56 protein-coding genes (1 of these 56 only partly in view) are annotated in these 56,755 nt (G+C 66.2%); 41 read left to right on the forward strand and 15 right to left on the reverse strand.

Going from position 1 to position 56,755, the window contains the following annotated elements:
* Positions 1-45 precede the first annotated feature (45 nt).
* The 6 genes from SH584_RS09860 to SH584_RS09885 all read left to right on the forward strand — a co-directional run bounded on the left by SH584_RS09860 (position 46) and on the right by SH584_RS09885 (position 7,414).
* A complete protein-coding gene (locus SH584_RS09860) occupies positions 46-1,590 on the forward strand; it encodes a Do family serine endopeptidase (RefSeq protein WP_324806740.1) in 1,545 nt (514 codons plus the stop codon).
* A 66-nt stretch (positions 1,591-1,656) separates the two neighbouring features.
* Positions 1,657-3,297 carry a helicase HerA-like domain-containing protein gene (locus tag SH584_RS09865; protein ID WP_324806743.1) on the forward strand — a complete coding sequence of 547 codons (1,641 nt, stop codon included), beginning with the start codon at positions 1,657-1,659 and terminating at the stop codon, positions 3,295-3,297.
* Positions 3,287-3,685 (forward strand): nuclear transport factor 2 family protein, encoded by a 399-nt coding sequence (locus SH584_RS09870; RefSeq protein WP_322841320.1) that lies wholly within the window; start codon positions 3,287-3,289, stop codon positions 3,683-3,685. The genes SH584_RS09865 and SH584_RS09870 overlap by 11 nt, the downstream gene beginning before the upstream one ends.
* 85 nt (positions 3,686-3,770) lie before the next feature.
* Positions 3,771-4,088, forward strand: a complete 318-nt coding sequence (locus tag SH584_RS09875; RefSeq protein ID WP_324806746.1) for a hypothetical protein — start codon at positions 3,771-3,773, stop codon at positions 4,086-4,088.
* A gap of 49 nt (positions 4,089-4,137) precedes the next feature.
* Positions 4,138-5,328: a M20 metallopeptidase family protein gene (locus SH584_RS09880; RefSeq protein ID WP_324806748.1), complete on the forward strand. Its 1,191-nt coding sequence runs from the start codon at positions 4,138-4,140 to the stop codon at positions 5,326-5,328.
* Between the two features lie 61 nt (positions 5,329-5,389).
* Positions 5,390-7,414 (forward strand): OPT family oligopeptide transporter, encoded by a 2,025-nt coding sequence (locus SH584_RS09885; protein ID WP_324806750.1) that lies wholly within the window; start codon positions 5,390-5,392, stop codon positions 7,412-7,414.
* Here SH584_RS09885 and queF read toward each other — a convergent pair.
* Positions 7,411-7,857: a preQ(1) synthase gene (gene queF, locus SH584_RS09890; protein ID WP_324806752.1), complete on the reverse strand. Its 447-nt coding sequence runs from the start codon at positions 7,855-7,857 to the stop codon at positions 7,411-7,413. The two genes, SH584_RS09885 and queF, sit on opposite strands and share 4 nt — an antisense overlap.
* Before the next feature lie 68 nt (positions 7,858-7,925).
* On the opposite strand from queF, the gene sseA reads away from it, so the two are divergent.
* A complete protein-coding gene (gene sseA, locus SH584_RS09895; protein ID WP_324806754.1) occupies positions 7,926-8,759 on the forward strand; it encodes a 3-mercaptopyruvate sulfurtransferase in 834 nt (277 codons plus the stop codon).
* Here sseA and SH584_RS09900 read toward each other — a convergent pair.
* Genes SH584_RS09900 through SH584_RS09925 form a run of 6 tightly spaced genes read right to left on the reverse strand, consistent with a single transcriptional unit; the run spans position 8,756 to position 14,463 of the window.
* A complete protein-coding gene (locus SH584_RS09900) occupies positions 8,756-9,115 on the reverse strand; it encodes a hypothetical protein (protein ID WP_324806756.1) in 360 nt (119 codons plus the stop codon). The genes sseA and SH584_RS09900 overlap by 4 nt on opposite strands.
* 38 nt (positions 9,116-9,153) lie before the next feature.
* Positions 9,154-9,705 carry a winged helix-turn-helix domain-containing protein gene (locus SH584_RS09905; protein WP_322841313.1) on the reverse strand — a complete coding sequence of 184 codons (552 nt, stop codon included), beginning with the start codon at positions 9,703-9,705 and terminating at the stop codon, positions 9,154-9,156.
* Positions 9,706-9,728: 23 nt separating this feature from the next.
* Positions 9,729-10,136, reverse strand: coding sequence for a DUF3035 domain-containing protein (locus tag SH584_RS09910; protein WP_322841312.1), 408 nt, complete (start codon positions 10,134-10,136; stop codon positions 9,729-9,731).
* The gene (gene lspA, locus SH584_RS09915; RefSeq protein ID WP_324806759.1) at positions 10,129-10,644 is read right to left on the reverse strand and encodes a signal peptidase II; all 516 of its coding nucleotides are present in this window, start codon (positions 10,642-10,644) and stop codon (positions 10,129-10,131) included. The genes SH584_RS09910 and lspA overlap by 8 nt, the downstream gene beginning before the upstream one ends.
* Positions 10,637-13,510: an isoleucine--tRNA ligase gene (ileS, locus tag SH584_RS09920; protein ID WP_324806761.1), complete on the reverse strand. Its 2,874-nt coding sequence runs from the start codon at positions 13,508-13,510 to the stop codon at positions 10,637-10,639. Before ileS ends, lspA begins: the two co-directional genes overlap by 8 nt.
* Before the next feature lie 11 nt (positions 13,511-13,521).
* Positions 13,522-14,463, reverse strand: a complete 942-nt coding sequence (locus SH584_RS09925) for a bifunctional riboflavin kinase/FAD synthetase (protein ID WP_324806763.1) — start codon at positions 14,461-14,463, stop codon at positions 13,522-13,524.
* 200 nt (positions 14,464-14,663) lie between these two features.
* Between SH584_RS09925 and rpsM the strand changes: the two genes are divergently transcribed.
* From rpsM to SH584_RS09940, 3 genes are all read left to right on the forward strand, one after another.
* Entirely contained in the window at positions 14,664-15,032 is a 369-nt protein-coding gene (rpsM, locus tag SH584_RS09930) for a 30S ribosomal protein S13 (RefSeq protein ID WP_322841308.1), read from the forward strand.
* Positions 15,033-15,097: 65 nt separating this feature from the next.
* Positions 15,098-15,487, forward strand: a complete 390-nt coding sequence (gene rpsK, locus SH584_RS09935; RefSeq protein WP_322841307.1) for a 30S ribosomal protein S11 — start codon at positions 15,098-15,100, stop codon at positions 15,485-15,487.
* A gap of 100 nt (positions 15,488-15,587) precedes the next feature.
* Complete coding sequence (locus SH584_RS09940; protein WP_322841306.1) at positions 15,588-16,667, forward strand: DNA-directed RNA polymerase subunit alpha; 1,080 nt, start codon at positions 15,588-15,590, stop codon at positions 16,665-16,667.
* 122 nt (positions 16,668-16,789) lie between these two features.
* Here SH584_RS09940 and SH584_RS09945 read toward each other — a convergent pair whose 3' ends face one another.
* Together SH584_RS09945 and SH584_RS09950 are read right to left on the reverse strand one after the other, a co-directional pair.
* Positions 16,790-17,107, reverse strand: coding sequence for a helix-turn-helix transcriptional regulator (locus SH584_RS09945; RefSeq protein ID WP_324806767.1), 318 nt, complete (start codon positions 17,105-17,107; stop codon positions 16,790-16,792).
* Positions 17,108-17,151: 44 nt separating this feature from the next.
* Positions 17,152-18,960, reverse strand: a complete 1,809-nt coding sequence (locus tag SH584_RS09950) for an acyltransferase family protein (RefSeq protein ID WP_324806769.1) — start codon at positions 18,958-18,960, stop codon at positions 17,152-17,154.
* Between the two features lie 225 nt (positions 18,961-19,185).
* Between SH584_RS09950 and SH584_RS09955 the strand changes: the two genes are divergently transcribed.
* The 9 genes from SH584_RS09955 to SH584_RS09995 all read left to right on the forward strand — a co-directional run bounded on the left by SH584_RS09955 (position 19,186) and on the right by SH584_RS09995 (position 28,668).
* Positions 19,186-19,929, forward strand: a complete 744-nt coding sequence (locus SH584_RS09955) for a hypothetical protein (RefSeq protein ID WP_324806771.1) — start codon at positions 19,186-19,188, stop codon at positions 19,927-19,929.
* A gap of 125 nt (positions 19,930-20,054) precedes the next feature.
* Positions 20,055-20,471 carry a 50S ribosomal protein L17 gene (gene rplQ / locus SH584_RS09960; RefSeq protein WP_322841302.1) on the forward strand — a complete coding sequence of 139 codons (417 nt, stop codon included), beginning with the start codon at positions 20,055-20,057 and terminating at the stop codon, positions 20,469-20,471.
* A 225-nt stretch (positions 20,472-20,696) separates the two neighbouring features.
* Complete coding sequence (locus SH584_RS09965; RefSeq protein ID WP_324806772.1) at positions 20,697-21,275, forward strand: hypothetical protein; 579 nt, start codon at positions 20,697-20,699, stop codon at positions 21,273-21,275.
* A 134-nt stretch (positions 21,276-21,409) separates the two neighbouring features.
* Positions 21,410-23,587, forward strand: coding sequence for a prolyl oligopeptidase family serine peptidase (locus tag SH584_RS09970; protein WP_324806773.1), 2,178 nt, complete (start codon positions 21,410-21,412; stop codon positions 23,585-23,587).
* A gap of 162 nt (positions 23,588-23,749) precedes the next feature.
* Positions 23,750-24,292 carry a hypothetical protein gene (locus tag SH584_RS09975; RefSeq protein ID WP_324806774.1) on the forward strand — a complete coding sequence of 181 codons (543 nt, stop codon included), beginning with the start codon at positions 23,750-23,752 and terminating at the stop codon, positions 24,290-24,292.
* Positions 24,293-24,377: 85 nt separating this feature from the next.
* Entirely contained in the window at positions 24,378-25,937 is a 1,560-nt protein-coding gene (gene guaA, locus SH584_RS09980) for a glutamine-hydrolyzing GMP synthase (RefSeq protein WP_324806776.1), read from the forward strand.
* Between the two features lie 112 nt (positions 25,938-26,049).
* Complete coding sequence (locus SH584_RS09985) at positions 26,050-27,792, forward strand: DUF1963 domain-containing protein (RefSeq protein ID WP_324806778.1); 1,743 nt, start codon at positions 26,050-26,052, stop codon at positions 27,790-27,792.
* 18 nt (positions 27,793-27,810) lie between these two features.
* The gene (locus tag SH584_RS09990; protein ID WP_322841296.1) at positions 27,811-28,158 is read left to right on the forward strand and encodes an ArsC family reductase; all 348 of its coding nucleotides are present in this window, start codon (positions 27,811-27,813) and stop codon (positions 28,156-28,158) included.
* Positions 28,159-28,218: 60 nt separating this feature from the next.
* The gene (locus SH584_RS09995) at positions 28,219-28,668 is read left to right on the forward strand and encodes a hypothetical protein (RefSeq protein ID WP_324806780.1); all 450 of its coding nucleotides are present in this window, start codon (positions 28,219-28,221) and stop codon (positions 28,666-28,668) included.
* A gap of 53 nt (positions 28,669-28,721) precedes the next feature.
* Here the strand turns inward: SH584_RS09995 and SH584_RS10000 are convergent, their stop codons facing one another.
* A complete protein-coding gene (locus SH584_RS10000) occupies positions 28,722-29,078 on the reverse strand; it encodes a hypothetical protein (protein ID WP_324806782.1) in 357 nt (118 codons plus the stop codon).
* Between the two features lie 156 nt (positions 29,079-29,234).
* Here SH584_RS10000 and panB point away from each other — a divergent pair, with 156 nt between their 5' ends.
* The 5 genes from panB (at position 29,235) to SH584_RS10025 (ending at position 34,266) form a co-directional block, all read left to right on the forward strand.
* Positions 29,235-30,116, forward strand: coding sequence for a 3-methyl-2-oxobutanoate hydroxymethyltransferase (panB, locus tag SH584_RS10005; RefSeq protein WP_324806784.1), 882 nt, complete (start codon positions 29,235-29,237; stop codon positions 30,114-30,116).
* Between the two features lie 122 nt (positions 30,117-30,238).
* Positions 30,239-30,952, forward strand: coding sequence for a tetratricopeptide repeat protein (locus tag SH584_RS10010; RefSeq protein ID WP_324806785.1), 714 nt, complete (start codon positions 30,239-30,241; stop codon positions 30,950-30,952).
* Between the two features lie 14 nt (positions 30,953-30,966).
* The gene (locus SH584_RS10015; RefSeq protein WP_322841291.1) at positions 30,967-32,295 is read left to right on the forward strand and encodes an outer membrane protein assembly factor BamB family protein; all 1,329 of its coding nucleotides are present in this window, start codon (positions 30,967-30,969) and stop codon (positions 32,293-32,295) included.
* 86 nt (positions 32,296-32,381) lie between these two features.
* Complete coding sequence (gene der, locus SH584_RS10020; RefSeq protein ID WP_324806786.1) at positions 32,382-33,749, forward strand: ribosome biogenesis GTPase Der; 1,368 nt, start codon at positions 32,382-32,384, stop codon at positions 33,747-33,749.
* Positions 33,750-33,828: 79 nt separating this feature from the next.
* On the forward strand, positions 33,829-34,266 hold the full coding sequence (locus SH584_RS10025; RefSeq protein WP_324806788.1) for an Hpt domain-containing protein: 438 nt from the start codon (positions 33,829-33,831) through the stop codon (positions 34,264-34,266).
* Here SH584_RS10025 and SH584_RS10030 read toward each other — a convergent pair.
* The 3 genes from SH584_RS10030 to SH584_RS10040 form a co-directional block, all read right to left on the reverse strand.
* Entirely contained in the window at positions 34,263-35,471 is a 1,209-nt protein-coding gene (locus tag SH584_RS10030; protein ID WP_324806790.1) for a DUF418 domain-containing protein, read from the reverse strand. The two genes, SH584_RS10025 and SH584_RS10030, sit on opposite strands and share 4 nt — an antisense overlap.
* A 44-nt stretch (positions 35,472-35,515) precedes the next feature.
* A complete protein-coding gene (gene bfr, locus SH584_RS10035) occupies positions 35,516-35,995 on the reverse strand; it encodes a bacterioferritin (protein ID WP_322841287.1) in 480 nt (159 codons plus the stop codon).
* Between the two features lie 119 nt (positions 35,996-36,114).
* Positions 36,115-36,309 (reverse strand): (2Fe-2S)-binding protein, encoded by a 195-nt coding sequence (locus SH584_RS10040; RefSeq protein WP_324806793.1) that lies wholly within the window; start codon positions 36,307-36,309, stop codon positions 36,115-36,117.
* Positions 36,310-36,411: 102 nt separating this feature from the next.
* On the opposite strand from SH584_RS10040, the gene SH584_RS10045 reads away from it, so the two are divergent.
* A complete protein-coding gene (locus SH584_RS10045; protein ID WP_324806795.1) occupies positions 36,412-37,185 on the forward strand; it encodes an alpha/beta fold hydrolase in 774 nt (257 codons plus the stop codon).
* Here SH584_RS10045 and purL read toward each other — a convergent pair.
* Both purL and SH584_RS10055 read right to left on the reverse strand, forming a co-directional pair.
* Entirely contained in the window at positions 37,182-39,395 is a 2,214-nt protein-coding gene (gene purL / locus SH584_RS10050) for a phosphoribosylformylglycinamidine synthase subunit PurL (RefSeq protein WP_324806797.1), read from the reverse strand. The genes SH584_RS10045 and purL overlap by 4 nt on opposite strands.
* Positions 39,396-39,481: 86 nt before the next feature.
* Positions 39,482-39,859, reverse strand: a complete 378-nt coding sequence (locus SH584_RS10055; protein WP_322841283.1) for a hypothetical protein — start codon at positions 39,857-39,859, stop codon at positions 39,482-39,484.
* An 82-nt stretch (positions 39,860-39,941) separates the two neighbouring features.
* On the opposite strand from SH584_RS10055, the gene SH584_RS10060 reads away from it, so the two are divergent.
* From SH584_RS10060 to SH584_RS10135, 16 genes are all read left to right on the forward strand, one after another.
* On the forward strand, positions 39,942-40,199 hold the full coding sequence (locus SH584_RS10060; protein ID WP_322841282.1) for a hypothetical protein: 258 nt from the start codon (positions 39,942-39,944) through the stop codon (positions 40,197-40,199).
* Positions 40,196-40,939: a Gldg family protein gene (locus tag SH584_RS10065; protein WP_324806799.1), complete on the forward strand. Its 744-nt coding sequence runs from the start codon at positions 40,196-40,198 to the stop codon at positions 40,937-40,939. The genes SH584_RS10060 and SH584_RS10065 overlap by 4 nt, the downstream gene beginning before the upstream one ends.
* Positions 40,940-41,284: 345 nt before the next feature.
* Positions 41,285-41,710 (forward strand): division/cell wall cluster transcriptional repressor MraZ, encoded by a 426-nt coding sequence (locus SH584_RS10070; RefSeq protein WP_324806800.1) that lies wholly within the window; start codon positions 41,285-41,287, stop codon positions 41,708-41,710.
* Complete coding sequence (gene rsmH, locus SH584_RS10075) at positions 41,707-42,675, forward strand: 16S rRNA (cytosine(1402)-N(4))-methyltransferase RsmH (protein ID WP_324806802.1); 969 nt, start codon at positions 41,707-41,709, stop codon at positions 42,673-42,675. The genes SH584_RS10070 and rsmH overlap by 4 nt, the downstream gene beginning before the upstream one ends.
* Positions 42,672-43,409, forward strand: coding sequence for a hypothetical protein (locus SH584_RS10080; RefSeq protein ID WP_324806804.1), 738 nt, complete (start codon positions 42,672-42,674; stop codon positions 43,407-43,409). Before rsmH ends, SH584_RS10080 begins: the two co-directional genes overlap by 4 nt.
* A complete protein-coding gene (locus SH584_RS10085) occupies positions 43,409-45,109 on the forward strand; it encodes a peptidoglycan D,D-transpeptidase FtsI family protein (RefSeq protein WP_324806807.1) in 1,701 nt (566 codons plus the stop codon). Before SH584_RS10080 ends, SH584_RS10085 begins: the two co-directional genes overlap by 1 nt.
* Before the next feature lie 4 nt (positions 45,110-45,113).
* Positions 45,114-46,529 (forward strand): UDP-N-acetylmuramoyl-L-alanyl-D-glutamate--2,6-diaminopimelate ligase, encoded by a 1,416-nt coding sequence (locus SH584_RS10090; RefSeq protein ID WP_324806809.1) that lies wholly within the window; start codon positions 45,114-45,116, stop codon positions 46,527-46,529.
* Positions 46,526-47,917 carry a UDP-N-acetylmuramoyl-tripeptide--D-alanyl-D-alanine ligase gene (locus SH584_RS10095; RefSeq protein WP_324806811.1) on the forward strand — a complete coding sequence of 464 codons (1,392 nt, stop codon included), beginning with the start codon at positions 46,526-46,528 and terminating at the stop codon, positions 47,915-47,917. The genes SH584_RS10090 and SH584_RS10095 overlap by 4 nt, the downstream gene beginning before the upstream one ends.
* Complete coding sequence (gene mraY, locus SH584_RS10100) at positions 47,905-48,975, forward strand: phospho-N-acetylmuramoyl-pentapeptide-transferase (protein WP_322841274.1); 1,071 nt, start codon at positions 47,905-47,907, stop codon at positions 48,973-48,975. Before SH584_RS10095 ends, mraY begins: the two co-directional genes overlap by 13 nt.
* A complete protein-coding gene (gene murD / locus SH584_RS10105; protein WP_324806814.1) occupies positions 48,972-50,282 on the forward strand; it encodes a UDP-N-acetylmuramoyl-L-alanine--D-glutamate ligase in 1,311 nt (436 codons plus the stop codon). The genes mraY and murD overlap by 4 nt, the downstream gene beginning before the upstream one ends.
* Complete coding sequence (locus SH584_RS10110) at positions 50,279-51,505, forward strand: FtsW/RodA/SpoVE family cell cycle protein (protein ID WP_322841272.1); 1,227 nt, start codon at positions 50,279-50,281, stop codon at positions 51,503-51,505. The genes murD and SH584_RS10110 overlap by 4 nt, the downstream gene beginning before the upstream one ends.
* The gene (gene murG / locus SH584_RS10115) at positions 51,502-52,662 is read left to right on the forward strand and encodes an undecaprenyldiphospho-muramoylpentapeptide beta-N-acetylglucosaminyltransferase (protein ID WP_324806816.1); all 1,161 of its coding nucleotides are present in this window, start codon (positions 51,502-51,504) and stop codon (positions 52,660-52,662) included. The genes SH584_RS10110 and murG overlap by 4 nt, the downstream gene beginning before the upstream one ends.
* Positions 52,659-54,071 carry a UDP-N-acetylmuramate--L-alanine ligase gene (gene murC / locus SH584_RS10120; protein WP_324806818.1) on the forward strand — a complete coding sequence of 471 codons (1,413 nt, stop codon included), beginning with the start codon at positions 52,659-52,661 and terminating at the stop codon, positions 54,069-54,071. The genes murG and murC overlap by 4 nt, the downstream gene beginning before the upstream one ends.
* Complete coding sequence (murB, locus tag SH584_RS10125; protein ID WP_324806819.1) at positions 54,068-54,967, forward strand: UDP-N-acetylmuramate dehydrogenase; 900 nt, start codon at positions 54,068-54,070, stop codon at positions 54,965-54,967. Before murC ends, murB begins: the two co-directional genes overlap by 4 nt.
* Positions 54,968-55,005: 38 nt before the next feature.
* Positions 55,006-55,905 carry a D-alanine--D-alanine ligase gene (locus tag SH584_RS10130; protein WP_416385178.1) on the forward strand — a complete coding sequence of 300 codons (900 nt, stop codon included), beginning with the start codon at positions 55,006-55,008 and terminating at the stop codon, positions 55,903-55,905.
* Positions 55,902-56,755: the 5' portion of a cell division protein FtsQ/DivIB gene (locus SH584_RS10135; protein ID WP_324806823.1), read on the forward strand. The gene runs 16 nt beyond the window's last position; only the first 854 of its 870 coding nucleotides appear in the window; the start codon lies at positions 55,902-55,904; its stop codon lies off the right edge, out of view. Before SH584_RS10130 ends, SH584_RS10135 begins: the two co-directional genes overlap by 4 nt.

Below are 56,755 nucleotides of genomic sequence, written 5' to 3' on the forward strand. Positions count from 1 at the left end.
CAAGTGAGGTAATTGTTAATGACGCCGACAAAGGAGTTTCGACCAGTGCGCTATGCCTATGGGGTCGCGATGGCCCTGCTTCTGGGGGGAACCGCTTTTTCCGTCGCGACCGGCCAGGCGGGCGCGCAGGTCGCGCAGAACGCACCCGGCGCGATCGTCCCGCGGGCCGGCGCTCCGGCAAGCTTCGCCGACCTCGCCGCCCGGCTTCAGCCCGCCGTCGTCAACATTTCGACCAAGCAGCGCGTCCCCGTCCGTCGCCAGGTCGATCCGTTCGAAGAATTCTTCCGGCGCTTCGGCGGCCAGGCGCCGCAGGGCGGTAGCGGCGGGCAGGTTCCGCCCGACGGCAATTCGGCCACGCGTGAAGCAGGCTCGCTCGGTTCGGGCTTCATCATCTCGCCCGACGGCTATGTCGTTACGAACAACCACCTGATCCAGGGCGCGAACGGGCAGGGCACCGTCGACAGCGTCACGGTTATCCTCGCCGACCGCAAGGAATATCCGGCGCGGATCATCGGCCGCGACAGCGCGTCGGATCTTGCGCTGCTGAAGATCGAGGGATCGAATCTTCCGTTCGTCAACTTCGGCGATTCGACCCGCGCCCGCGTCGGCGACTGGGTGGTCGCAATCGGCAATCCCTACGGCCTTGGTGGCACCGTCACCGCCGGCATCATCTCCGCCGTCCATCGCGGCGGCATCAGCGGTGGTGGCGCCTACGATCGCTACATCCAGACCGACGCCAGCATCAATATGGGCAACTCCGGCGGCCCGATGTTCGACATGGCGGGCAACGTCATTGGCGTAAATTCGGCGCTGATCTCGCCCACCGGCGCCAGCGTCGGCATCGGCCTCGCGATCCCCGCCGAGGCGGCGCGCCCGGTAATCGATGCGCTCCGCCGCGGACAGCGGCCTGCGCGCGGCTACTTCGGCGTCGGCCTCCAGCCGGTCGACGAGGACATCGCCGCGGGTCTCGGCCTTCCCAAGGATCAGGGCGAACTGGTTCGTTCGGTCGTCCCGGGCGGTCCGGCGGCGGCGGCCGGCCTCCAGCAGGGCGACGTCATTCTTCGCGTCAACGGCCAGACCGTGACGCCAGACGAAACCGCCAGCTACATCATCGCCAATACCTCGGTAGGGACCAGCGTCCCGATCGACATCATTCGCGACGGCCGTCGCCAGACGCTTCGGGTCCGTGTCGCGCAGCGGCCGACCGAAGAGGAATTGGCGCGTCAGGCGGGCGGCGCCAACCCGAGCGAGGGTCAGGCGCTGGGCGAGGAAACGCCCGTCGCCCCCGGCACCGCGCTCGGACTGTCGCTCCAGGCGCTCAATCCGCAAATCATCACCGCGCTCGGCCTTCCGCCCGCCCAGAAGGGCGTGGTCGTCACTGCGGTCGATCCGGCCAGCGATGCCGCGACCAAGGGCATCGCCCGTGGGTTCGTCATCGTGTCGGTCAATCGCCAGGCGGTGACAGAGCCTGCGCAGGTTCTCGCGGCGGTCGAGGCTGCTCGCCGCGCCGGCCGCACCAGCGTCCTGATGCTGGTCAAGCCGCGCACCGGACCCGAAGCATTCGTCGGGGTCGACATCAGCGGCCGCTAACCCCGGCCTTGCCCGGATACGCTCCTTCGGCCTAGGCTTACCGCCAATTGCCGAAGGAGCGACGCCGTGGCCACGTTACCGACCAAGAGCATCTACATCGGCGCCCGCAGCGGCGGCGCGTCGCCGCAGCAGCTGGAACTGAAGCGCGCCAATCGCCACGGCCTGATCGCGGGCGCAACCGGCACCGGCAAGACAGTTACCCTGCAAGGCATCGTCGAAGGCCTGTCGCAGGCGGGCATCCCGACATTCGTCGCCGACGTGAAGGGCGACCTCGCTGGCCTCGCCATGCCCGGCGCCGCGACCGCCAAGACCCACGAACCCTTTACCGCCCGCGCTGCCGAGATCGGCTACACCGACTGGGCTTATGCCGGCTGCCCGGTTCAATTCTGGGACCTGTTCGGAGAGTCCGGCCACCCGGTCCGCACCACCGTCAGCGAGATGGGCCCGCTGCTCCTTGCGCGACTGATGAACCTCAACGAGGTCCAGGAAGGCGTGCTGACCATCGCCTTCCACGTCGCCGACAAGGAGGGGCTGATGCTCCTCGACCTCGACGATCTTCAGGCGATGCTGGTCCACGTCGGTGAGCGCGCCGACGAACTGACTCTCGAATATGGCAACGTCTCCAAGCCGAGCGTCGGCGCGATCCAGCGGTCGCTGCTCCAGCTTCGCGCGCAGGGCGGCGACCATTTTTTCGGCGAGCCTGCGTTGGATCTGGAGGATTTCCTCAAGATCGACGAAAATGGGCAGGGGATCGTCAACATCCTCGCGGCGGACAAGCTCATGGCCAGCCCGCGCCTCTACTCGACTTTCCTACTGTGGCTGCTCAGCGAGTTGTTCGAGCAGCTTCCCGAGGTCGGCGACACTGACCAGCCCAAGCTCGCCTTCTTCTTCGACGAAGCGCATCTGCTGTTCGAGGACGCGCCGCCCGCCTTGATCGAAAAGGTCGAGCAGGTCGTCCGCCTGATCCGTTCGAAGGCGGTCGGCGTCTACTTCATCACGCAAAACCCGATCGACATCCCCGACAAGGTCGCGGGGCAGCTCGGCAACCGTGTCCAGCACGCGCTCCGCGCCTTCACGCCGCGCGACCAGGCCGCGGTCCGCTCGGCGGCGGAGACTTTCCGGCAGAACCCCGACATCGACGTCGCGACCGCGATCACCGAACTGAAGGTCGGGGAAGCGCTCGTCTCGCTGCTGCTTCCCGACGGCTCGCCCAGCCCGGTCGAACGCGTCCTCATCAAGCCGCCCGCCTCGCGCGTCGGTCCGCTGACTGCGCAGGAACGCGCCGTGCTGATCCAGACCGACGTGATCGGCGCGAAGTACGACACGCTGCTCGACCGCGACAGTGCGGAGGAAATTCTCAAGGCCAAGGGCGACGAGGCGGCCGCCGCCGCCGCCGCTGCCAAGGCCGACACCGAGGCGAAGAAGGCGGCCGCGCAGCAGGCCAAACTCGATGCTGCTGCAGCCAAGGAAGCCGCCCGTGCCAACGCCGCCGAGGAACGCGCGCGCGTCGCCGCGATGCGCGAGGAAGAGCGTCAGGCCCGTCTCGCCGAACGCGAGGAAGCGCGGCGCGCCCGGGAAGCCGCCAAGCCGTCGATGGCCGACAAGATGATGCAGTCGGCGGGACGCTCGATCGCCTCGTCGGTCGGCCGGCAGCTTGGCAATTCGCTGCTGCGCGGAATCTTCGGCGGGCTGATCCGTGGTCGTTGATTCGCCCTGCCTCGATGCGCGCGGCCTCGAGCAGGCGTGGCGCGACGCGCTCGTCGCCAAAGACGAACCGACGCTTCGCCGACTGATCCACCCGCAGTTCAAGCTCGTCGGCGTCCGCGCGACGGGGCCGGTGTCGGTCGACCTCGAACAATGGATCACCGCGCTGCAGCGAATGGACATCGCCAACCTCGACGTCCGCGTCACCGAATGCGTGTCGCTCGACGACACGATGGTCGCGACGGTCGATGCGCAGTGGAAGGTCCGCTACCTTGGCCAGCTTATCGACGAGCGCGTACTCCTCACCGATGTCTGGGTCCGCGTCGGCAACGATTGGCAGGTCCTCCGCCGCCACAGTTCGCCGCTTGCCTGCGGGGCCAAGATCGACTGACCGCCGCGCCCGTCGCGCCCATTGATTTGCCGTCACGAAAGAGTCATCCTCCGCCGCGTTGTCATGTCGTTTGAGGGGAACGATGATGTTGACGTTGATGATGGCGATCGCGGTTGCGGCGCCCAATCCCGGTTCGATCGATGCGCCGCGGAAGGCCTATTCGGCCTGCCTGAAAAGCTTCGAGACCAAGAGCATGGCCGACAAGCTCGCACCCGCGGCTTATTCGGAAGCGCTGAAGTCGGCCTGCGCGGCGGAAGCATCGAAGCTGATGTCCGCGCTGATCGCCTACGATGTCGCGATGGGGACCAAGCGTCCCGCCGCCATGTCGAATGCGGAAACCGATCTTGGCGATTACCGGACGATCAGCGAAGAGCGCTACAAGGACATGAACACGCCGCAATAGTCGCACCGACGGGCGTGGACTTTGTGCCGCGCGCCGTTAGGCTTGCGCAATGGCGACGACCTTCGACGATGCGGCGCTGGCTGAACGCGAGCCGCTGATCGCGCTTCGCCGCGCGATTCATGCCGACCCCGAGCTTGGCCTCGACTGCCCGCGCACCCGCGACAAGCTGCTCGACGCGCTCGCCAACCTTCCGCTGACGATCCGGCGGAGCGAGCGGACGACCGGCTTCATCGCCACGCTCGACAGCGGGCGTCCCGGCCGCACCGTGCTCCTGCGCGGCGACATGGACGCGCTGCCGATCGAGGAGGCCACCGGCCTCGACTTCGCCAGCCGAACCGCGGGATGGATGCACGCCTGCGGCCACGACACCCATTCGGCGATGCTCGCGACCGCCGCGCGCGTCCTTTGCGCGCGCCGCGACCGCTTCGACGGTCGCATCGCCTTCATGTTCCAGCCGGGTGAGGAAGGGCATGGCGGCGCGCGCATCATGCTGGAAGAAGGCCTGCTAGGCGATCCGCTGCCCGACGCAGCCTTCGCGCTTCATATCTGGCCGACGCTGCCGCTCGGCGTTGTTGCCTGTCGCGCCGGCGCGATGCTGGCGTCGACCGACACGCTGAGAGCGCGGATCGTCGGGCGAGGAGGGCATGCCGCGATGCCGCACGACGCGCTCGATCCCGTTCCGGTGGCGGCGGAAATCGTCCTTGCGCTCCAATCCGAAGTCGCGCGCCGCACGCCGGTGACCGACCCGATCGTCCTGTCGATCACCAAGATTTCGGGCGGGACGACGCACAACGTCCTTCCCGACGCGGTCGACCTGCTCGGCACGCTCCGCACCTTGTCGCCCGAGGCCCGGGCAAGGGGCCGCGAAGCGTTCGAACGAATTTGCACTCACATCGCCGCTGCGCACGGCTGCACTGCCGAAGTAGCGGTCGATCCCGGCTACCCGCCGACGGTCAACGACCCGAGCGCCGCGGCGCTGGTGCGGGAAATCGCGGGCGATCGCTACCAGGAGCTTGGCGCGTCCAACATGGGCGGCGAGGACTTCAGCTATGTGCTCGAGCGCGTGCCCGGCGCAATGGCGTTCCTCGGCGTCGCCTCGCCCGGCGAGGACGCAGGCCAGCGTCCGCCGCTCCACAATCCGGGAATGACCATCGACGAGGATGCGCTGCCGATCGGGGTCGCGCTGCACTGCGCCTTCGCGACTCGTTTCCTCGAATCGGGCTGGGACGAAAGCCGCTAGACTTTCCCCGGCGATGCGGCGACGTTCCGCGTCTCAGGCGTAAAACCAACCGGGGCGGCACATGGCATCTTCCATTCCAACGACGACGCTGAAGGAATTCACGCTTCGCGGCGTGATCATCGGCGCGGTGCTGACCCTGCTGTTCACCGCCGCCAACGTCTATCTTGGCCTGAAGATCGGCATCACCTTCGCCACCTCGATCCCCGCCGCGGTCATCTCGATGGCGGTGCTCAAGGCCTTCCGCGACGCCACGATCCAGGAAAACAACATCGTCCAGACGATCGCGTCGGCGGCGGGAACGCTCAGCGCGATCATCTTCGTCCTTCCCGGCCTGATCATGGTCGGATGGTGGACCGGCTTCCCCTATTGGCTGTCGGTCGCGGTCATTGCCATCGGTGGCATACTGGGCGTCATGTATTCGGTCCCGCTGCGCCGTGCGCTGGTGACCGGAAGCGACCTTCCTTACCCGGAGGGCGTCGCCGCCGCCGAAGTGCTCAAGGTCGGCGCAGGCGTCGGCGGGGCGGAAGAGAATAAGCGCGGGCTGAACGCGATCCTGATTTCGTCGCTCGCATCGGCGGGCTATTTCATGCTCGCGAAGACCCGCCTCGTCGCGGAATCGGCGGAGCGGACGTTCCGCGTCGGCGCGGGCGCGACCAGCGCTTCCGCCAGCCTGTCGATGGCGCTGATCGGCGTCGGCCATCTCGTCGGTCTCGCGGTCGGCATCGCCATGATCGTCGGCCTGCTGATCGCGCGCGCGGTGCTACTGCCATGGCTGACGGCGCAGGCGGGCGTCGGGCCGACCACCGACATCGAAGCGCTGGTCGGCGACACCTTCCGCAGCCAGGTTCGCTTCATCGGTGCGGGCACGATCGGCGTCGCCGCGATCTGGACGTTGCTCAAGATCATCGGCCCGATCGCCAAGGGCATCCGCGCCTCGCTAGCCGCCAATCGCGCGCGGCGTGGCGGGGAAACGCTGGCACTGACCGAACGCGACCTTCCGATCACCATCGTTGGCGGCACGATCATCGCCGCGATGATCCCGATCGCCTTCCTGCTGTCGGCCTTCGCGCAATCGGGTCCGATCGCCTCGGCGGGCGGCCTGACGATCTCGCTGTCGATCCTTTACATCCTTGGTGCGGGCGTCGTGATCGCGTCGGTCTGCGGCTACATGGCCGGGCTGATCGGCGCGTCGAACAGCCCGATTTCGGGCGTCGGCATCCTGTCGGTGCTCGGCATTTCGCTGATCCTCGCGGGCCTGTTCGGCAGCGGCGGAAGCGATCCCGAGGCGACACAGGCGCTGGTCGCTTTCGCCTTGTTCGTCACCGCGATCATCTTCGGGATTGCGACGATCTCGAACGACAATTTGCAGGACCTCAAGACTGGCCAGTTGGTCGGCGCGACGCCATGGCGTCAGCAGGTCGCGCTGGTGCTGGGCGTGATCTTCGGTTCGCTGGTGATCCCGCCGATCCTCGACCTGCTCAACACCGCGTTCGGCTTCGCCGGCGCACCGGGAGCGGGGGAGAATGCCCTCGCGGCCCCGCAGGCGGCGCTGATCTCGGCGATCGCGCAGGGCGTGCTCGGCGGCGACCTCGACTGGAGCTTGATCGGGATCGGCGCGGGCATCGGCGTGGCGGTGATCATCGCCGACGAAGCGCTTCGTCGCGGCACCACCAAGTACAGCCTTCCCGCGCTCGCGGTCGGCATGGGCATCTATCTTCCGATGGACCTGACGCTGCTGATCCCGATCGGCGCGCTTGCGGGCTATCTCTACAATCGCTGGGCCGAGCGGCAAGCCAACCCCGCCTTCGCCGAGCGGATCGGCACGCTGATGGCGACCGGCCTGATCGTCGGTGAAAGCCTAATGGGCGTGCTCTATGCGGGCATCGTTGCCGCCGCCGAACGCGGCGGTTCGGAGAGTGCGGGCGAAGTGCTGGCGCTGGTCGAGGATTTCCCGGCAGCGGTTCCGGCCGGACTGCTGCTATTCGCGGTGCTCATCGCCGGGCTTTACGCCTGGACGCGTGGCCGGGCGCGCGACGGACTGCCCGCCGCCGAAACCCAGGCCGACGTCGAAGGAGCGCTGCGCTAACCGCGGCCGCGGTAGGAAGCGACGCCTTGGTCGGGAACCCACAGCCCGGCCGGCGGCGCGTCCGACTGCCAGAAGACGTCGATCGGGATCCCGCCACGCGGGTACCAGTAGCCGCCGATGCGAAGCCACGTCGGCTTCATTTCCTCGACCAGCCGCTGGCCGATGCCGACGGTCACGTCCTCGTGAAAGCCCGCGTGATTGCGGAACGAGCCGAGAAACAGCTTCAGGCTCTTCGATTCGACGATCGTCTCGCCGGGGGCATAATCGATGACGAGATGCGCGAAGTCGGGCTGGCCGGTGACCGGGCACAGCGACGTGAATTCGGGCGCGGCGAAGCGGACGAGATAGAGGCTGCCGACGCGCGGATTGGGGACATAGTCGAGCACGGCTTCCTCGGGCGAAGCGGGAAGCGCGCTGGTCTGGCCAAGATGTTTCGGGGTCATGGGGACGGGCTCCTAGCAGGGCTCGCCGCCGCTCGCTATCCTGCGAAGGCGGTGTGAAGGAGTAGGCGATGGACAATCTGGTGACCACCGATTGGCTGGCAAGGAATCTCGACCAGCCCGATCTTGCCATCGTCGACGCCAGCTATTTCATGGCGGCAGACGGTCGCGATGCAGCCGCCGAGTTCCAGATGGCGCACATTCCGGGCGCCCGCTTCTTCGACATTGGCACGATCGCCGATCCGGCTCGTCCGGCGATGCACATGCTACCCTCGGCCAACGACTTCGGCGCGGCGATGATCGCGCTCGGCGTCGGCCGCGACGATCGGATCGTGGTCTATGACAACAGCCCGCTGCGATCCTCCGCGCGGGCGTGGTTTATGTTGCGGCACTATGGCGCGGACCGCGTCGCGATTCTCGACGGCGGCCTGGCCAAGTGGAAGGTGGAAGGGCGGCCGCTGGAGAGCGGTCCGGCGAAGCCCCGCGCTACGCGGTTCGACGCACGGGCGGCGCCGGGCGAGGTCCTCGACCTGTCGGCCATGCGCGAAGGCCTGAACATTCCTGTGCTCGACGCGCGCGGCAGGGCCCGCTTCGAAGGCACTGAACCCGATCCGCGCCCGGGCGTCGCCGACGGCCACATCCCGGGATCGCGCAACCTGCCCTACGCCTCGCTCTATCGGGAGGACGGCACGTTCAAGTCCGACGACGAATTGCGCCGCCTCTTTGCGGAGGCGCGGATCGACCCCGAGCAGCCCTTCGTCGCCACCTGCGGATCCGGGGTCACCGCCAACTCTCTGCTGTTCGCGGCGCGGCGCCTCGGCGGGAGAGAGGGCAAGCTCTACGACGGAAGCTGGAGCGAATGGGGCGCCGATCCGGCGACGCCCAAGGCCAAGGGCCCGGCCTAGAGGCTGAACAGCTGGTCGATCGAATCGACCTCGCGATCAAGCTCGCTCCGCAGGCGTTCCACAGCGGCCGGGTTCGCCTTGTGCGCGGCCAGTGCTTCTAGTCCCGCGGCGGCGGCGGCTGCAGTGCGCGCGGATCGTGTATCGAAACAACGGCGACGCGCGGGCGTGGCGACCGGCCACGCGGCGGCAAGCTTGGCCTCGGCCATCGACTCGCTCGGCTCCATCCCCGCAACCTGCTCGACGCACGCCAGCGCCTGACGGATCGATGCCAGCCGGGCGATCGCCTCGGCGTAGGGGCCGGGCGCCTCGACGGCGTCGATCGGACGCGCGTCCGACTCGGGAAGGAAGTGGATCATCGCGCCGGTTTGACACGGCGCGGTAAACGACGCGTAAATCAGGCCGCGGAAGCGGTCTCGATGTCGCGCAGGATCCAGCCGCGCTGCGGGATCGTCTCGATGAACTCCGCCCCGCTCGATGCCGAGCGCAGCTTCTTGCGAAGCTTGGAGATGAACACGTCGATGATCTTGGGCTGCGGCTGATCGTCGGCGCGGCGATATAGATGCTTGAGCAGCATCTGCCGCGTCACGACGTTGTTGCGCGCGAACGCGAGCAGTTCGAGCACGCGATATTCCATCTCGGTGATGCCGATCGGATGGCCGTCGATGCGGATCAGCCGCTGGACCGGATCGACCGCGAGGCGCCCGCCGCACAGCGTTTCGGGCAATTCGCTGCCGTTCGCCTTGAGGCTGTCGAGCAGGCGCGACGCGGCCTCCTCATTGTCCTCAGGCGACAGGCGGACCGGCGAGCCGAGCAGCAGTTGCTGCACTTCGCCAAGGCTGCGATGCGCCTCTTCGACCAGGCGCGAGCCTTCTTCGAAGCGGCGGCGCGAACGGTCGAGCATCGCCTCGATCTCGACCAGGCGCGTGGATAGATTGTCCGAGCTCATATCTTCCCTCCCCCTGTGCGCGCTTACTGCTGCGGGGTTTGTGCGGACGCCTGGCTGCCGTCGCCCTCTGGCGCGGAGATGATCGTCTGCGTCGACTGCCCCTTGTCGACGACGCGCGTTTCGGGATCGCCCGCGGTCGAACGAACGCCGAGCGCGGCGCGGTCGCGGCCGGCGCTGTCGAGCAGCGAACTTTCGGTCGCGCTGCGCGGGGCGGGGCCGCCGAAGAGGGCTTCGATTGCCTGCGTCTGCGCATCGCTCGCGGTCAGGCTGACGGTGCCGGCGACCGGCGGGGTCAGGCTGTAGTCGGGCGGGATCACCAGCGGGGCGTTCCGCGCGACCGCGAATTCGTCCAGCGAGGCACGCTGTCCTGACAGGACGCCGCAGCCGGCCAGCAGCAGGGCGGGGGCGAGGAGGGCTAGAGCCTTACGCATGTTCATTCGTTCCTTCAGGTGCTGGGCTTCGCGTCGAATCGTCACGGACGAAAAAGGCGCGGAGCAGCAAGATCGCGACGCCGATGCTAATCGCCGCATCGGCGACATTAAAGACATAAAAGGGGCGAAACGAGCCAAAATGCAGATCGAGGAAGTCGGCGACATAGCCGAACCGCACTCGATCGACGATATTTCCAAGCGCCCCGCCCAGCACCAGCGCCAGGCAAAGCTGGTCGCCGCGTTTGTTTTCGCGGGTGATCCACCACGCCACGCCGGCCGCAATTGCCGCGGTCGCGGCCACCAGCAACCAGCGGTGCGTGTCGTTCTGCGCCTGCGCCATGCCCAGGCTGATCCCGCGATTTTCGACCCAGGTCAGCGCGAAGATCGGCGCGATCTCGATCTGCCCGCGCGACTGCAGCGCCAGCGGACCGATCACGATCCACTTGGTCACCTGGTCGACCACGAACACGATCAGCGCCAGCACATAAGCGGCGGTCCGATTAGCCATTTACGACCTCCTCACAACGCGCGCACAGGTCGCCGTCTTCCACCACTTCGGGCAGGTGCCGCCAGCAGCGCCCGCACTTGTGAAGTTCCGACTTGGTCACGGTCAATGCATCACTCTTTCGCACCGGCCCGGTGATGAACAGTTCGGCGAGATCCGCCGACAGGTCTGCGTCGGGCACCGTTACTTCGACCTGCAAGCTCGATCCGACGACCTTGTCGCGGCGCAACGGCTCGATCGCCTCGGTCACCGCCGTGCGCAGTGCGCGCAGCGCCGCCCAGTCCGACTTGCTTTCGGCCACCGCCGGAACCTCCGGCCACTCGAGCAGGTGCACGCTGCCCCCCTCGGGATAGCGCGTGCCCCACACTTCCTCGCTCGTGAACACCAGCACCGGCGCGGCCCAGCGCACCAGCGCATGGAACAGCGTGTCGAGCACGGTGCGATAGGACCGCCGCTTCAGGCTGTCCGCCGCGTCGCAGTAGAGGTTGTCCTTGCGGATATCGAAGAAGAAGGCGCTCAGATCCTCGTTGCAGAAGTCGGCGAGCGCGCGGACGTAATCGTTAAAGTCATACGCTTCGACCGCGGTCCGCAGCCGCCCGTCGAGCGCGCTCAGCACGGACAACATGTAGCGCTCGAGCTCAGGCATCTCCTCGACAGCGACGCGTTCTGCATCGCTGAACCCGTCGAGCGCGCCGAGCAGGTAGCGGAAGGTGTTGCGCAGCTTGCGATACTGGTCGCTCACCCCGGCCAGGATTTCCTTGCCGATGCGGTGGTCCTCGGTGAAATCGACCGACAGCGCCCACAGGCGCAGGATGTCCGCGCCGGTGTCGCGCATCAGGTCGAGCGGGCTGATCGTGTTGCCCAGGCTCTTGGACATCTTCATGCCCTTGGCGTCCATCGTGAAGCCGTGGGTCAGCACCGCGTCATAGGGCGCGCGGCCGCGCGTGCCGCAGCTTTCCAGCAGGCTCGACTGGAACCAGCCGCGATGCTGGTCGGACCCCTCGAGATAGAGGTCGGCGGGCCAGCGCTGATCGGGCCAGGTCCCACTCTCCAGCGTGAAAACATGGGTGCAACCGCTGTCGAACCACACGTCGAGAATATCGGTGACGCGTTCGTAATCGTCGGGATTGCGGCCTTCCCCGAGATACTCGGCGGCGCGCTCGTCGGTCCAGGCGTCCACGCCTTGCGCCCGGATCGCCTCGACGATGCGCGCATTGACCGCGGCATCGACCAGCGGCTTTTGCGTTGTGCGCTCGACGAACAGCGCGATCGGAACGCCCCACGCGCGCTGGCGGCTGATCACCCAGTCGGGACGGCCCTCGACCATCGACCGGATGCGGTTCTCGCCCTTTTCGGGCACCCAGCGCGTGTCGGCGATCGCGCGCAGCGCCAGCTGTCGCAGCGTCGGACCTTGCCCCAGCGCGCCGCCCTCGTCGTCCCAGCGCTTCTCGGCGAAGGTCTCGCAATGTTCGTCGGACAGCGGGCGGTCCATGCCGATGAACCACTGCGGGGTGCAGCGATAAATGACCTTGGCCTTCGATCGCCACGAATGCGGATAGCTGTGCTTATAGTCCGCACTTGCCGCGAGCAGGCCGCCGCTGTCGCGAAGGTCGCTGCAGATCGGCCCGTCGGGGGCGTTGAACTTGGGATTGATGACGCTGCCCTGGCCGCCGAGCCAGCCCCAGTCCTCGCGATACTTGCCGTCGCCCTCGACCGCGAACACCGGATCGATGCCGTGCGCCTTGCACAGGTCGAAATCGTCCTCGCCATGGTCGGGCGACATGTGGACGAGGCCGGTGCCGCTGTCGGTGGTGACGAAATCGCCGGGCAGAAACGGGCGCGGCTTGGCAAAAAAGCCTCCGAAGTGGTGCATCGGGTGACGGGCGATTGTGCCGGCGAGGTCGGAGCCATGATGAAAGCTGTCGATACTCCAGATTCCGCCGAGCACTGGATCGTTACCCCGGATCAACATGTCCGAGCGGTTTTGAAACGCTCCGACCAGCTCGTTGGCGATTAGAAAACGGCCGAGGGTGTTGCCGTCGTGATCGCTGCAAGAAATAAGGCTGTAATCAACCTCCGGCCCGTAAGCGATCGCCTGGTTGACCGGAATCGTCCACGGCGTCGTCGTCCAGATCACAGCGTGCGCGCCGACCAGTTCCGGGATCGGACTCTCGACGATCTCGAACGCCACGTCGATCTGGGTCGACGTGATGTCTTCATATTCGATCTCGGCTTCGGCCAGCGCGGTCTTTTCGACCGGGGACCACATCACCGGCTTGGCGCCGCGATACAGCTGGCCGCTCTCCGCGAACTTCATCAGTTCCGAAACGATGGTCGCCTCGGCGCCATAGTTCATCGTCAGATAGGGCTTGTCCCACTGGCCGGTGATGCCCAGCCGCTTGAACTGCTCGCGCTGCACGTCGACCCATTGTTGCGCATAGGCGCGGCACTCGGCGCGGAACTCGGGCAGCGGCACCTCGTCCTTGTTGCGCTTCTTCTTGCGATACTGCTCCTCGACCTTCCACTCGATCGGAAGCCCGTGACAGTCCCAGCCGGGCACGTAGGGCGCGTCCTTGCCCAGCAACGTCTGGGTGCGGACGACCATGTCCTTCAGCACCTTGTTCAGCGTGTGGCCGATATGAATGTCGCCGTTGGCGTAGGGCGGACCGTCGTGAAGGATGAATTTCTCGCGGCCCGCGCGCGCGGCGCGCACCTGGCCGTAAAGGTCCGCCGCTTCCCAGCGGGCAAGGATCGCCGGCTCCTTCTGCGGCAGGCCGGCCTTCATCGGAAAGTCGGTCTTCGGCAGGAAGACGGTGTGGCGCCAGTCCGGCTTTGCGGAAACGTCGGGCTTTTGTGGGGTGTCGGACATTGCGCGCGGCCTTAGGCGAGCGGGTCGCGGGCGGCAAGCAAGCGTCGCGCGGTGCTCGCGTCCGCCTCGATCTGGCGCGACAGGGCGTCGAGGCTGTCGAACGACGCTTCGCCGCGGATTCGATGGTGGAGCGCGACCTCGATCGTGCGGCCGTAGAGATCACCGTCGAAATCGAACAGATAGGCTTCCAGCAATTCCTTGGGCGGATCGAACATCGGGCGGATGCCAAGGTTGGCGACCCCGTCATGCTCGCTGCCGTCGTCGAGGCGGACGCGCACTGCGTAGATGCCGTAGGCCGGGCGCTGGTAGGGGCCAAGCTCGACATTGGCGGTCGGCCAGCCGAGCTCGCGTCCGCGCTTGTCGCCGTGAATCACGACGCCTTCGACCGCGAAGGGGCGCGTCAGCAGGCGGGTCGCGGTCGCGGGGTCGCCCTCGCTCAGCGCCCGCCGGATCCGGCTCGACGACACCGTCTCGCCGTCCAGCCGCACGGGGGCGACCGTCTCCGCGACGATGCCGAGGTCCGCGCCCCATTCGCGAAGCCGCTCGATGTTGCCGCCGCGCCTGGCGCCGAAGGTAAAGTCTTCGCCGGTGACGACTGCCGACACGCCGATCCGCTTCGCCAGCAATTCGCCGACGAAATCCTCCGCCGTCGTCGCGGCCAGTGCGGCATCGAAGCCGAACACCAGCATCGCGTCGGCGCCCGCGCCCGCGAACAGCCGCTCGCGCTGGTCCAGACTCGTCAGCCGGAAGGGCGGCGCGTCGGGACGGAAGTGTCTGACCGGATGCGGATCGAACGTGGCGACGATCACCGGCCGCCGCTCGTGCGCGCCGCGCTGGACCGCGCGGCCGACGACGGCTTGGTGGCCAAGGTGGAAGCCATCGAAATTGCCAAGCGCCAGCACGGCGCCGCGCAGCGCGTCGGGAATGGCCGTGTCGAGGGTCAGGCGCTGCATGTCACGCCTGCGATAACGGCAATCGGTTGCAAGTCCAGACGCTTGACTCTGCGCCTCCGCGACCATAGATGGCGCCTATCCCGATTTCGGCTGACCGGCGGTGCACCTGTGCGCGCGCCGTTTTTTCGTTACCGGGCTCATCGCTTTGAGATGGGACAGTCGGGTGCCCGCCGTCCCGTGGAGCTAGGAGAATATCTTTCATGGCACGTATTGCGGGCGTCAACCTGCCCACCAACAAGCGCGTGGTGATCGCGCTGACTTACATCCACGGCATTGGCCCGGCCAAAGCCAAGGAAATCACCGAAAAGCTGTCGATCGCCGCCGAGCGCCGCGTCCAGGACCTCAGCGACCAGGAAGTGCTGCACATCCGTGAGGCGATCGATGCCGACTACACCGTCGAAGGCGACCTTCGCCGCCAGACGGCGATGAACATCAAGCGGTTGATGGACCTCGCCTGCTATCGCGGTCTTCGCCATCGTAAGGGCCTGCCTGTCCGCGGCCAGCGCACGCATACCAATGCGCGCACCCGCAAGGGCAAGGCCAAGCCGATCGCCGGTAAGAAGAAGTAACATCCAAGTGGTCGTCCAGAGGACGATCGCGAGACGTTACTCCTTAAGCTTTTAGGATTTCCAATATGGCACAAGCACCTCAGCGCCTTCGCCGTCGCGAGCGCAAGAACATCACTTCCGGCGTCGCGCACGTGAACGCCAGCTTCAACAACACGATGATCACCATCACCGACGCCCAGGGCAACGCGATCGCGTGGAGCTCGGCCGGCACGATGGGCTTCAAGGGCAGCCGCAAGTCGACTCCCTACGCCGCGCAGGTCGCCGCCGAAGACGCGGGCCGCAAGGCCGCGGAACATGGCGTTCGCACCCTCGAGGTCGAAGTGAAGGGCCCAGGTTCGGGTCGTGAAAGCGCGCTTCGTGCGCTGCAGTCGGTCGGTTTCCAGATCACCTCGATCCGCGACGTGACCCCGATCCCGCACAACGGCGTCCGCCCGTCCAAGCGCCGCCGCGTCTGATCTTCCGGCCGAAGGGATCCTTCGGCCGAGATCGGACAAGACAAGTTACACATTAGGGGTGTGGCGGGACGCCGCTGCCCCCGCTGCCGAGGAAAAATATATGGCCGTCAACGCGAAGAATTGGCAGGAACTGAAGAAGCCCAACGCGCTGGAGCGCAAGCAGGGCAACGATCATCGCCGCAAGGCGTCGTTCGTGGCCGAGCCGCTCGAGCGCGGGTTCGGCATGACGCTCGGCAACTCGCTGCGCCGCGTGCTCCTCTCGTCGCTGCAGGGCGCCGCGGTCACCTCGATCAAGATCGAGGGCGTGCTGCACGAATTCTCGAGCCTTGCCGGGGTTCGCGAGGACGTCACCGACATCATCCTCAACGTCAAGCAGATCGCGCTCAAGATGGAAGGCGAGGGCGCCAAGCGCCTGCAGCTCAGCGCCACGGGCCCGGGCGAAGTCACCGCCGGCCAGATCGCGACCACGGGCGACATCGAAGTCACCAATCCCGACCTGGTGCTGTGCCACCTCGACGACGGCGCGACGCTCAACATGGAGCTGACCGCCGACATCGGAAAGGGCTACGTCCCCGCCGCGGCCAACCGTCCGGCCGATGCGCCGATCGGCCTGATCCCGGTCGACAGCCTGTACAGCCCGGTGAAGCAGGTCGCCTACAAGGTGGAAAACACCCGCGTCGGCCAGGAACTGGACTATGACAAGCTGACGCTGACGATCGACACCGACGGCACGGTCACCCCAGAAGACGCGCTGGGCTATGCCGCGCGCATCCTCCAGGACCAGCTGCAGCTGTTCGTCCACTTCGACGACAGTCAGGTTCGCTCGGCCCCGCCGACCGGCCTGACCGGTGGCGTCTCGCCGCTGGCCGGAACGCCGGAAGCGACCAGCGCCGACACCAACCAGCTCAACCGCTACCTTCTCAAGAAGGTGGACGAGCTGGAACTGTCGGTCCGCAGCGCAAACTGCCTGAAGAACGACAACATCATCTACATCGGGGACCTGGTCCAGAAGACCGAGGCCGAGATGCTCCGCACGCCGAACTTCGGCCGCAAGAGCCTCAACGAGATCAAGGAAGTCCTTGCCTCGATGGGCCTGCGCCTCGGCATGGACATCCCCGGCTGGCCGCCGGAAAACATCGAAGAGATGGCGAAGAAGCTCGAGCAAGAATTGCTCGGCTAAGCGTCACGCTTCGGATGAAAAGACTGAGGGCCGTCCCGCAAGGGGCGGCCCTTTTCTTTTGGTCGAAGCGGCATGCAATAGCCGCTCTCAACCCTTGGTGTACTCTATCTAGCTTACGTCATTTAAAAGTCTTCAACTTCCCACGCATCGAACAGTCTGGTTGCATCGACAAACGGATGGGCCTTGATCAGCGACAAATCGGCCGCGAGCTCGTCGCGAAGGATGTCAATCTCGTGTCGGGCCTGGATACCCAACCATTGCTCAGCCGCCACCCCTGTCGACTTCTCGAACCGCAAGGCGGTCGCTGGAGAGACTCGGGATTTGCCATGCAAGATATAGTGCATCTGCGGGCGGCTGATGCCGGCGGCGTCGGCAAATTGCCCCGGCGGCAACTGAAAGGCACTGAGGGAGCGGTAGTCCGTATCGGCACCTATGCGCATGAGCCGGTGACAAGATCCTTTCGCCTTGAGCGGTTGATCGACGGCTAACGTCTGACTTCGCTGATTGCAGGGGCAATCACCTTTAGGCCTGCCTCGCGGCTTGGATGGTTTGCGTCGTTGAAAAGGTCGAGTGGGCGACCATAAGCGCAGAAGCGTCTGGAGAGGTCGATGACCGTCACATCATCGACCGGAACTTTGGCACTTGGACAGGCCCAAGTCGGAAGCGGGCGGCCAATGCGCTGATTGATCGCCGCAGCCCACGGCACGTCCCTCCCGGGTTCTGGGATGCCGGCAAGGACGATGACTTCCCGGCCGGACGCCTGAAGCTGGCGGACCACATCGCCGACAGAGGTCCACATCGCGTTCCCGCCATTGCGTGCATGGGATGCCCAATAGGAAGAGAGTATTACGGTTCGGATCGTCGGATCGTTCAGGACGCGTTTGAGGGTCGCTTTGTTTCGGTCTCGGCAATTTGCGGGATCGCGACCGACCATCGTGGAATTGGTCCAGCCTGACGTCGGGACGCAGCTGTTCGTTGAGATGACGAGGCCGGTACGATCAAGGCCAAGCCCGACGCCTTCAGACAAAGCGGCGGCGTGGCTGTCGCCCCACAAGACAAAGGACGGCTTGCCAGAAGGGCCGATAGCGCATCGCTGATCGATCTGGTCGAGAGGCGCATCGACGCAGCTTATGGCGAGCGGGGCGAAGTCAGCCTTCTTGTTCGCAAGCGCGAGTACTTGCGGCGTGAAACGCTGTGGCAGCCCTGCGGTGAGGACTGGCAGCAAAGCGATCGCCGCAACGAGAACGGCGCCCGCCGCCGCGCCGGTCGCGACCCTACGATAGGGGATTGAACGGTCCCGCACCGGCGTTTCAATCCACCGATATGAAGCGGCGGCAAGGGCGAACGATAGCACGATACCCAACAGCGCGAATGGCACCGACAAGGTCGTGTCCGCCTGCCAATGTCGAAGGAAGGCAAACACCGGCCAGTGCCAGAGGTAAAGCGAATAGCTGACGTTGCCGACCCAGACGAAATACTTGTTCCCGATCACTTGATTGACCGGGTTGCCTTCACCGGCTGCGATGACGAGCAAGGCGCCGACCGCGGGAATGGCTGCAATCCAACCCGGGAATGCGCTGGCCTTTGTGATGAATAGCGTGGCGCTGACCAACATCGCCACGCCGATCGCAGAAGCTGGCACCGCGAAGCGCTGCGGAATCGAGAACACGCCGACCGCCAGCATGGCGCCAAGCATCAATTCCCACGCACGGGTCGGTAGAAGGTAGAACGTAGCAGAAGGCGACGTCGCGGTGCCGAAGATACAGAGGGCAAACGAGATCGCCGCGATGAGCACGACGGTCGGGCGAATGACCTTCAGGCGCTCCGCGACTATCAGAACGACCGGGAAGAACAGGTAGAATTGCTCTTCGACGCCGAGCGACCAAGTATGCAGCAGCGGGGTTACTTGCTCACCGAGGGCGAAATAACCCGCCTCTCGCCAGAAGAAGACGTTGGGGATCATGACGATGGCGGCGACCGCCGACTTGCCCAGCTGGATAATCTCCCACGGCAGGAGAAGGGCATAACCGACGCCTAGCGTGGCGGCGAGAACGACAAGCAGCGCAGGGGCGATGCGACGAACCCGCCGCTCGTAAAACCGGGCAAAGCTGAAGGTGCCGCTCGCGACCTCACGGTGAATGATCGACGAGATCAGGAAGCCGGAGATAACGAAGAACGTATCGACGCCGGTGAAGCCCCCCGGCAGGCCCGGAAGCCCGGAGTGGAACCACACCACCGGCAGAATGGCCAAGGCTCTCAGGCCATCAATATCTAAACGGTGGGGACGCTTCACCAGCGCGCCTTAGCAATGCGCTCACGGCCTGGCGACCCGATCAACACAAGGAAAAAGAGACACCCGACCCGTGTGGGTGGAAAACCGACATGGTGGACATGATCGGTGCCGCATCAAGAAGCCAGAGATTGGCGCCTGTCCTACACGAACCAAATCGGTTAAGCGGCTCCGCATCGAGGAGAGGCGGGGATGGCGATGCGGGAGCCGCGGTGGGTGCGGGTGTTCTTGAAAGCTTTAAGCGAGGTCGGGACGGTGCGGCTGGCGGCGGAGCGGGCGGGGGTGGACTTTTCGACTGCCTACGCCCGACGCCGGCGGCATCCGGACTTCGCCGCCGCTTGGGATGCGGCCTTGGCGGGACGCAAGGGTGATGCGGTGGGCACGGACGTCTTGGAGGCGCCTCGCTCTGCGCGTGGCGGGGAAAGCGATGCGCTTGTCGTCCGGCCCGACGGCAAGATGGTGCGGGCGGGCGCGGGGCGCTGGTCGGTGGCGCGGGAGCGGCGCTTCCTGACCGAACTGGCGTCGAGCGCCAACGTGCGGCGGGCGGCGATGGCGGCGGGGGTGTCGACCGCGGCGCTCTATGCGCGGCGGCTGAAGCATGGGGGCTTCCGCGCCGCGTGGGACCTGGCGATCGACGCGGGCAAGGCGCGGCTCCACGCCTATCTGATCGAAGCGGCCGACCGGACCTTCGATCCCGCGTCGCTGCCGATCCCGAGCGATGGCCCTCGCGTGAGCGTGTCGGAGGCGGTGAGAATCCTGCGGCTGAAGGGGGTCGAGCCGGCGGCGCAGCGCGAGGCGTCGGCGGCGGTGTCGGCCGAGGAGCATGAGGCGGCGATCGAGCGGATCATCGAAAAGCTGGGGCGCTTGCGCGAGCGGACCGAGCGCGAGCGGCGTGAGGCGGGGTGGAGCGAGCAGGACGGGGAATGGATTCCACCGGGCTGGGTGAGGGCCGACTCCGCGGCGGACGCTTGACTTTCGGGCGCGTTTGGGGCTTGAGGCGCGCTCTCCCAACAGAGACGGTCATGCGCAGCCGCCGATGAGTGCTGCGTGGCCGGGGTTACCTTATACGGACCCCCGACGAACAAAGGAATGAATCCATGCGCCATCGCGTTGGCCATCGTAAGCTTCAGCGGACCTCGAGCCACCGGACCGCGCTGTTCCGGAACATGGCGGCGGCGCTGATCAAGCACGAGCAGATCACCACCACCACCGCCAAGGCGAAGGAGCTTCGCCCCTATGTCGAGAAGCTGATCACGCTGGCGAAGAAGGGCGGCCTGTCGAACCGCCGCCTGGCGCATTCGCGGCTTCTGGACGACGCGCAGCTGGTCAAGCTGTTCGACGTGCTGGCCGAGCGTTATGCGGGCCGCGAGGGTGGTTACACCCGCATCATCAAGGCCGGCATCCGCAAGAACGACGCCGCCGCGATCTCGATCATCGAACTGGTCGACCGCGACGTCAGCGCCAAGGGCCAGGATTCGGGCCCGGTGATGATCGAGGAAGAGGTCGAAGCGTAAGCTTTTCGACTTCATCTCAAGAAAAAATGGCCCGCGCGCTTCGGCTCGCGGGCCTTTTTTTATGCGTTTTCGGGATGCCCAAGTGTTCGTGCACGGAGGAGAAGTGGCGGGCAAGATGAACGGGAGGCGCGTTTCCAGTTCAGTTTCAATGCACCGAATCAGGTCCAAGGTCGTTGCACACCAAGACGACTATATTTGACTTGGCCTTTTTTCAGGAGCCACCCCATGAAGACTTTCTCGATCCTTACCGGCGCTGCCGGTCTTGCAGCCCTTGTGGCGGCGGCTTCGCCCGCGGCGGCGCAGCAGTATCCGTACGGCTATCCGCAGCAGCAGCCGCAGGGCGGCGTGATCGGCGCGATCATCAATTCGGTGACCGGCGGCGGCTACGGCCAGTATCCGCAGGGCAATTACGGATATCAGCAGGTCGGCGAGCGCCAGCTGGTCGCGCAGTGCGCCGCGGCGGCCGAGCAACGCCTGAACGTGCAGTATCGCGGCAACGGGTACGGCAACGGCTATAACGGTTACCAGAACGGCTATGGCGCCAACAACGGCTATCCGCAGCAGGCCGGCGGTCGCGTCCTGGGCATCACCAATGTCGAGCGTCGCGGGAACGGCGGGCTTCGCATCACCGGCGTCGCGACGTCGGGCCAGATCTATGCCCAGCCGAACCAGGGGTATTACGGCCAGCGCCAGCAGGTCCAGCAGGTCGCGGACATCCGCTTCACCTGCCAGGTCAACCGCAACGGCCAGGTGAGCAACGTTCGCCTGAACCGCAACCAGGCGGCGCAGTATCGCGGCTACTAAGCCGGGACACGACCAGATGAAGGAGGGTGCGGGTCGTCATGGCCCGCACCCTTTTTCGTGCGAGGTAAGCGATTGCGAATGGCGCGGGCGATGCTACTCCTTGGCGCATAAGAACTTTCCGGAGAGCTTTTTCGATGCGTATTGCCCTGTCGCTGACTGCCGTCCTGCTCACGTCCGCCTGCGCGACAGTGCCTGCGCCGCCGCCGCCGCCCGAACTGGCCGCCGCCGAGGCCGCCGCCGCCGAACCCGTACAGGAGAGCCGCATTACCTATCCGACGACGCGCCGCACCGATCTTGTCGAACCCCAGTTCGGAGTGAACGTCGCCGACCCCTATCGCTGGCTCGAGAACGACGTTCGCAACGATCCCGAGGTCCGCCAGTGGGTGACGGGGCAGAATGAGATCACCAACCAGTATCTGGCGAGCCTGCCGCTGCGCGACGCGTTCAAGGCGCGGATGACCGAGCTTTATGATTTCGAGCGCTTCGGGGTGCCGCGCAAGGAAGGCGGGCGGTATTTCTACAGCCGCAACAACGGGCTTCAGAACCAGTCGGTGCTGTATGTGCGCGATACCGTGAACGGCGAGGGCCGGGTGCTGATCGATCCCAACGGCTGGTCGGCCGACGGTGCGACCGCGCTGGCCGAGTGGACCCCGAGCGACGACGGCAAGCTGCTGGCCTATGCCGTGCAGGACGGCGGGACCGACTGGCGCAGCGTCAAGGTGCTCGACGTGACGACCGGCCAGCTTCGCACCGACGAGCTAAAGTGGCTGAAGTTCGGTGGCGGGGTCGATTGGGCGAAGGACGGTTCGGGCTTTTATTACTCGCGCTTTCCCGAGCCCGAGGCGAGCCAGACGTTCCAGGCGACCAGCCTCAACCAGCGCGTCTATTTCCACAAGCTGGGCACGCCGCAGAGCGCCGACCGGCTGGTCTATGCGACGCCCGAGCATCCCGAATATGGCCATGGCGCGACGATCAGCGAGGACGGCAAGTGGCTGGTCGTGACGACCTCGGTCGGGACCGACGATCGTTATGAAGTGACGCTGATCGACCTGACCAAGCCCAATTCAAAACCGCGTACGCTGGTGAAGGGCTTCACCAACAATTATTCCTACGCCGGCAACCAGGGCAACCGCTTCTACTTCGTCACCAACGACGGGGCGCCGAAGCTGAAGCTGGTCGCGATGGACGTCGGGCAGGCGAACCCGAAGCCGGTGACGCTGATCCCCGAGGACCAGGCGACGCTCGACGGCGTGTCGCTGGTCGGCGGGCGGATCGTCGCGAGCTACCTGGTCGACGCGAAGACCGAGGTGCGCACCTATGGCATGGACGGGCAACTGGTCCGCAAGGTCGCGCTGCCGGGCATCGGCACCGCGTCGGGCTTCGGCGGCGACATGAAGGACCGCGAGACCTTCTTCGCCTTCACCAGCTTCAACCGGCCGACGACCATCTATCGCTATGACGTGGAAAGCGGGCAGGCGAGCGAATGGGCGGCGCCCAAGGTCGCGTTCAATCCCGACGACTATACGGTCGAGCAGCGCTTCTACGCGTCGAAGGACGGCACGCGCGTGCCGATGTTCATCGTCCGCAAGGCGGGCACCAGCGGCCCGGCGCCGACGCTGCTCTACGGCTATGGCGGGTTCAACGTCTCGCTGACGCCAAGCTTCTCGCCGACGCGCTTGGCATGGCTGGAAAAGGGCGGCGTGTTCGCGCTCGCGAACCTTCGCGGTGGGGGCGAATATGGCAAAGCGTGGCACGACGCCGGCCGCCTCGCCAACAAGCAGAACGTGTTCGACGACTTCATTGCCGCGGGCGAATATCTGAAGGCGCAGGGGATCGCGGGGCCGAACCAGCTGGCGATCAGCGGCGGGTCGAACGGCGGCCTGCTGGTCGGCGCGGTGGTCAACCAGCGTCCCGACCTGTTCGCGGCGGCAAGCCCCGCGGTCGGCGTCATGGACATGCTGCGCTTCGACAAATTCACCGCCGGGCGCTATTGGGTCGACGATTACGGCTACCCGAACAAGGAAGCCGATTTCAAAGCGCAATACGCCTACTCGCCCTATCACAACATCAAGGGCGGCCGCGATTATCCGGCGATCCTGGTGACCACGGCGGACACCGACGACCGCGTCGTTCCGGGGCACAGCTTCAAGTACATCTCTGCGCTTCAGGCGGCCGAGGCGACCGGCAACAAGCCGCACCTGATCCGCATCGAGACGCGCGCGGGGCATGGATCGGGCAAGCCGACCACCAAGATCATCGAGGAAAGCGCCGACGTATACGCGTTCCTGGCGAAGTGGACCGGGATGGAGTGAGGACGAGGCCGGTCCCGGCGGTTGCGCCGGGGCCGGCCCGTTAACCTGTCTGAACGGCAGCAAACCGCCAATTCAGGGCCGATGCAGCCTGAATCGCTTATTGAGCGTTACAGACCCGGAAAAAACGTCCGGGATATGGACGTATCGATAAGGAGAGAGCCGATGTCGGCGAAGAAGAACATTCTGATTGGCGCAGCGGGTTTCGCCGCGGCGATGGTCGTGGCCACTCCGGCAGCGGCTCAATATTATCCGCAGCCGCAGTATGGCTATCAGAACCAGGGCGGCGGCGTGCTTGGCGCGATCGTCAACCAGGTGCTGGGTTACGGCCGATACCCGTACGGCAATTATGGCTACCAGCAGTATGGTAACCAGAGCCAGGGCATCAACCAGTGTGCCGCTGTGGTCGAACAGCGCCTTCGCGGCGGTGGCTATGCCAATTACGGCGGCTATCGTTACCAGAATCAAGGCTACGGCGGACGCGTTCTTGGCGTCACCCGGGTCGAAGGCCGCAACAATGGCGGCGTGAAGGTCTGGGGCGTCGCAAGCTCGGGTAACACCGGTTACGACGGCTATCGTCGCAACAACTATGGCACCTATGGCTACAGCGCCGGCGCCGACCTTCGCTGGGACTGCACCGTCGACCGCTATGGTCGGGTCCGCAACGTCGATATCAATCGTCGCGCGGCTTACTATCGCGGTTACTAACGCCTGAAGCCTCCACGTTGGTGGACAGGGATGCGCGCGGGTCTTAGGGCTCGCGCGCATTCTCTTTGTGGAGCCCGTCACGCGCATGAGCCTGCCCACCGCCGATGCCATCCTGATCGTCGACTTCGGCAGCCAGGTCACCCAACTCATCGCCCGCCGTGTCCGCGAAGCCGGGGTCTATTGCGAGATTGCCCCGTTCCAGTCCGCCGAGGAGGCCTTCGAGCGACTGTCTCCCAAGGGCGTGATCCTGTCGGGATCGCCCGCCGGGGTCCCTGAGGAAAACAGCCCGCGCGCGCCGCAGCGGCTGTTCGACAGCGGCGTTCCGATCCTTGGCATCTGCTATGGCCAGCAGGTCATGAGCCACCAGCTGGGCGGGACCGTGGAGGCGGGCGACAGCGGCGAGTTCGGCCGCGCGTTCCTGACCGTGACCGAGCCATGCGCGTTGTTCGACGGCCTGTGGGCGGTCGGCGAGCGGCACCAAGTGTGGATGAGCCACGGCGACAAGGTCACCAACTTCGCGCCGGGCTTCAAGATCGTCGCGGTGAGTGACGGCGCGCCGTTCGCTGTCATCGCCGACGAGGAGCGGCGCTATTACGGTACCCAGTTCCATCCCGAGGTGGTGCACACGCCCGACGGCGCCAAGCTGCTCGCGAACTTCGTCACCAAGGTGTGTGGGGTCATCGGCGACTGGTCGATGGGCGCGTATCGCGAGGCCAAGATCCGCGACATTCGCGAACAGGTCGGCGCCGGGCGCGTCATCTGCGGCCTGTCTGGCGGCGTCGACAGCTCGGTCGCGGCGATCCTGATCCACGAGGCGATCGGCAGCCAGCTGACCTGCGTGTTCGTCGATCACGGGCTGCTTCGAATGAACGAGCGCGAGCAGGTCGAGACGCTGTTCCGCGATCATTACAACATCCCGCTGGTGGTGGTGGACGCCGAGGAACGGTTCCTTTCGGGGCTCGCGGGGGTCACCGATCCCGAGGCCAAGCGCAAGTTCATCGGCGGCGAGTTCATCGCGGTGTTCGAGGAGGAAGCGGCCAAGCTGGGCGGGGCCGAGTTCCTTGCGCAGGGGACGCTTTATCCCGACGTGATCGAGAGCGTTAGCTTCACCGGCGGGCCGTCGGTGACGATCAAGAGCCACCACAATGTCGGCGGGCTGCCAGAGCGGATGAACATGGCGCTGGTCGAGCCGCTTCGCGAATTGTTCAAGGACGAAGTGCGCGTGCTGGGCAAGGAGCTTGGCCTCGACGAGAAGTTCGTCGGGCGGCACCCCTTCCCGGGGCCGGGGCTGGCAATCCGCATTCCGGGCGAAGTGACCAAGGAACGGTGCGACATCCTGCGCAAGGCGGACGCGATCTACCTCGAGGAGATCCGCAATGCCGGACTGTACGATGCGATCTGGCAGGCCTTCGCGGTGCTGCTGCCGGTGCGCACGGTCGGCGTCATGGGCGATTATCGCACCTACGACAGCGTGTGTGGACTTCGCGCGGTCACCAGCGTCGACGGGATGACCGCCGACATCTACCCGTTCGACGCCGCCTTCCTGTCGGGCTGCGCGACGCGGATCATCAACGAGGTCAAGGGCATCAACCGCGTGGTCTACGACTACACGTCGAAGCCGCCCGGCACGATCGAATGGGAATGATCCGTGGCGGCCCGTCCGATCGGGGCGTATCGCTAGCGTCATTTTCCGCTAGGCGTTTGTAACCGATACGCTAGGTTGCCGTTCGCTCGGGGGAGTTGGCGGGGGGCGTCAAATGAGTGACCGTGTGCCGGCATTGATCGCAGCAGCGATCGTGGTGCCAATCCTTGGACTGATCTTGTGGTGGGGCGTGCGAAACCTGTTCCGGCAGGTGGGGAATGTCAGGACCACGATCGACGAGGAGCGCGACAAGCGGCGCGTCGAAGCGGAGGCGGACGCGCCCCAGGCATTTGGCCGCAAGCGGAGCCTCGACGCGGATCGGCTGCGCGATCAGGAAGCGATACCGTCCGCGGCGGGGCGGGGAATGGCGATGGGCCATTCGGTGACGCCCGCAGCTTCGGCCGAAACGCCAGCCAGTCCGACCGAGCCGCCGGTTCCGCCGATGGCATCGACGAGCCCAGCCGATTTTTTCAAGGAACAGGCGCGGATCCAGGACGATGCTCTGAAGGCCGAGTTGACGTCGCACGTCGACCGGCCTGTGCCGCCACTGACCTCGGCGGGCGCGGAGTCGATCGAGCGCGCCTCGAAGGCGCGGCTGGCGATCAAGCATGTTTTTCCGCCGCGGCATCCGCAGCGCAGCATGAGCTATTTCGGCGGGTTGCCGATCGTCCCGCAAAATTTCGACTGGCCGCTGGTCCACGATCGCAAAGGACTGCTGGAGCGGCTGACGTTCATGGCGCAGGTCGATTGCGCGGACATCCCGCCGGGACCGGGCCGCGACCTCTTGCCGGCCAAGGGCTTCCTCTATTTCTTCGCGCCGCTGTCGGACAATTTCGGTCCCGATGCCTGCCATTTCGTGACGCGATATCTGGCCAAGCCGGTGACCAAGACGTGGGAACCAACCGAAGGAGCTTTCTCCGCCAAGCTGCCGCCCAACGATCCGATCGACGAGACGTGGCGCGGGCGGCGCAACCACTTCGACCGGGTCGAGATCGATTTCGGCTGGATCGAGGAGCCGAGTGACGAGGAGGTCGCCGCGCGGCGCGACGAGGGCCATGCGTTCGAGGTGGCGGACATTGTCCGCAAGGAGAAGGAGGACGGCTTCTTCGGGCCGACGCCGGCCGAGAACAAACTGTTGTGGAGCAGCGAGGCGCCCAAGGACGCGGCATGGATTCCGTTTGCGAGCTTCCCCGCTAATTGGAAGACCCTGCGGATTCTGCATCGGTTCGTGCAATCGTATTATCTGGAGGAATCGGGGGACGTTACCGAGCGAGTGACGGCGCTTGGTGAGGTTGCCGACGACCATCCGGAGAAGGTGCGGCTGCAGGCGTTGCAGCGCGAGATCGGTGCAGTCGGCAGCAAGATGTTCGAACCGTTCAGTGGGGCAATCAACCTCAACAACAAGGACCATGACGCCCCGAGCGATGAGGAAAAGGGCAAGGTTCTGGCGTTCCTTGACGACATTCGCCTTCACGGCATTCCGTCGTCAAAGGCACGCCCATATCGCCACTTGTCGGTTCCGGGCGTGATCAACCGATGGATTCAGTCGGCAGCGGTGCACGGTGCCGAGGCCGGATTGAGCGACCCGGATGGTGCGGCGCTGATCCCCGCCGAGGTCATCGATGCGCTGGCGACCCGACATGCACCGCGCAAGCACCACATGCTAGGCAAAGGCGAGGTCGTGCAGGTCGCAGCCGACGAGATGAAGGATCGCTACATCCTGCTGATGCAGCTAGGGCCCGACCAGGCGCTCGACTGGCTGGTCGGGGAAATGGGGCCGCTCCAATATTGGATCACTCCCGAAGACCTCGCCGCCAAGAAGTTCGAGAACACGGTCCTGACGATCGAAGCATATTGAGAAGGTAAGAATCGGACGATGGTTACGCTGTACGGCATCCCCAATTGCGACACGGTGAAAAAGGCGCGCGCGTGGCTTGAATCGCGCGGGGTCAATTACGGGTTTCACGATTACAAGAAGGCCGGCGCCGACGCGGCGCTGTTGCAGCCGTGGGTTGATCGGCTGGGCTGGGAAGCGCTGCTCAACCGGTCGGGAACGACGTTCCGCAAGATGGACGAATCCGAACGCTCGAACATCGACGAGTCCAAGGCGATCGCGATGATGAGCGCGCAGCCCTCGCTGATCCGCCGCCCGGTGCTGGTTGCGGACGATGCATTGCTCGTCGGGTTCAAGGCGTCTGCGTACGAGGATGCCGGACTCGGCTGAGCCCTTGCCCTGCCGCCCCTTCGCGCGCAGTCTGCGCGGCGTCATGAGAAGGGGGCTTCGATGAGCGAGACGATAGAGGAAAACGCCGCGGTTTACGCGGGCGTGGTGCCGACGTGGTTTAAGGTTGCGGCGGTGGCGGCGGTGCTGTGGGAAGTGATCGGCTGCTTCATGTACGTCAGTCAGGTCACCGCCGACCCGGCGACCCTTCCGCTCGACCAGCGCGCAATGTGGGAAGCGGCGCCGACGTGGATGGTCGCAGCCTATGCGATCGCGGTGTGGGTCGGGCTGATCGGGGCGGTGCTGCTGTTGATGCGGCGGCGGCTGGCGGAGCCGGTGCTGCTGGTGTCGCTAGTCGCGGTGGTGGTGCAGTTTTCGGCGCTGCTGCTGGTGCCCGCGCTTCGCGACCGGACGCCGTCGGACGCGCTGCTGGGCCCGATCATCATCTTCGTCGTCTGCTATGGAATCTGGATGCTGTCGCGGATCGCACGCAAGCGCGGCTGGCTGCGGTAGAGGCATGAAAAAGGGCGCGCCGCGAACGGCGCGCCCTTCCTTTTCCAGCCCGATCAGAGCGGCTTGCGGGTCTTCTTGGTCTTGGTCGTCGACTTGGCCGTCGTGGCCTTCGCCGTCGTCGTCTTGGTGGCGTCTGTCGGGGTCGGCGCCAGCTCGTCGGTCTTCGCCGCAGGCGTGGCCGGGTCCGCCGGGGTCGCGGCCGTTGCCGGGACCGCGGGCATTGCCGCTGTGCCGGTGGCGGGGTCGGTCGGCACCGCCGGAGTGGCCGGCGTGGCCGCCGTCGCTGGCGAGGCCGGAGTGACGGGCGCGGCCGTCGGCCGCGTGGTCGGCCCCGTGGTCTGCGCCATCGCGGCGGTGGTTCCGAGCGCCAGCATGGCGGCGGTCAGAGCGAATTTCATGGTCTTCATCATCATGAGTTACCTTTCGAAGGATGAAGGCGCTCCGACCGGGGCCGGAGCAGGTGCAAGCGTCCTAGACCGCCCGATCCGTTAATGATTGCCGTTGTCGGCGGGGCGTTGGGCCTCCGGGGCTGGTTGCAGTGCAGCGAAACCGCTAGAAACAGCCTCATGTCCACCTTCACCATCGACAGCGCGACCAGCCGCGCTACCCCGACGCCGGTCCCTGGAAAGCGGATGACGGTCCCTTCGATCCGCGCGCGCAAGGTGGCCGACGGGACGGGGTATCGGACCGAGCAGCCGTTGGTGATGCTGACCGCCTACACCATGCGATACGCGCAGTTGCTCGACCCGCATTGCGAGATGCTGCTGGTCGGGGACAGCCTGGGGCAGGTGATCTATGGCCTGCCGTCGACGGTGCCGGTCAGCCTGGAGATGATGTGCGCGCATGGCGCGGCGGTGGTGCGCGGCAGCTGGCACGCGCTGGTCGCGGTCGACATGCCGTTCGGAAGCTATGAGGGATCGCCCGAGCAGGCGTTCGCGAGTGCGTCGCGGATCATGAAGGAAAGCGGCTGCGCGGCGGTCAAGCTGGAGGGCGGCGAGGCGATGGCCGAGACGATCGCGTTCCTGTCGGCGCGCGGAATCCCGGTCATCGGCCATGTCGGGCTGACCCCGCAGGCGGTGAACACGCTGGGCGGCTATGGCGCTCGCGGCAAGAGCGACGCGGAGGCGGCAAAGATCCTGTCGGACGCGCGCGCGGTCGCCGACGCGGGCGCTTTTTCGGTCGTGGTCGAAGGCGTGATGGAGAGGATCGCCGACACGGTCACTGCGGCGATTGCGGTGCCGGTGATCGGGATCGGCGCGTCGGCGCGCTGCGATGGGCAGGTGCTGGTGACCGAGGACATGCTCGGCCTGTTCGAGCGCACGCCGCGGTTCGTGAAGCGCTATGCCGACCTGGCCAGCGAGATCGGTGCAGCCGCCGGAAAATATGCGGGCGAAGTTCGCGAGCGCAGCTTCCCGACCGGCGAGCAGACTTATCGCCCGAAGGCTTGAATGGCCGCCCCCTTTGCCTTTCGCGCCACCCGCGCTAGAGCGGGCGCCGCCAGCTTCTGTTCATGCCCGGTCCGGGATGAAGGCGGCATGGCGCACCTGCCCATAAGTCGACGAGGAATGATTTGGCGCTGACCCCCGACACCGGTGAGAGCTTCGTTCGCGAAGTCGACGAGAACCTTCGCCGCGACCAGATGCGGGACACCGCCAAGCGGTACGGCACGTGGATCGTGATCGGCGTCGTCCTGTTCCTGATCGCGGTCGGGGGATATCTGTTCTGGCAGAACCGCCAGGCGAAGATCGCTTCCGAGCAGAGCGAAACGCTGTCGGCGGCGCTCGACAAGATCGGCAGCGGCAACACCAAGGGCGCGGTTGCCGAACTGACCCCGCTGTCCGATTCCAACAATGACATCGTCCGCGCCAGCGCGCTGCTGGGCCGGGCAAGCATGGCCGCCGAGCAGAATAATCGCGCCGAGGCCGCGCGCCTGTTCAACCAGGTCGCCGCCGACGAAAGCCTGCCGCAGGCGCTTCGAGACGTCGGCACGGTGCGCGCCGTCGCGACCGAATATGACCAGATGAAGCCCGACCAGGTGATTGCCAAGCTGGCCCCGCTAGCCAAGCCCGGGCAGCCGTTCTTCGGCACTGCGGGCGAGATGACCGCGATGGCGATGCTGGCCAAGAACGACCGGGCCGGGGCGGGGGCGCTATTCCAGCGCATCGCCGCCGACGCCCAAGTCCCCGAAACCATTCGCAGCCGCGCGGTGCAGATCGCCGGTTCGCTGGGGGTCGACGCCACCGCGTCGATGCCGGGCGATCCGTCCGCCGCCCCTGCGCTTTAGGAACCTGAACCGATATGCGCTCATCGAACCGACTCACGATCCTGTTGATCACGACCGCGCTGATGGCGGGCTGCAGCGGCGGACTGTTCAAGAAGAAGCCGCCGCCCAAGGTGGCGGGTGACCGGATCGCGGTGCTGGTCAACGAAGTCGACATCGCCGTCGATCCCGCGACCGCAGCACTGCCGATGGCGCTTCCGGCCGCGACCGAACTGGCGAGTTGGCCCCAGTCGGGCGGCAATGCCCGCAAGTCGGTCGGCCATGCCGCGCTTGGCCAGGCATTGAGCAGCGCGTGGACCGCGTCGATCGGCGCGGGCAGCAGCCGCACCGCGCGCCTCGGCGGCGGTCCGGTGGTCGATGGTGGCCGCGTGTTCACGATCGACACGCGCGGCGTGGTTCGCGCGTTCGACGCGGCGACCGGCGCCAGCGTGTGGCAGGCAAGCTTCGGCGATGCCGGCAAGAATGCCGCGTCATTGTTCGGCGGCGGTGTCGCGGCCGAGGGCGGTCGCGTCTATGCGACCAACGGGCTTGGCTATGTCGCGGCGCTCGACGCGGCGACCGGCGCGGCGGCGTGGACGGTTCGTCCGGGCGGCCCGCTGCGCGGGGAGCCGTCGGTCGACGGCGGCAACGTCTATGTCATGAGCCAGGACAACCAGCTCTACTCGCTGAAGGCCAGCGACGGATCGACCAACTGGTCGAGCGCCGCTGCACTGGAAATCGCGGGCGTGTCGGGGGCGGCGGCGCCGTCGATCGGCCAAGGCACGGTCATCGCTGGCTTCTCGTCGGGCGAGCTCAACGCCTATCGCTACGAAAACGGTCGCCAGGTGTGGCAGGATGCACTGTCGCGCACGTCGATCACGACCAGCGTGTCGAGCCTGTCGGACATCGATGCCGACGCGGTGATCGACAATGGCGTGGTCTACGCGATCGGGCAGGGCGGCCGCATGGTCGCGCTCGACCTGCTGTCGGGCCAGCGCATCTGGGAACTCAACTTCGCCGGCATCGCGACTCCCTGGGTCGCGGGCGATTGGCTGTTCGCGGTCAACGACCGGGCGCAGCTGCTCGCCATCGCGCGCGCCAACGGCAAGATCCGCTGGATCACCCAACTGCCGCGCTTCGAGAATGAGAAGAAGCGCTCGGGCCCGATCAGCTATGTCGGCCCGGTGCTGGCAGGCGACCGCCTCGTCATCGCCGGCAACAATGGCGCGCTGATCAACGTCGCGCCGATCGACGGGGCGATCCAGAGCCAGACGAGCGTCGGCGATGGCGTCAGCTTCCAGCCGGTGGTCGCGAACAACACGCTGTTCTTGCTGACCGACAGCGGGCGATTGATCGCCTACCGTTAAGGACATTCGCGAGTGGGACGGCGGCGTGGACAGGCTCCGCGCCGACCCCCCTCGCGCAATTCGGGTGCGGGTGCTAACGGGGCGCCATGCCCCAACCTACCGTCGCCATCGTCGGCCGCCCTAACGTCGGCAAATCGACGCTGTTCAATCGCCTTGTTGGCAAGCGCATCGCGCTGGTCGACGATCGTCCGGGCGTAACCCGCGACCGGCGCGAGGGCGAGGGGCGGCTGCTCGACCTGGAATTCAAGATCATCGACACCGCGGGCTTCGAGGATGAGGACCCGATTTCGCTGCCCGGCCGGATGCGCGTCCAGACCGAAGCGGCGGTGCGCGAAGCCGATGTCGCGCTGTTCCTGATCGACGGGCGCGAGGGGCTGACTCCGCTCGACGAGGAAATTGCGCGCTGGCTGCGCAGCGAGGACACACCCGTGATCGTCGCCGCCAACAAGGCCGAGGGCAAGGCGGGCGAGAATGGGCGGATCGAAGCCTATGCGCTTGGCTTCGGCGAGCCGTTCGCACTGTCGGCGGAGCATGGCGAGGGACTGGTCGACCTGTTCGAGGCGCTGCGTCCGTTCATTGACCGGCCCGAGGGCTATATCGAAGAGCCCGACGACGAGGAACATGGCCCGCTGAAAATCGCGATCGTCGGCCGCCCGAACGCGGGCAAGTCGACGCTGGTCAACAAGATCCTGGGCGAGGAGCGGATGATCACCGGTCCCGAGGCCGGGATCACGCGCGATTCGATCACGATCGGCTGGACCTGGGTCGGGCCCGACGGGACCCCGCATCCGGTGCGGCTGGTCGACACGGCGGGGCTTCGCAAGCGCGCCAAGGTCGACGACAAGCTGGAAAAATTGTCGGCGTGGGACACCAAGCGCGCGATCGACCATGCCGAAGTGGTCGTGCTGCTGCTCGACGCGACGCGCGGGCTGGAAGTGCAGGACCTCAAGATCGCCGACCAGGTGCTGACCGAAGGTCGCGCGCTGATGATCGCGATCAATAAGTGGGACGTCGCCGAGCATGCCTCGTCGCTATTCAACGGGATCAAGGGCGCGCTCGAGGAAGGGCTGAGTCAGCTGAAGGGCGTTCCGGTGCTGACCGTGTCGGCCAGGACCGGCAAGGGCATCGACCAGATGCTTGGCGCTGCGTTCGAGCTTCGCGAGAATTGGTCGCGGCGCGTGACCACGGGCGAGCTCAACCGCTGGTTCAGCCAAGCGGTCGAAACCAACCCGCCGCCCGCTCCGGGGGGTAAGCGGATCAAGCTTCGCTACATCACGCAGGTGAAGAGCAGGCCGCCGAGCTTCGTCATTTTCGGGACGCGGGTCGACCAATTGCCGAACAGCTACCAGCGCTATCTGCTCAATTCGATGCGGCGCGAACTCGGGCTTGGCCCGGTGCCGCTGCGCCTGACGATGCGGGCGGCCAAAAACCCGTACGACGACAAGGGCAAATAACCCGATCTTTACCCTTTGGGTCGTAGCTTCCAGCGGAATTGGAAAGCGCCAGTCACAAGGGCGTTCGCGGGAGCTTTACGTGGCAGACGGGCAAGACATCGTCGATTGGGTGCACTTCGAAAAAAGCCGGGCGGAGCTTGGGCCGGGGTTCATCAAGATCCTGAGCTATTTCCGCGAGGATGGCGAAAAGAGCATCGCCGCGATCGAGGCAGCGATGCACGAGGGCAATGTCGTCGCGCTGGTGATCCCGGCGCACACGCTGAAGGGCGAGGCGCGGCAGTTCGGCGCGGAGCCGTTGGCCGAAGTCGCCGAGCTCATCGAAACGACCGCGCGCTTCTGCATCGAGACCCATCGCTTCCCTGACGAGCTGGTGCCCGATGTGGTCGAGCTCAAGCGGCTGTGGCAGGAAACGGTGGCGCAGTTCGACCAGGCGACCAATCCTTTGCTGAAGCGCCCCGGCGCGATGCCCGGCGGCTTCGGGCGTAAGGCGGGCAACCAGAGCTTCGGGCGGATTTAAGCGCGGCGAAGCGGCTGGAGCGCGCCGCGCGATACGCTGCGCCATAGCCATTCGAGCGGGCCGTAATGGAACCGGTCGAGCCACGGCTTAGACCAGGCGAGCATGGCGAGGCACATCGCGGCGACGAACCACCAAAGGTTGGCGCGGCCGACCTGGCCGAACAGGCCGAGCCCGTAGCCGTAGAAGATCGTCGTCATGACGAGCGAGGTGGCGAGGTAGTTGGTGAAGGCCATCCGCCCAGCCGCCGCGACGCGTGTCTTCAGCGCGGGCAGTCCGGGCGATCCCGACCACAGGACAAGAAGCGTGGCGAAGCCGACCGCGAGGACGATGTCGAACGGCTGCGACCAGGGGATTGCTGCACCGAAGACGGTGAGCGTGTCGAAGCTGCTGGCGACCTGGCTCCAGCCGAGCCAGAGCAAAGGCGGGATCGCGATGGCGAGGCAGGCAATCGCCCAGCGCAACAGCCGCGCCCGAGTCCAGCCCCCGGTGAACATGCCCGACTTGAACAGCGCCATTCCGATCAGCATCAGACCGACCGCTTCCCAGCCCGACGTCAGGAAGCTGTCGATCGGGTAGGTGGCGTCGTCGGTGAGGCGCGTGTGGGTGATGTCGCTCCAGCATCGCGCGTAGGAGACAAGTTCCGCGGCGACGCGCGGGGAGTTGGCGCCGGCGTCGGTCTGGATCCACGACAGCATCGTCGCGTCGCCGCTCATCGCGGTTAGCGCAAGGCCGCCGAGCATGAGGGTGTAGACAGTGAGCGAGGCGATCCCGGCGACGGCGAGTGCGAGCGGCGACCAGTGGCGCGCCCAGACGATGATCATCCCCGACAGCGCGTAAAGCGTCAGGATGTCACCGAACCATACCAGATAGAAATGGGCGAGGCCGAGCAGCAGGAGCACTGCCATGCGCGCGAAGTGGACCGCGACAGGGTTGCGCCCCGATGCCTCCGCGCGATCGATCACCAGCAGGGTCGAGGCGCCGAACAGGATCGAGAAGAGCGCGCGCATCTTGCCTTCGACCAGGACAAAGGTTGCGAACCAGGCGATCAGGTCGGCGCCGCTGTCGCCGCCATAGGCCGCCGGATTGATCGTGGCGGGGTAGGGCAAAGCGAAGGCGAGGATATTCATGCCGAGGATGCCCATCACCGCGACGCCGCGAACGACGTCGAGCGACTGGATCCGCTGGGGCTGCGCGCTATTGGACATCGGGCCCCTTGTCGACACGCGCGGGGGCCGAAGCCCCGATTGGATCAGGCCTCGGCTGCCTCGCTGTGCAGCTGGACGTAGTTCTGGATACCCATTTGCCGGATCATGTCGAACTGCTTTTCGAGGAAGTCGACGTGGCCTTCTTCGTCGCGGAGCACTTCGGCGAACAGGTCGCGACTGACATAGTCCTTAAGCGCTTCGCACTCGGTGACGGCGTCGCGGTACATTTCAACCGCTTCGAGTTCGGCGGCGAGGTCGGCCTTCAGGATTTCCTCGACATTTTCACCGATACGGAGCGCGTCGAGCGCCTGAAAGTTAGGGAAGCCATCGAGGAACAGGATGCGGTCGGCGAAGCGATCGGCATGCTTCATCTCGTCGATCGACTCGTGGCGCTCATATTCGGCAAGCTTCTTCACGCCCCAATTGTCGAGCAGTCGATAGTGCAGCCAATATTGGTTGATCGCGGTCAGCTCGGCCTTGAGCGCCTGATTCAGCAGCTCGATGACTCGTGGATGGCCCTTCATGTTCCGCTTCTCCTTGTTGGCCGTCCTCATAGCCGCGAAGGCGCGACGAGGGAAGCGGTTAAATGGCGGAAATCAGGGAAAAATATGCGATTGAGAGTCAGTCGCAGTCGCGGGTCGCGTCAGGCGGCGCGGCGGTCGGTCCGAGCGGGGGCGCGGTGCGCTTCCTCGACGATGTCGTCGGCGAGATCCTTGCAGCCGCCGCAGGAGAAATCGCAGCCCATCGAGCGATAGGCGGTCTCCGCATCGCGGCAGCCGCGGTGAGCGGCGGCCCGGAGGTCGGCATCGCGAATCACGTTGCAGCTACAAACGATCATGAGGTGACCTTACGCGATAATGCGAGGCGTTCGCAAGAGGGGTACCTGGCGGATCATTCTCGCAGTGACGGACATTGCGCCGACAGGGCGCGTTGAGGGGGCATGATCGATCTTCAACGTCACGGCACCGGCCGTCCGCTCCTGATGGTTCACGGTCTTGGCGGAAGCCGTCGGTCGTGGGACGTCATCGCCACTCAGCTTGGTAGCCAACGCGAACTGCTTCTGTTCGATCTGCCCGGACATGGCGCGAGTCCGGCGGAGGCCGATAGCGGCACCTTTGCCGGTCTGGCCCGGTCGCTGAACGATTTGATCGAGCGCGAGGGGCTTCGCGGGGTCGACATGGTCGGGAGCTCGCTCGGCGCGCGACTGGTGCTGGAAATGGCGCGGCGCGGGATCGCCGGGAATGTTGTGGCGCTCGACCCCGGCGGCTTCTGGCAGGGATGGGAACGGACCTTTTTCCGATCGACGCTCGCGGCGTCGATCCGCTTGCTGCGCGGGCTGCGCCCGGCGCTGGACAAGATCGGCCACAGCGCGGCGGGGCGTACCGCATTGCTCGCACAACTGTCGGCGCGGCCGTGGGCACTCGATGGCGACGCGGTCGCGACCGAGCTGCACAGCTTCGTCAATACGCCGACCTTCGATGCGCTGGTGCGCGACCTTTCGACCGGGCCGATGCAGACCGGCCCTTCGACCGGCGCCGGCCGGGTCGTCATCGGCTGGGGGCGGCGCGACCGGCTTTGCCTGCCGCGTCAGGCCAAGCGGGCGATGCACGCCTTTCCCGAAGCCAAGCTGCACTGGTTCGAGCACAGCGGGCATTTTCCGATGTGGGACCAGCCCGCGGAGACGGTGGCGATGATCCTGGAGGCGACGCGCTAGGCGAGCGCGGCGTCGGCACCCATCAGTTTGGGGAAAAAGCCTTCGTGCGCCGCACGGAGGTCGGTCACGTTCACGCGGAAGCCGGGGCCCTCGATCGCATCGCCGACAACCTTGCCGATCGACGCGGCGAAGATGTCGACTTCGGTCGCGGCGCCGACGACCGCGGCGACGTCCATGGTCGTGACCAGAACGCGGCCCTGGTCCTCGCCGAACAGGATGGTGGCGGGATTGGGAACGTTGGGAAGCGTGAGCGCGGCGCCCTTGCCGCCTGCCATGCCCATCTCGGCGATCGCCACGAGTGCGCCGCCGTCGCTGATGTCGTGAACGGCGGTGACCAGTCCGTCGGCGATGAGGGTCCGCACGAGTTCGCCCAGACGGCGCTCGACATCGAGGTCGACCGCAGGCGCGGCGCCCGCCTTGATACCGTGGCAGACGTCGAGCCACAGCGACTGGCCGATGTGGCCCGAGCCGTGACCGAGGAGGATGAGTTCGTCGCCCTCGTCCTTGAACGCGACGGTGGCGCTGTTCGACCAGTCGGCAAGGACGCCGACCGCGCCGATCGCGGGGGTGGGGAGGATGGCGGAGCCGCCGCCGGTCGCCTTGCTCTCGTTGTAGAGGCTGACGTTGCCGCTCACGATCGGGAAGTCGAGCGCGCGGCAGGCGTCGCTCATGCCGTCCAGGCAGCCGACGATCTGGGCCATGATCTCGGGCCGCTGCGGGTTGCCGAAGTTGAGGCAGTTGGTGACCGCAAGCGGCGTCGCACCGACCGCGCAGAGGTTGCGATAGGCCTCGGCGATCGCCTGTTTCCCGCCCTCGTAAGGATCGGCGTAGCAGTAGCGCGGGGTGCAGTCGGTGGTCATCGCCAGCGCTTTTTTGGAGCCGTGAACGCGGACGACCGCGGCGTCGCCGCCGGGGCGCTGGACGGTGTCGCCGCCGACCTGGCTGTCATACTGCTCCCAGATCCAGCGGCGGCTTGCGATGTTGGGGCTGGCCATCAGCTTGAGCAATTCGGCCGCAATGTCGGTCGATGACGGGATGTCGCCGAGCGGCGGGACGTTGGCCCACGCCTTATATTCGTCGCGGCCAAGGTAGGGGCGCTCGTAGAGCGGGGCGTCGTCGGCGAGCGGGCCGAGCGGGATGTCGCACACGACCGCACCGTCGAATTCGAGCACCATGTGGCCAGTGTCGGTGACTTCGCCAATGACCGCGAAGTCGAGTTCCCATTTCTGGAAGATCGCCTCGGCCTCGGCCTCGCGGCCGGGCTTCAGCACCATCAGCATGCGTTCCTGCGATTCGGACAGCATCATTTCGTACGGCGTCATGCCTTCCTCGCGGCACGGCACCTTGTTCATGTCGAGGCGAATCCCGGCGCCGCCCTTCGACGCCATTTCGACGCTGCTGGAGGTGAGGCCCGCGGCGCCCATGTCCTGGATGGCGACGATCGCATCGGTCGCCATCAATTCGAGGCAGGCCTCGATTAGGAGCTTTTCGGTGAAGGGATCGCCGACCTGCACGGTTGGGCGCTTTTCGTCGCTATTTTCGTCGAAGTCGGCGCTTGCCATCGTCGCGCCGTGGATTCCATCGCGGCCGGTCTTCGAGCCGACGTAGACGATCGGATTGCCGATGCCGGTCGCGGCCGAGTAGAAAATCTTGTCCTGGTTGGCGACCCCGACGGTCATCGCGTTGACGAGAATGTTGCCGTCATAGGCCTTGTCGAAATTGACCTCGCCGCCGACGGTTGGGACGCCGACGCAATTGCCGTAGCCGCCGATGCCCGCGACGACGCCGCTGATCAGGTGGCGCATCTTGGGATGGTCGGGACGCCCGAAGCGAAGCGCATTGAGGTTGGCGATCGGGCGCGCGCCCATGGTGAACACGTCGCGAAGGATTCCGCCGACCCCGGTTGCCGCGCCCTGATAGGGCTCGATGTAGCTGGGGTGATTGTGGCTCTCCATCTTGAAGATGGCGGCCTGGCCGTCGCCGATGTCGATCACGCCGGCATTCTCGCCGGGGCCGCAGATTACCCACGGCGCTTCGGTCGGAAGCTTCTTGAGATGAAAACGCGAGCTTTTGTAGCTGCAATGCTCCGACCACATAACCGAGAAGATGCCGAGCTCGACGAGATTGGGCTCGCGGCCCAAGGCGGCGAGAATCCGGTCGTATTCGTCCGGGGCGAGGCCGTGGTCGGCGACCATCTGCGGGGTGATCATGGCTGCGCTCCCTAGCGGCGGGGGAAGCATAAAAAAACCCCCGGCGGGTGAGGCCGGGGGTGTTCTTTCACGTGGGTGCCAGGGCGTTACGCCTTGCAGGACTGTTCCGACTTGCCCGGCAGGGTCAGCGAGACGCTGGCTGCCTGCGCGTCGCCGGTCAGCGACGTGCCGTCGGCGTTGGTGAGCGCGCCACCTTCCGCACCCGCCATCAGGCGGGTCGGGGCGGCGGCGTCGCCGACGCGAAGATTGGCACTGCCGTCGGCAAGCCAGTCGAGGTTGACGACGCTGTTGTCGGCGCAGCGGTAGGTCTTGGTCGAGGTGATGGCCGGCGGAAGCTCGACCGGCGGGGCGGCGGCGAGTTCGTTGGCCATCGGATCGACGGCATTGTCGGCACCGATGGTTTCAGGTTGGCAGGCGGCAAGAGCCACCGCGCCAAGGGCGATCAGGGGGATATGACGAATCATTCGAGTTCTTTCGCAATTGCAGCATCGTTCGTAAAGCGCCGACGCGTTGCAAACGGTTCCCCAGTCCCATAGGTTTACGGACATGAACCGGGTGGAACCCAACGAGCGTACTCAGCGCATCCGCTACGGAATCACCGGCCTTGCCATCGTTTTCCTGTTCGTGCTGCTCGGCACCGCGATCAGTCGTTCGGCGAACGAGCCGCTGACCCGGGCCGAACAGCAGAACGTCGACAATGCCGAAGCCGCCGCCGAGCCGAACGAGCCGCTGGCGGAGATCGGCGCCGCGCCGGGGTCGGCGACCGACGAGAATGAGGCACAGTCCAGCAACACTGCGCGATGACGCGTTGGAAACTGCTTTTCGTCGTCGGCCTGGGGCTGGCGGGAATTGCGGTCGGCGCGCTGTGGCAGACGGGGCGCCCCGTGGCGCCGCCGCCGACGACGCCGGTGGCCGAGCGAGCGACGTTGGCGCTGCTGACCAGCCTGCCATTAGTCTTCGGTGAAAGCTTCGGGATCCAGAGCGGTGGGTCGGCAGTGCTTCGACGGCTGGAGCAGACCTATAACGTGCAGCCGATCGGGGTCGCCGATGCGGCCAGCCTGCAGGGGAAGAGCCTGCTGCTGATGGCGCACCCGCGCGCGCAGCCCGCCGAGGCGCTGGTCGAGCTGGATGCGTGGGTGCGAAGAGGCGGGCGGGTTCTGCTGCTCGCCGATCCGCGCCTGTCGTGGGAAAGCGAGCGGCCGCTGGGCGACCCGTTCCGCGCGCCGCCGGGCTTCGCCGACACCGGATTGCTGAAGCATTGGGGGCTCGATCTGGCGGGGCCGGTTGTCGACGGGCCGATGCAGGCGACCAATGGCGCGGTGTCGGTGATGGCGGTGACTCCCGGGCGGCTGAGCAAGCGCGGCGAACGCTGTGAAATCCTTGGTGGCGGTTTCGTGGCACGGTGCACAATTGGGAACGGGGCCGCGACGATCGTTGCCGACGCCGATTTCCTCAATGTGGAAGGCGAAGGTGCAATCGATGGTCCGACCGAGGCAAATCTCGACTTGGTCGCGGTCGAACTGGCGCGACTTCAATCGCTTTAATCACCAGCCGTTCTTTACTTGCCAACATACTTATCCACAGGCCTATCCAGACAGAACAAGTGGAGAACAAATGGTTAAGAAAGCATGAAAAACTGTTGAATTTCCGCCACGGGGCATGAAAACCCAAGAAATGGCATGAAAACCCGTTGTGTCCCGTCCCCTGTTGAGTTACCAACATGTCGGTAGCGCGGGGCAAACCTGACTTGAGTCGATCAAGGCGTCGGAGACACGGAGAACCCGTGTTTCCGCGATCAGGAAAGCTGTGTCCCGCCGCGGGAGCAGGACGTGGCATTAGAGCATCTGTTTCAGGGCAGTGCTTTGAACGCGGTCGACGCGAAGGGTCGCGTGTCCGTGCCCGCCTTCCTGCGCTCCGTCATCGAACGCCGCGGCGATGCCCGCACCATCGTCCTTGCCAAGCATGACCATTTCCAGGCGATCAGCGCCTATGACCCCGCCTATGCCGCGCTGAAGCACGCCAAGCTGGAACGCCTGCTGGAGAAGCAGGAAACCGATCCCGCCGCCGACCTCGACTACGCCCGCCGCACGATGATGGCGTTCGGCGCGACTGAGGAGGTACCCTACGACAGTTCGGGCCGAGTGATCCTGCCGACGATGATGCGCCGCAAGGGCGGCATCGAGGATCTGGCGCTGTTCATCGGCGTCGGCGAGACCTTCCAGATCTGGAATCCGACGCTGTTCCTGGCCGATGCCAACATTCCCGAAGACATGAAGGACATCGCGCGCTTCCGGCTCGAGGAGCGCGGGCTGTGATCTCGCCCACCCTTCCGATCCCGGCCGATCCGGCGCATGTCCCCGTATTGATTCAAGAGGTCGTCGCGGGCCTCGCCGTCGTCCCCGGCGAGACCATTGTCGATGGCACCTTCGGAGCGGGGGGCTATTCGCGCGCCCTGCTCGGGGCGGGGGCGGGACGAGTGATCGGGTTCGATCGCGATCCGGATGCGATCGCGAACGGGCCCTCGCTCGTCCCGGACGCCCGCCTGGTGCTGATCGAGGAGCGGTTCAGCCAGATGGACCGCGCCCTGGCCGATCGCGACCTGCTGCCGGTCGACGGCATCGCGCTCGATATCGGCGTGTCGTCGATGCAGATCGACCAGGCCGATCGGGGCTTCAGCTTTTCCAACGACGGTCCGCTCGACATGCGGATGAGCCAGACTGGCGAGACCGCCGCCGACTTCCTCAACCATGCCGACGAGGGTGAGATTGCCCGTATCCTCAAGGATTATGGTGAGGAACCGCGCGCTCGCGCGGTCGCTCGCGCCATCGTCGCTGCCCGGCCGTTGACCCGAACGGCCGAGTTGGCGGCGGTGGTGCGCAAGACACTTGGCCACCATGCCGGAATGAAGTCGGACCCTGCGACGCGTACCTTCCAGGCGATCCGCATCCATTTGAACGCCGAACTCGAGGAACTCGAAGCCGGGCTTCGCGCCGCCGAGCGGTCGCTTCGCCCGGGTGGCCGGCTGGCGGTGGTGACCTTCCATAGCCTGGAAGACCGCATCGTGAAGCGCTTCCTGAAGGTGCGCAGCGGCGCGGCGCCGGGCGGATCGCGGCATCGCCCGCTGGCGGCGAGCGGCCCCACCCCCAGTTTCGAACAAGTCGCCAAGCCGGTTTCCCCGTCGGAAGCCGAGCTGGCCCGTAACCCGCGCGCGCGCTCGGCACGGCTGCGTACCGCAGTCCGCACCGATGCGCCCGCGTGGGACCAGGAGAAAGCAGCATGAGCGCGCGTGGATTTGGATCGCTGGTATGGGCGGGGGCGGTCGCGAGCGCGGCGCTCGGCTTCTACCTGGTCAGCCTGCGCGTCGCCTCCGAGCGGGCCGAACTGGAAAGCGTCGAGACCAAGATCGCGCTCGCGCATCGCGACATTCGCCTGCTGCAGACCGAACTCGGCACTCGCGGGCGTCTGGCCCAGCTCGAGCGCTGGAACGTGAAATTCATCCGCCTGTCGGCGCCGTCTGCGGACCAGTTCGTCGAAGGCGGGTTCCAGCTGGCGACGCTGGCCAAGCCCGAGCCGACGCCGGCATTCGACGCGCCGGTGGTGCTGGCGTCCGCGCCGGCCGAAGCATCGCGCGTCACGCCGACGCTGGGCGGCGACGATGGCCGCGAGGGCCAGCCGATCCCGCGCGCCGACGTCGCCCCGCAGCCGTCGCGTCCGGTTCGGGAGATGGTCCACGTCGCAAGCTACGGCTCGCCCGCCAAGGCCGCTCCGTCGCCGCGGCTCGCCCCGACGACCGAAGCGCCACGTCCCAAGGCTGCCACCGCGTCGCCGAAGGCTTCGACGTCGATGCCAAAGGTCGACAAGCCGGTCGTGAAGAAGGTCGCCGCGACGAAGCCCATCAAAAGCGCGACGGCCGATCCGCTGGCGCCCTTGTCAGGCGCGTCGCCCAAGGCCAAAGCCGCCGCGCCCGCCACCAAGCCGGCATCCGCCAAATCCAAGGACAGCGTAACCGACTGATGAACGCCCCGACGCCCGCTCTCGTCGCCCGGCCCGAGCGGCTCCGACTGGTCGGACAGCGCCGCCAGGTCCTGGCGGTCATGCATCAGCGGTTGATGTTCGGGATGCTCGTCTATGGCGCGATCATCGCGATCATCGTCGTCCGCCTGGTCTATCTTGCCGCCTTCGGCGACCATGCCGGCCGAAAGGGCGGAGCGGTCGACCTGACGCCCGAGCGCGGCGACATCGTCGATCGCGACGGCCATGCGCTGGCGCGCACGATCGACGCATGGACGATCGGCCTGTGGCCGGCGAAGGTCATCGGCAACAAGCTCGACCTCGCCACCAAGCTGGCCGAGATCATGCCCGAAAAGGATTCGGCCGAATATCTGCGGATGCTGAGGTCGGACCGGCCTTTCTACTATCTTCGCCGCCGCGCCTCGCCGTCAGTGGTGAGCGCGATCAACGCGCTGGGCGAGCCGGGCATGGCGCTGGAGCGCGAGCCCGACCGGCTTTACCCGCAGACCGCGTTGGCGGCGCACGTCATCGGCTATACCGACGTCGACGGCAAAGGCACTGCGGGTATCGAGCGCACCTTCGAGGAACAGTTGAGTGATCCGGCGCGGCGCGGCCAGCCGGTGATGCTGTCGATCTCAAGCCGTATCCAGCAGGCGCTCGAGCATGAGCTTGGCGGCGCGATGGAGACCTATTCGGCGATCGGTGCCGCGGGCATCATCATGGACATTCACACCGGCGAAATCCTGGCGATGACGTCGCTGCCGCAGCTTAATCCCAACGCGGCCGGAATGGGGTCGGCCGAAGCGCGCTTCAACCGCGCGACGCTGGGCGTCTACGAACTGGGGTCGACCTTCAAGCCATTCACCGTCGCGATGGCGATTGATTCGGGCATCATCAAGTCGATGGGCCAGATGTACAGCTGCCCGCGGCAGCTTCATGTCGCGGGGCGGACGATTAACGACACCCATCCCTACGGCCGCGCCTGCTCGGTCGCCGAGATCATGAAGGAAAGCTCCAACATCGGATCGGCGCTGATCGCCGACCAGATCGGGGCCAAGCGGCAGCGCGAGTTCCTTCAGCAGATGGGTTTCCTCGACAAGATCGAGGTCGAACTCGGCGAGCGCGGACGCACGCTGTCGCCGGGCAAGAACTGGAACCAGATCGAGACGATGACGGTCGGCTATGGTCACGGCATCGCGGTCACGCCGCTGCACCTTGCCAGCGGCTATGCAACGCTGTTCAACGGCGGCATGTACCGTCCCGCGACGCTGCTGAAGGTCGACCGCAATCATCCTGCGGGCAAGGCACGCCGCGTGTTCAGCGAGGACACCAGCTACAAGATGCGTTCGCTGCTTCGGCTGGTCGTGACGCAGGGCACCGGCAAGAAGGCCGATGCGCCGGGTTACCGCATTGGCGGAAAGACCGGGACCGCGGAGAAATATCACAACCGCTCGCTGAAAGTGACGAGCTTTGCCGGCGTCTTCCCGATGGACGAGCCGCGCTTCGTCATGGTGATGATGCTCGACGAGCCGAAGGCGACCGCGGAGACATTCGGGTTCAGCACCGCTGGCTGGAACATCGCCCCGGCCTTCGGGCGGACGGTATCGCGGATCGCGCCGATGCTCGGCGTTCGTCCCGACAAGCGCCGCGAACCCAACATGGCCGAGGTGCTGCCGTTCGTCCGCGAAGAAAAGGGCAAGTAAGCCGATGCGCCTGGGCGAGCTTACGGGCGGCCATCATGATTCCGAGGTCACCGGCTTTGCGCTCGACCATCGCCAGGTCGTCGCGGGCAATGTGTTCGGCGCGTTTCGCGGCGCGCGCTTCAATGGCGAGGATTTCATTGCCGAGGCGGTGAAGCGCGGCGCGATCGCGGTCGTCGCGCGCCCCGAAGCGGACGTCGCCAATGCCGTGCACTTGGCCGATGCCGAGCCGCGTCGCTTGTTTGCCAACCTAGCTGCGCGCTTCTTCGCGCCCTATCCAGACACGATCGTCGCGGTGACCGGGACCAACGGCAAGACCTCGACGGTCGAGATGACCCGGCAATTGTGGCGGATGGCGGGACATCGGTCGGCGTCGATCGGGACGCTGGGCGTGACGACGGCCGACGAGCAGGTGTCGACCGGACTGACCAGCCCCGACATCGTCACCTTCCTCAACAACATGTCGGGGATGCGGACGCTCGGCATCAGCCACGTCGCGTATGAGGCGTCGAGCCATGGCCTCGACCAGTATCGCGTCGAGGGCGTGCGGTTACGCGCGGCGGCGTTCACCAACTTCAGCCGCGACCACCTCGATTACCATGCCGACATGGACGAATATTTCGCCGCCAAGATGCGCTTGTTCGACGAGGTGGTCGAGGATGGCGGCACGGCGGTAGTGTGGACTGGCGATCCACGATCGGCCGACGTGGTCGAGAGCGCGACGCGGCGCGGGCTGACGCTGCTGACCGTCGGGCCGGGCGCCGATGGGATCGAGCTGAAGGCGCGATCGTCGACTCCGCTGGGGCAGGTGCTGACGCTGGGTCATGACGGGCGCGAGTATCGATTGGTGTTGCCGCTGATCGGGGCGTATCAGGCGGCGAACGTACTGGTAGCGGCGGGGTTGGTGCTGGCGACGAGTGGTGCGTGGGATGCGACGCTGGCGGGAATGGGACGACTTGCGCCGGTACGCGGACGATTGGAGCGCGCGGTGATTTCGCGGACGGGCGCGCCGGTCTATGTCGACTATGCGCACACGCCCGACGCGGTTCAGGCAGCGATCGAGGCGCTTCGCCCGCATGTGGAGGGACGGTTGATCACGGTGCTTGGCGCCGGGGGCGACCGCGACGAGGGCAAGCGCGCGCCGATGGGCGAGGTCGCCGGGCGGCTGAGCGACGTGGTGATCGTCACCGACGACAATCCGCGCAGCGAGGACCCCGCCGCGATCCGCAAGGAGGTGATGCAGGGCGCGCCGAATGCCACCGAGATCGGCGACCGGCGCGAGGCGATTGCCGCCGCGATCGCGATGGCGGGCGCGGGGGATATCGTCCTGCTGGCAGGCAAGGGACATGAGCAGGGACAGATTTTGAAGGACCAGGTGCTGCCATTCGACGATGTGACCGTGGCACGGGAATGTGCCTCGTGAGCGCGCTGTGGACCAGCGACGAGATCGTCGCGGCGACTGGCGGAACTCTGCACGGCGATCCGTTCGAGGTGGTCGGCGTGACCTTCGACAGCCGCGAGGTCGAGACGGGGCATCTGTTCGTCGCGATGCCGGGGAGCGTCGCCGACGGCCATGACTTCGTCCAGCGCGCGTACGGCATGGGCGCGGTGGCGGCATTGGTGTCGCGCAGGGTCGACAGGACGCACATCCTAGTCGACGATGTTGCCGAAGCGCTGACGCGACTGGCGATCGCGGCGCGCGCGCGGATAACCGGCAAGGTGATCGGGGTGACCGGGTCGGTCGGCAAGACCTCGACCAAGGAAGCGCTGGCGGTCGCGCTGGAGCGTGGCGCACCGGGGCGGGTGCACCGCTCGGTCAAGAGCTACAACAATCACACCGGGGTTCCGCTGAGCCTGGCGCGGATGCCGCGGACTAGCGAATATGCGGTGCTCGAAATGGGCATGAACCACGCCGGCGAGATTGCCGCGCTGACGCGGCTCGTGCGGCCGCATGTCGCGGTGGTGACCGCGCTGGCTTCGGCCCACATCGAGCATCTGGGATCGATGGAAGCGATCGCCGACGCAAAGGCGGAAATCTTCGAGGGGCTGGAGCCCGAGGGCGTCGCGATCATTCCCGACGACAGCGAATGGCGCGACCGGCTGGTCAGGGGCGCACGACGCTTTGCCGATCGCACTATCGGATTTGGCGGACCCGATGCCGACGTCGCCGCGCTTCATGCGGTGCGGTCCGAGGCGGGCGGAAGCCTGGTCACCGCGCGGCTGGTCGACAGCGAACTGACCTTCACCATCGCGCAGCGTGGCGACCACTGGGTGTCGAATGCGCTGGCGGTGCTGGCCGCGGTCGAGGCGGCTGGCGCGGATGTCGCGTTGGCGGGATTGGCGCTGGCCGACATGGGCGGGCTAAAGGGTCGCGGCGAGCGGCATCGCCTGCCGGTCGGCGAGGGGCATTTCCTGCTGATCGACGAAAGCTACAACGCCAATCCGGCGTCGATGGCGGCGACGCTGCAGTCGCTCGGCGAGGAGCGCGACGTGACGCGGCGGATCGCGGTGCTCGGGCCGATGCGCGAACTCGGCGCCGAAGCCGATGCGATGCATGCGGCGCTGGCGCCGGCGGTGATCGCGGCGAAGGTCGACCAGTTGGTCCTGGTCGGCGGGGACATGCGGCCGCTGGAAGATGCGTTGGACGGTGACGTTATCGTCGACCGCGCCGAAGCGGCGGACGATGCGGCGCAGATCTTGGCGCGGATCGTCGAGCCGGGGGACGTGGTGCTGGTCAAGGCATCCAATTCGATCGGCCTTGCGCGGCTGGTCGAGCGAATGGCAGGGGGCCTCGCGACATGCTCTACGTGATCGCCGAACAGTTGGGCTTCCCCGGAATCCTCAACCTCATCCGCTACATCAGCTTTCGCGCCGGCGCGGGCGCGGCGACCGCGCTGCTGATCGGGCTGCTGCTCGGCCCGGCGTTCATTCGCTGGCTTCGCGCCAAGCAGGGCAAGGGCCAGCCGATCCGCGCCGACGGTCCGCAGAGCCACCTCGCCAAGCGCGGAACGCCGACGATGGGCGGGCTGCTGATCCTGATTTCGGTGTTCGTATCGGTCCTGCTGTGGATGGACCTTGCCAACCCCTACGTCTGGGCGTGCCTGCTGGTGACGGCGGGCTTCGGGCTGATCGGTTTCCTCGACGATTATGACAAGGTGAAGAAGGCGCATCACGCCGGCCTTAGCGGCAAGATGCGGCTGTTCCTGGAATTCGCGATCGCGGGATTCGCGACGTGGCTGATGGTGCGGGAATCCGGCACGCAGCTTTACCTGCCGTTCGTGCAGGGGGCGGTGGTCGACCTTAGCTGGCTGTACGTCGCGTTCGGCGCGTTCGTGATCGTTGCGTTCGGCAATTCGGTAAATTTGACCGATGGACTCGATGGGCTGGCGACGATGCCGGTGATCATCGCCGCGGTGGCATTCGTGCTGATCGCCTATCTGGTCGGCAACGCGCGCTACGCCGAATATCTGGGGATTCCGCACGTGCCGGGCGCGGGCGATTTGACCGTCCTGCTGCTGGCGATCGTCGGGGCGGGACTGGCGTTTCTGTGGTTCAATGCGCCGCCGGCGGCGGTGTTCATGGGCGATACCGGCAGCCTCGCGCTTGGCGGCGCGCTCGGCGCGGTCGCGGTGGCGACGCACCACGAATTCGTGCTGGCCGTGATTGGCGGGCTCTTCGTGGTCGAGGCGGTCAGCGTGATCGTCCAGGTCTTCTGGTTCAAGCGCTACGGCAAGCGCATCTTCAAGATGGCGCCGATCCACCATCACTTCGAGCATATGGGGTGGAGCGAGCCGACGGTCGTGATCCGATTCTGGATCATCAGCTTCATCCTCGCACTGGCGGGGCTGTCGACGCTGAAGCTGCGGTGATCACGGCCAAGGCCTTCGCCGACCACCATTATGCAGTCCTTGGCCTCGCGCGCAGCGGGCTGGCGACGGTCGAGGCGCTGCTGGCGAGCGGGGCGCGAGTGACCGCATGGGACGACCGAGAGGAAGCGCGCGCGCAAGTGCCAGCCGCTGTTCAGATCGAGGATTTCGTCGGCGGCAACCTGTCGCGGTTCGACAGTATCGTCGTGACGCCGGGGCTGCCGCTCAACCGCCACCCGATCGCGGCGGCGGCGAAGGCGGCGGGGGTCGAAATCATCGGCGACATCGAACTGTTCTCCCGCGCGCGGCCCGAGCTTCCGCCGCACAAGGTGGTTGGGATTACCGGCACCAACGGCAAGTCGACGACGACCGCGCTGGTGCACCACATTCTCAAGACCGCGGGCGTGCCGACGACGATGGGCGGGAACATCGGCCTGCCGATCCTGAGCCAGGACCCGCTACCCGAAGGCGGGGTCTATGTGCTCGAACTGTCGAGCTACCAGATAGACCTCACCAAGAGCCTCGATTGCGACGTGGCGGTGCTGCTCAACATCACGCCCGACCATCTCGACCGGTATGAGAGTTTCGAGGCGTATGCGGCGTCGAAAGCGCGGTTGTTCGAGATGTCCCGCAAGGGAGTGCTCATTACAACCGAACCAGATTACGAAATCGGCATGCTGCAAGGCCTGCAATCGCAAATTCGTCAGACGTTAGGCGCAGTGGTCGCTGAAGCGGCGCCCTACTTCCGGCCGCTTGAACTCTCGATCCGCCAATCGGGATGGCCCTCGCTGCAAGGACCGCACAACCTGCAAAACGCTATCAACGCCTACCTCGTCTGCGATGATTTGCTTCTCGACGACGAGCAAATTGAGGAAGGCCTCCGCACCTACCCTGGCCTCCCCCACCGCATGGAGCGCATCCGCGATCGCGATGGCGTTCTCTTCGTCAACGACAGCAAGGCGACCAATGCCGAGGCCGCCGCGCCGGCGCTGGCGGCTTATCCGCGCGTGCGGTGGATCGTGGGCGGGCAGGCCAAGGCCGAAACGCTGGGCGATACCGCCACCCATATTGGCCATGTCGTCGCCGCCTACACGATCGGCGAGGCGGGGCCGATGTTCGCGCGGTTGCTGCGCGAGGCTGGCGCCCAAGTCATTGAGTGCGAAACGCTTGAAAATGCGGTGAATCGCGCCGCGAAGGATTCACAAGCGGGGGAGACTGTCCTACTCTCCCCGGCAAGCGCGTCGTTCGACCAGTTCAAGGACTTCGAGGCGCGGGGGGACCGGTTCCGGGAACTGGTGGAGGGGCTATGAACACGACGACCATCGGGACGCGGATCAAGGCGAGCGCCGCCATGGTCGATCCGTCGCGCTACGGCCGCTCCGACCGGTCGGCGGTAGGGCGCTGGTTCTGGGAAATCGACCGGGTGCTGCTGCTGCTGCTCGCGGTGCTGATCGGCGCCGGGCTGATCGCGGTCGCCGCCGCGTCGCCTGCTGCGGCGCAGCGCTATTCGGGCGGGTCGGTCCGCATCAATGAGCTGTTCTTCTTCTATCGTCAGATCATGTGGATTGCGGTGTCGCTTCCGGTGATGATCCTGGTGTCGATGATGCCGCGCGAGCGGGCGCGGCGCTTCTCGCTTGGCGGGGCTGCAATCTTCCTGGTGCTGCTGGCGGTGGTGCCGTTCATCGGCGCGGAAAAGAACGGTGCGGTCCGCTGGATCGAGCTTGGCGTCGGCCAGCTGCAGCCGTCGGAGTTTTTGAAGCCCTTCTTCGTCGTCGCGCTGGCGTGGCTGCTGTCGCTGAAGGAAAAGGAAAAGGGGCTGCCGGTGTTCCTGCTGTCGGGCGGGCTGCTCGGCTTCGTTGCGGTGTGCCTGATGCTCCAGCCCGACTTCGGGTCGACGATCATCTTCGGCTGCGTGTGGATCGCGATGCTGGCGCTGGCAGGGCTCAACCTGCGGATCCTCGGCGCGCTCGGCGCGGCGGGGCTGGTCGCGGTGGTGCTCGCCTACTTCTTCTATGACGTGGCGCAGGTCCGCATCGACGGTTTCCTGTTCGGCGAGGGCGACAATTTCCAGGTGCAGAACGCGATGCGGACGCTGACCGCGGGCGGACTATTCGGGATGGGGCCGGGTGGCGGCACGCGCAAGTTTGGGCTGCCCGAGCCGCACACCGACTATATTTTCTCGGTCATTGGCGAGGAATTCGGGCTCATCGCCTGCCTTGCCATCGCGCTGCTCTACATGGGCATCGTGGCGCGAGTGCTGATCAAGCTGCTCGACGAGGAATCGTCGTTCGCGATCCTGGCGGCGGCGGGCCTCGCGATCCAGTTCGGGCTGCAGGCGCTGATCAACATGGCGGTCAACGTCCAGATCGCGCCGTCGAAGGGCATGACGCTGCCGTTCGTTTCCTATGGCGGAAGCTCGATGCTGGCGCTGTCGATCGCGATGGGATTGCTGCTCGCCTTCACGCGCCGAAATCCGTATCTGACCCGCTCGCCCTATGTCGTGAAATGGGGCGGGGAGAGCATCAAGGCATGAACATCGTCCTCGCCGCCGGAGGAACCGGCGGGCACATGGTTCCCGCGCACGCGCTGGCCGCGGAGCTGAAGGCGCGCGGGCATGGGGTGATGCTGGTCACCGACGATCGCGGCACGCGCTTTCCCGGACTGTTCAAGGACGTCCCGACGCATATCCTGCCCGCCGGGCGGCTCGGCGGCGGGCCGATCGGCATGTTGAAGGCGGTGCGGTCGGTGCTTGCCGGGCGGCGCGCGGCCAAGGCACTGTATCGTCAGCATCGGCCCGACGCGGTGGTCGGCTTCGGCGGCTATCCGGCCTTCCCCGCGCTTCTGGCGGCGAGCGCGGCGGGGGTGCCGACGATCCTTCACGAACAGAATGCGGTGCTGGGTCGGGTCAACCGCTGGCTGTCGGGCGACGCACGCGCGATCGCGACGGCTTATCCCAACATCGAGCGACTGAAGCGGTCGCATCGGTCGAAGGTCGTGCTGGTCGGCAATCCGGTGCGCGAAAATGTCGCGCGGCTGGGGACGATGCCGTTCCCCGACTATGACGACACCGCGCCGTTGAAGCTGCTCATCACCGGCGGAAGCCAGGGGGCGAGCATCCTTGGCAAGGTCGTGCCCGAGGGGCTGGGCCTGTTGCCGCCGTCGCTGCGCCACCGGTTGCAGGTCGTGCAGCAATGCCGCGCCGACGATATCGAGACGACCCGCGGGCGTTATGCCGCGCTGTCGATCCCGGCCGAGCTGTCGACCTATATCGAGGACATGCCCGCGCAGATCGCCGAAGCGCATCTGGTCATTGCGCGTGCCGGGGCATCGACCATCGCCGAACTGACCGCGGCGGGGCGCCCGGCGATCCTGATCCCGCTGCCGAGCGCGACCGACGATCATCAGACCGTCAACGCGCGCGAAATGGCGGCGTCGGGCGGGGCGCGGATGATCGCGCAGAGCGAGTTTACGCCCGAAGTGCTTGCGGCACAGATCGAGGCGATCGCAGGCGACGCGCAGGCACTGTCCAACGCGGCGATGCGATCGCTGTCGGTCGGGCGCCCACATGCGACGCGCGACCTTGCCGATCTGGTCGAACGGATCGCAGGCGGCGACGCGCCCGTGCTTGTTGGACCGGCGACGACGGCCGAGACGCCGAAGATGGCGCTGGCGACCGGAGCGCCGGCATGAAGGCGATGGGCACCGAAATCGGGACGATCCACTTCGTCGGGATCGGCGGCATCGGCATGTCCGGCATCGCCGAGGTGATGCATCATCTTGGTTATGCGGTGCAGGGGTCCGACCAGAACGACGGCTATGCGGTCGAAGGCTTGCGCAAGGCGGGGATCCCGGTCGCGATCGGGCACCATGCCGACAATCTGGGCGATGCGCGCGTCGTGGTCTGCTCGACCGCGATCAGTCGCGGCAATCCCGAAGTCGAGGCGGCGATCGAGCGGCGCCTGCCGTTGGTGCGCCGGGCGGAGATGCTGGCCGAGCTGATGCGGATGCAGTCGACCGTCGCGGTCGCGGGAACGCACGGCAAGACGACGACCACCTCGATGATCGCGGCGATGCTCGATGCCGGCGGGATCGATCCGACTGTGATCAACGGCGGCGTCATCAACGCCTATGGATCGAACGCGCGGCTGGGAAAGTCCGACTGGATGGTGGTCGAGGCCGACGAAAGCGACGGCAGCTTCCTTCGCCTCGACGGGACGATCGCGGTGGTGACCAACATCGATCCCGAGCACCTCGACCATTATGGCGGCTTCGACCAGGTGAAGGACGCCTTCGTCGAATTCGTCGAGAATGTGCCTTTCTACGGGCTCGCAGTGATGTGCGTGGACCATCCCGAAGTGCAGAACATCCTGAGCCGGATCCGCGATCGGCGAGTGATGACCTATGGCACCTCGGCGCTGGCCGACCTTCGCGCGGAGAACATCATGCCGGAGAATGGCGGGACGCGGTTCGACGCGACCGTGCTGGAGCGCGACGGCAGCCGGCGGACGATCGAGGGCGTGTTCGTGCCGATGCCGGGGCGGCACAATGTGCTCAACGCGCTGGCGGCGATCGCGGTGGGCCTTGAGTTCAAGATGGACGACGCGGTGATCGCGCGCGGGTTTGAGCGGTTCAGCGGCGTCAAGCGGCGCTTCACCCCGGTCGGCGACATCGACGGGGCGCGGGTGATCGACGATTACGCGCATCATCCGGTGGAGATTCGCGCGGTGCTGTCGGCGGCGCGCGAAGCGGCCGAGGAACGCGTCATCGCGGTGGTGCAGCCGCACCGCTACACCCGCCTTCGCGACCTGATGGAAGACTTCCAGAACGCGTTCAACGACGCCGACGTGGTGTTCGTCGCACCGGTCTTTGCCGCCGGCGAGGAGCCGATCGAGGGGATCGACGCCGCCGCGTTGGCGGACGGTCTGCGCGCGCACGGGCATCGCATGGTCAAGCCGGTCGAGAATGCGAGCGACCTTGCCGCGAACCTGCGCGACCTCGCCGGGCCGGGCGACCTGATCGTGTGCATGGGCGCGGGCGACATCACCAAGTGGGCAGCGGGCCTTGCCGACGGGATCGCGGCGGCGAGGGCGGCCAAGTGAGCGTCGCGACGTTTCCGGCCGTTCGCGGCAAGCTGAAGGCAGGCGCGCCGTTGGCGCCGCTGGTGTGGTTCAAGTCGGGCGGGGCGGCCGAGCAATTGTTCGAGCCCGCCGATCGCGACGACCTGGTGCAGTTCCTTCGCGACCTTGATCCGACCGTGCCGGTGATGGCGCTTGGCCTCGGTTCCAACATGATCGTTCGCGACGGCGGGGTGCCCGGCGTGGTGGTGCGGCTGGGTAAGGCGTTTGCGAAGGTCGAAGTGCTCGACGCAACTACGCTTCGCTGCGGCGGCGGGGCGAGCGGGATTTTGGTCTCCTCGACCGCGCGCGACGCCGGGATCGCAGGGGTCGAATTCCTCCGCTCGATCCCTGGCACGGTCGGCGGGTTCGTCCGGATGAACGGCGGCGCCTACGGCCGCGAGACCTGCGAGATATTGGTCGAGTGCGAGGTGGTGCTTCGGTCGGGCGAGGTGAGGACACTTGGCGTCGACGACCTTGGCTACACCTATCGCCACAGCGAATTGCCCGAGGGTGCAATCGTGGTGTCCGCGACCTTTCGCGGGGTTCCGGGCGAGCCGGCGGCGGTCCAGGCCGAGATGGACCGCATCGCGGCGGCGCGAGAGGAAAGCCAGCCGCTGCGCAGCCGCACGGGCGGATCGACCTTCAAGAACCCGCTGCCGCACAAGGCGTGGCAGGTGATCGACGCCGCGGGATGCCGCGGGCTGACGATCGGCGACGCGCAGGTGTCGGAGAAGCATTGCAACTTCCTGCTCAACCTTGGACAGGCAAGCAGCAGCGATATCGAGGCGCTGGGCGAGGAAGTGCGGCGCCGGGTCAAGGCCGACAGCGGCGTCGACCTCGAATGGGAAATCCAGAGAATCGGAGTGGAAAAGCAGTGACCGGCAAGCTCAATCGCGATCTCACCATCGTCGTGCTGATGGGCGGCTGGTCGTCGGAACGACCGGTGTCGCTGATGAGCGGCGAAGGGATCGTCGCGGCGCTGAAGGAGCAGGGCTTCAGCAGCGTCGTCGGAGTCGACATGGACCGCAACGTCGCGTCGGTGTTGGCGGGCATTCGCCCCGACGTCGTGTTCAACGCGCTTCACGGCACGCCCGGCGAGGACGGCACGGTGCAGGGCATGCTCGACCTGATGCAGATTCCCTACACCCACTCGGGGCTGGAAACCTCGGTCATCGCGATCGACAAGGAGCTGACCAAGCTGGTGCTCGTGCCCGGCGGAATTCGCATGCCCAAGGGCAAGATCGTCGAGAGCGCGTCGCTATACGAAGGCGACCCGATGCCGCGTCCCTATGTGCTGAAGCCCATCAACGAGGGCAGCTCGGTCGGGGTGGCGATCGTCACCGACGACAGCAATTACGGGCACCCGATCAGTGCGAAAGCGGAAGGCCCGTGGCGGCATTTCGACCGGCTGCTGGCCGAACCGTTCATTCGCGGGCGTGAACTGACCGTGGCGGTGCTCGGCGACCAGGCGCTGTGCGTGACGGAGTTGGAGCCCAAAGCGGGCTTCTATGATTTCGACGCCAAATATACCGATGGCATGACGACCCACATCTGCCCGGCGCAGATCCCCGTGCCGATCGCCGAGGCAATGATGGCGATGGCGTTGAAGGCGCACCGGTTGTTGAAGTGCAAAGGCGCGTCGCGCTCCGACTTCCGCTGGGACGACGAGCAAGGTGAGGCGGGTATCTATCTGCTGGAGGTCAACACCCAGCCGGGAATGACTCCGCTGAGCCTGGTGCCCGAGCAGGCCAAGCAGCAGGGCATCGGCTACGGCGAACTGGTCGAACGGATTATCGCCGAGGCGCTGCAGGGATGAGCGCGGCCCGCGTCCGACGCGGATCGAACGCGAAGGGGCGTGGGGCGAAGTCGACCCCGCGCAAGGCGGCGGCGCGTCCGACCATCGGGCAGGCCAAGGCCAATCGCGTGGCAACGTGGGCGTTCGGGGCGTTCGTCGTCGCGATCGCGGGCGTGGCGATCGTCGCGCTCGACGTGCCCGCAAAAATCGGTCTGGCCGCTGGCGAAGCGGTCGGCGACGCGGGCTTTCGGGTGGAAAGCGTCGACATCAAGGGGCTGCGGCAAATGAACCCGCGCCCGGTCTATGCGATTGCGCTCGACCAGCAGACGACCGCGATGCCGCTGGTCGATGTCGAGGCGATCCGCGCGCGGCTGCTCAAGTTCGGATGGGTCAAGGACGCGCGCGTATCGCGGCGCTTCCCCGACACGCTGGTCATCGACATCGTCGAGCGCAAACCCGCTGCATTGTGGCAGGACGACCAGCGCCTGTCGCTGATCGATGCCGAGGGCGTGGTCCTTGACCGTGTACCGGTCAGCCGCATGCCCGACCTGCCGCTGCTGGTAGGCAAGGGCGCGAACATCCAGGCGGTGCCGCTCGACACCCTGCTGTCGAAGGCGCCGGCGTTGAAGGCGCAATTGGTGTCGGCAAGCTGGATCGGCGAGCGGCGTTGGGACCTGTCGTTCCAGTCGGGCGAGACAATCGCGCTTCCCGAAGGCGAGGCGGCGGCGATGGCGGCGTTGACCAAGTTCGCGAAAATGGACAAGTCGGCTGGCCTGCTCGGCCGCGGCATGCTGCGGTTCGATCTTCGAGTCCCCGACAAGATGATCGTTCGCCTCCCGCGCGAGCCCGGCGAGCCGATCATTCCCGAACC

Source organism: Sphingomonas sp. LY29 (genome assembly GCF_035593985.1).
GTDB lineage: Bacteria > Pseudomonadota > Alphaproteobacteria > Sphingomonadales > Sphingomonadaceae > Sphingomicrobium.

Coding starts and splice junctions, on each gene's coding strand:
- SH584_RS09875 (WP_324806746.1), top strand. CDS start 3,771: ATGTTGACGTTGATGATGGCGATCGCGGTTGCGGCGCCCAATCCCGGT.
- SH584_RS09880 (WP_324806748.1), top strand. CDS start 4,138: ATGGCGACGACCTTCGACGATGCGGCGCTGGCTGAACGCGAGCCGCTG.
- SH584_RS09885 (WP_324806750.1), top strand. CDS start 5,390: ATGGCATCTTCCATTCCAACGACGACGCTGAAGGAATTCACGCTTCGC.
- queF (WP_324806752.1), bottom strand. CDS start 7,857: ATGACCCCGAAACATCTTGGCCAGACCAGCGCGCTTCCCGCTTCGCCC.
- sseA (WP_324806754.1), top strand. CDS start 7,926: ATGGACAATCTGGTGACCACCGATTGGCTGGCAAGGAATCTCGACCAG.
- SH584_RS09900 (WP_324806756.1), bottom strand. CDS start 9,115: ATGATCCACTTCCTTCCCGAGTCGGACGCGCGTCCGATCGACGCCGTC.
- SH584_RS09905 (WP_322841313.1), bottom strand. CDS start 9,705: ATGAGCTCGGACAATCTATCCACGCGCCTGGTCGAGATCGAGGCGATG.
- SH584_RS09910 (WP_322841312.1), bottom strand. CDS start 10,136: ATGCGTAAGGCTCTAGCCCTCCTCGCCCCCGCCCTGCTGCTGGCCGGC.
- lspA (WP_324806759.1), bottom strand. CDS start 10,644: ATGGCTAATCGGACCGCCGCTTATGTGCTGGCGCTGATCGTGTTCGTG.
- ileS (WP_324806761.1), bottom strand. CDS start 13,510: ATGTCCGACACCCCACAAAAGCCCGACGTTTCCGCAAAGCCGGACTGG.
- SH584_RS09925 (WP_324806763.1), bottom strand. CDS start 14,463: ATGCAGCGCCTGACCCTCGACACGGCCATTCCCGACGCGCTGCGCGGC.
- rpsM (WP_322841308.1), top strand. CDS start 14,664: ATGGCACGTATTGCGGGCGTCAACCTGCCCACCAACAAGCGCGTGGTG.
- rpsK (WP_322841307.1), top strand. CDS start 15,098: ATGGCACAAGCACCTCAGCGCCTTCGCCGTCGCGAGCGCAAGAACATC.
- SH584_RS09940 (WP_322841306.1), top strand. CDS start 15,588: ATGGCCGTCAACGCGAAGAATTGGCAGGAACTGAAGAAGCCCAACGCG.
- SH584_RS09945 (WP_324806767.1), bottom strand. CDS start 17,107: ATGCGCATAGGTGCCGATACGGACTACCGCTCCCTCAGTGCCTTTCAG.
- rplQ (WP_322841302.1), top strand. CDS start 20,055: ATGCGCCATCGCGTTGGCCATCGTAAGCTTCAGCGGACCTCGAGCCAC.
- SH584_RS09965 (WP_324806772.1), top strand. CDS start 20,697: ATGAAGACTTTCTCGATCCTTACCGGCGCTGCCGGTCTTGCAGCCCTT.
- SH584_RS09970 (WP_324806773.1), top strand. CDS start 21,410: ATGCGTATTGCCCTGTCGCTGACTGCCGTCCTGCTCACGTCCGCCTGC.
- SH584_RS09975 (WP_324806774.1), top strand. CDS start 23,750: ATGTCGGCGAAGAAGAACATTCTGATTGGCGCAGCGGGTTTCGCCGCG.
- guaA (WP_324806776.1), top strand. CDS start 24,378: ATGAGCCTGCCCACCGCCGATGCCATCCTGATCGTCGACTTCGGCAGC.
- SH584_RS09985 (WP_324806778.1), top strand. CDS start 26,050: ATGAGTGACCGTGTGCCGGCATTGATCGCAGCAGCGATCGTGGTGCCA.
- SH584_RS09990 (WP_322841296.1), top strand. CDS start 27,811: ATGGTTACGCTGTACGGCATCCCCAATTGCGACACGGTGAAAAAGGCG.
- SH584_RS09995 (WP_324806780.1), top strand. CDS start 28,219: ATGAGCGAGACGATAGAGGAAAACGCCGCGGTTTACGCGGGCGTGGTG.
- SH584_RS10000 (WP_324806782.1), bottom strand. CDS start 29,078: ATGATGAAGACCATGAAATTCGCTCTGACCGCCGCCATGCTGGCGCTC.
- panB (WP_324806784.1), top strand. CDS start 29,235: ATGTCCACCTTCACCATCGACAGCGCGACCAGCCGCGCTACCCCGACG.
- SH584_RS10015 (WP_322841291.1), top strand. CDS start 30,967: ATGCGCTCATCGAACCGACTCACGATCCTGTTGATCACGACCGCGCTG.
- der (WP_324806786.1), top strand. CDS start 32,382: ATGCCCCAACCTACCGTCGCCATCGTCGGCCGCCCTAACGTCGGCAAA.
- SH584_RS10030 (WP_324806790.1), bottom strand. CDS start 35,471: ATGTCCAATAGCGCGCAGCCCCAGCGGATCCAGTCGCTCGACGTCGTT.
- bfr (WP_322841287.1), bottom strand. CDS start 35,995: ATGAAGGGCCATCCACGAGTCATCGAGCTGCTGAATCAGGCGCTCAAG.
- SH584_RS10040 (WP_324806793.1), bottom strand. CDS start 36,309: ATGATCGTTTGTAGCTGCAACGTGATTCGCGATGCCGACCTCCGGGCC.
- SH584_RS10045 (WP_324806795.1), top strand. CDS start 36,412: ATGATCGATCTTCAACGTCACGGCACCGGCCGTCCGCTCCTGATGGTT.
- purL (WP_324806797.1), bottom strand. CDS start 39,395: ATGATCACCCCGCAGATGGTCGCCGACCACGGCCTCGCCCCGGACGAA.
- SH584_RS10055 (WP_322841283.1), bottom strand. CDS start 39,859: ATGATTCGTCATATCCCCCTGATCGCCCTTGGCGCGGTGGCTCTTGCC.
- SH584_RS10060 (WP_322841282.1), top strand. CDS start 39,942: ATGAACCGGGTGGAACCCAACGAGCGTACTCAGCGCATCCGCTACGGA.
- SH584_RS10065 (WP_324806799.1), top strand. CDS start 40,196: ATGACGCGTTGGAAACTGCTTTTCGTCGTCGGCCTGGGGCTGGCGGGA.
- SH584_RS10080 (WP_324806804.1), top strand. CDS start 42,672: ATGAGCGCGCGTGGATTTGGATCGCTGGTATGGGCGGGGGCGGTCGCG.
- SH584_RS10085 (WP_324806807.1), top strand. CDS start 43,409: ATGAACGCCCCGACGCCCGCTCTCGTCGCCCGGCCCGAGCGGCTCCGA.
- SH584_RS10090 (WP_324806809.1), top strand. CDS start 45,114: ATGCGCCTGGGCGAGCTTACGGGCGGCCATCATGATTCCGAGGTCACC.
- mraY (WP_322841274.1), top strand. CDS start 47,905: ATGCTCTACGTGATCGCCGAACAGTTGGGCTTCCCCGGAATCCTCAAC.
- SH584_RS10110 (WP_322841272.1), top strand. CDS start 50,279: ATGAACACGACGACCATCGGGACGCGGATCAAGGCGAGCGCCGCCATG.
- murG (WP_324806816.1), top strand. CDS start 51,502: ATGAACATCGTCCTCGCCGCCGGAGGAACCGGCGGGCACATGGTTCCC.
- murC (WP_324806818.1), top strand. CDS start 52,659: ATGAAGGCGATGGGCACCGAAATCGGGACGATCCACTTCGTCGGGATC.
- SH584_RS10130 (WP_416385178.1), top strand. CDS start 55,006: ATGGGCGGCTGGTCGTCGGAACGACCGGTGTCGCTGATGAGCGGCGAA.